The sequence below is a fragment of the Streptomyces sp. NPDC048211 genome, from assembly GCF_043202315.1.
GTDB lineage: Bacteria > Actinomycetota > Actinomycetes > Streptomycetales > Streptomycetaceae > Streptomyces.
Genome location: NZ_JBIDAD010000001.1, coordinates 1039394 through 1094794, shown reverse-complemented (window position 1 = coordinate 1094794; position 55401 = coordinate 1039394). Strand labels below are relative to the sequence as shown.

Sequence of the window (55401 nt, the reverse complement as noted above, 5' to 3'; positions counted from 1 at the left end):
ACCAGCAGGGTCGGCGTCGACAGCACGGCGTAGCGGGCCGCGGTCTCCGGGTTGTGGTCCACATCGATCTGCACCACCTTGAGCCGGCCGGCCTCCTCCCCCGCGATCGCGCCGAGCACCGGGGCCAGCTGACGGCAGGGGCCGCACCAGTCGGCGGTGAACTCGACCAGGACCGGCAGATCGGCTGCCAGCACCTCGGCGTCGAACGTCGTGTCGGTGACCTCGGCGACACCTTCTGCGTGGATCATCTGTCGTCCTCCCAGTTCAGTTCACAACGTGGTTCGGGGCCGCCCGGCAAGTCGGCGGACGCCTCCAGTTCGGCGCGGGCCAGCTGGGCCCCCACCTCCGTGCGGGCCGACTGCAACTGGCCGATGAGCGCGTCCAGCTCGCCGAGCTTGCGCCGGTAGACCGCCAGCGAGGCCGGGCACGCGTCCCCCGCCGGATGACCGGCGCGCAGGCAGTCGACGAAGGGCCGGGTCTCCTCCAGGTCGAACCCGAAGTCCTGAAGGGTCCGGATCTGCCGGATCAGTCGCAGGTCCCCCTCGTCGTACGTGCGGTAGCCGTTGTCCGCACGGCGTGCGGGCAGCAGGCCGCGTGACTCGTAGTACCGCAGCGTCCGTGTCGTCGTCCCGGCGCGTTCGGCCAGTTCCCCGATTCGCATGACCCGACGGTAATCCTTGACGTCGGCGTCAAGGCAAGGGCGGACGGACGCACACGGATGCGGCCGGTACGGGGTTCCCGTACGGCCGCATCGGCTCACGCGCTACACCGCTACACCTTCGCGAGCGAGGGCTGCTCCTCGCCGCCGTCCCTGGCCTCGGGGACGTGCGGCTCGGCCGGCCCCTCATCCGTGATCATCTTCTCGTCGAACGGGAGCGATCCGGAGAGGACCCGGTCCACCCGCTCCCTGTCGATCTCCTTGGTCCAGGTGCCGACGAGCACCGTGGCCACCGCGTTGCCCGCGAAGTTGGTCAGCGCGCGGGCCTCGCTCATGAAGCGGTCGATGCCGACGATCAGACCGACACCGTCCACCAGCTCGGGCCGGTGCGACTGGAGGCCCCCCGCGAGGGTGGCCAGTCCGGCGCCGGTGACGCCCGCGGCGCCCTTCGAGGCGATGACCATGAAGACCAGCAGTGAGATCTGCTCGCCGATGCTCAGCGGGTCGCCCGTGGCGTTGGCGATGAAGAGCGAGGCCATCGTGAGGTAGATGGCGGTGCCGTCGAGGTTGAAGGAGTAGCCGGTCGGCACGGTGATACCGACGACGGGCTTGCTGACGCCCATGTGCTCCATCTTCGCGATCAGCCGCGGCAGGGCCGACTCGGACGAGGAGGTGGAGAGGATGAGCAGGAACTCCCGGCCCAGGTACTTCAGCAGGGAGAAGATGTTGACCCCGGCCACCAGGCGCAGGATCGTGCCCAGGATCACGAACACGAAGAGCGCGCAGGTGATGTAGAAGCCGATCATGATGACCGCGAGGGACTTCAGCGCGTCCACGCCGGTCTCGCCGACCACCGCGGCCATCGCGCCGAACGCGCCGACCGGTGCCGCCCACATGATCATGGCGAGGATGCGGAAGACCAGGCGCTGGATGTGGCCGATGCCGCGCAGGACGGGTTCGCCCGCCGAGCCCAGGGCCTGGAGCGCGAAGCCCGCGAGCAGGGCGATGAGCAGGGTCTGCAGCACCTCGCCCTCGGTGAAGGCCGACACGAGGGTGGTGGGGATGATGCCGAGCAGGAAGTCCGCGGTGGACTCGCTGTCCCCCGCCTGCGCCTCACCCGCGGCGCGGGCCGCCTCGGTGAGGTGGAGGCTGGAGCCGGGCTCCAGGATGTTGCCGACGACCAGGCCGATGGCCAGGGCGACGGTCGACATCACCAGGAAGTAGCCGAGGGCCAGACCGCCGACGGCGCCGACCTTGGCGGCCTTGCGTACGGAGCCGACCCCCAGCACGATCGTGCAGAAGATGATCGGCGAGATCATCATCTTGATGAGGTTGACGAATCCGGTTCCGATCGGCTTGAGCTCGACGGCGGCGTCCGGCGCGACGAGGCCCACCAGGATGCCGAGCCCCACCGCCGCGATGACGGCGAGATACAGATATTTCGTACGGTCCCGCTTGGCGGCGGCCACTCCCACGGGGGTCTCCTCGGCTCGGTCCTGTCACTCCCCCGTCCCTGGGGGCCCCGGTGACTATCCCGCCCCCTGTGACGCCGGTCACCCTTGCGTGCATTTCGTTCACGGGAGGGCCACCCCCGGTGGCCGTCCGGTCACCGGTTTCCGGCCAGGCAGACTGGGGGGATGCGTTTCCCCCGTACCCGCCCGCGCAGCCTCGCGGGCCAGCTCTTCGCCATGCAGGTGGTGCTGGTCGCCGCCGTGGTGGCGGGGTGCGCGTTCTTCGCGTACGTCTCCGGCAGCGGCCAGGCCAAGGAGACGGCGACCCGGCAGGTGCGGGCGGCCGCGCTGGCGATCGCCGGTTCGCCGTCGGTACGGGAGGCGATCCGCACCCCGGACCCGTCGGCCGTGCTCCAGCCGTACGCGGAGCAGGTCCGCAAGGACACCGGGATCGCCTTCGTCACGATCATGGACCCGCACCGGGTCCGCTGGACCCACCCGGACGCCGAGCGGATCGGCGAGACCTTCCTCGGGCACACCGCCCGGGCCCTGCGCGGCGAGACGTTCTCGGAGACGTACACCGGCACGCTCGGCCCCTCGATACGGGTCGTGACGCCGATCCGGGACGACGGCAGGATCGTCGGCCTCGTCAGTGCGGGTATCACGGTCGAGCGGGTCTCCTCGCAGGTGCGGGCCCAGCTCGGTGCGCTGGGGCTCGCGGCGGGCGCGGCGCTGGCGCTCGGCGGCCTCGGCACGTACGTGATCAACGCGCGGCTGCGGCGGCACACCCACGGGATGAACGCAGCCGAGCTGAGCCGGCTGCACGACTACCACGAGGCCACCCTGCACGCGGTGCGCGAGGGGCTGCTGATGCTCGACGGGCAGCGCAGGATCGCCCTGATCAACGACGCGGGCCGCGAACTGCTGGGGCTCGCGCCCGGAACGGTCGGCCGCCGGGTCGCGGAACTCGATCTGCCCGCACCGCTCACGGGGGCGCTGCTGGCCTCCGAGGAACGGGTCGACGAGGTGCATCTGACGGCGGACCGGGTGATCGTGGTCAACACCCGTCCGGTGGTGGGCGGGGAGCGGCGCGGCACCGTGGTCACCCTGCGCGACCACACGGAACTCCAGGCCCTTTCGGGCGAGTTGGACTCCGAGCGGGGGTTCACCCAGGCGCTGCGCTCGCAGGCGCACGAGGCGGCGAACCGGCTGCACACGGTCGTCTCGCTGATCGAGCTGGGCCGGGAGCAGGAGGCGGTCGGCTTCGCCACGGCGGAGCTGGAGCTGGCCCAGACCCTGACGGACCGCGTCGTCGGCGCGGTCGCGGAACCGGTACTGGCGGCGCTGCTGCTGGGCAAGGCCGCGCAGGCGAACGAGCGCGGCGTGGAGCTGGTGCTGGCGGACGACAGCCTGATCGACGACGGGGCCCTGCCCGCGACACTGCCGCACCGCGATCTGGTGACCATCCTCGGCAATCTGATCGACAACGCGGTGGACGCGGCGTCGGAGGCGGTGGCGGGCGCCCCGGGCACCGGAGCCTCGGGCGTCCCCGTCCAGCGCACGGGCCCCCGGCCGGCCCGCGCCCGGGTCACGGTCACCGCCCTCGCCGGCGACGGGGAGCTCCTGCTGCGCGTCGCGGACAACGGAGCGGGCGTGGGGCCCGCCGACGCCGCGGAGGTCTTCCGCCGCGGCTGGTCGACGCACGGCGCCGGCCGCGGGCTCGGCCTGGCCCTCGTCCGGCAGGCCGCGCACCGCAACGGCGGGGCGGTGGCGCTGGAACAGGGACCGGACGGCGGCGCGGAGTTCACCGTGCGGCTGCCGCTGCCGCGGGGCAGCGGCGCACAGAAGGAGGAGGCCCTGTGACCCCCGTGATCCAGGTGCTGGTCGTCGAGGACGATCCCGTCGCGGCCGACGCCCATCAGCTGTACGTGGACCGCGTCCCGGGATTCTCCGTGGCGGCCGTCGCGCACACCCGGGCCGAGGCGGTGCGGACCCTGGACCGCGTCCCGGTCGACCTCCTGCTCCTCGATCTGTATCTGCCCGACGGGCACGGGCTGCAGCTCCTGCGCTCGCTGCGCGCGGCCGGGCACACCGCCGACGTGATCGCGGTGACCTCGGCCCGCGATCTGGCCGTGGTGCGCGAGGGGGTCTCGCTCGGCGTCGTCCAGTACGTGCTGAAGCCCTTCACCTTCGCCACCCTGCGCGACCGGCTGGTCCGCTACGCCGACTTCCGCTCCTCGGCAGGCGAGGCGAGCGGCCAGGACGAGGTGGACCGCGCCCTGGCCACCCTGCGCACCCCGCAGCCCGCCCGCCTGCCCAAGGGCCTCAGCAGCCCGACCCTGGAGGCGGTGACCCGTGCGCTGCGCGCGGCGCCGGACGGCGTGACGGCCGCGGCGGCCGGACTGGAGCTCGGCATCTCCCGCATCACCGCGCGCCGCTATCTGGAGCATCTGGTGACGGCCGGCCGGGCGGTACGCAGTCCGCAGTACGGACAGATCGGGCGTCCGGAGCTGCACTACCGATGGCTGGCGGAGGGCCGCTGAGCGGGGTCCGGGGCGCTCCGGGAGGGGCCGCCCGGCCTGGACGTTCCTACGAGACGTGGTCTCGGGTGAACACACCGTAGTCATATGCCCTCCGGCCTCCTACGGTGGGGCCGTGCAGCCCACCCCGCCTTTCGACGCCCCCGCCGCGCGCAGACTGCGCGAGGCCCTGGGGATGACTCCCGGCCATGTCGCCTACGGCCTCGGTGCCCAGTACGGACTCCGGATCGGCGCCGAGACGGTCGCCGACTGGGAACGCGGCCTCGCCCGGCCGACCGAGTACGAACTCACTGCCCTGGCCGGTGTGTTGTGGTGCGCCCCGGGCGAACTCCTCACCGCCGCCCGGACGCTGCGCGAACACCGGATCGCCCGGGAGCTGACCGTGGACGAGCTGGCGGGGCAGCTGAGCATGTCCGTGTCCGCGTATCTGCGGATGGAGGAGTCGGGCCGGTGGCGCGGCAACGAGCGCCAGTCCGCGGCGCTCATCGAGGCGCTGGGACTCGACACCGCCGGTTTCGTGACGGCCGCCGGGCGGGACGAGGAACTGGCGGAGCTGCTGCGCAGCGCGGTGACGACCCGCTGGCAGGCGTACGTCAAGCCGGTGTCGAAGCTCGCGCCGGTCGACCGGTCGCCGGTCCAGAAGATGCTGGAGCGGCTGCACGCGGACTACCAGGCGCTGATGGCGTCCACGCTCAGCTGGAGCAGCACGGGCACGGAGCCGGCCGGTGCGACCGGGGATGCCGGGCGGGCTTTCCTCGCGGGCATCGTGGAGCGTTTCTGGCAGGCGGCGGAGGCGTAGCCCGCACTGTCGACGGGGCTACGGGCGGCGGCCCCCGGCCGTCCACGCGGGACAGCCGGGGCCCACCGGGAGCCCCGCGCGCCGGTGGCGGCTCAGAAGACCGACTCGGCCTCGTGCATCCGGGCCACGGGGACGGTCTTGAGCTGTGTGACCGCGTCGGCCAGCGGGACCATCTCGATGTCGTTGCCGCGCAGCGCCGTCATCCGCCCGAAGTCGCCCCGGTGCGCCGCCTCGACCGCGTGCCAGCCGAAGCGGGTGGCGAGCACCCGGTCGTACGCGGTGGGCGTGCCGCCGCGCTGGACGTGGCCGAGGATGACCGGCCGGGCCTCCTTGCCGAGCCGGGTCTCCAGCTCGACGGCCAGGCGGTTGCCGATGCCCTGGAAGCGCTCGTGGCCGAACTGGTCGATCTCGCCCTTGGCGTACGGCATGGAGCCCTCGGCCGGGTGCGCGCCCTCGGCGACGCAGATGACCGCGAACTTCTTGCCGCGCGCGAAGCGCTCCTCGACCATCTTGACCAGGTCCTCGACCTGGAACTGCCGCTCGGGCAGGCAGATGCCGTGCGCGCCGCCGGCCATGCCGGACTCCAGCGCGATCCAGCCCGCGTGGCGTCCCATCACCTCGACGACCATGACGCGCTGGTGGGACTCGGCGGTGGTCTTCAGCCGGTCTATGGCCTCGGTGGCGACGCCCACGGCGGTGTCGAAGCCGAAGGTGCGGTCGGTGGCCGAGATGTCGTTGTCGATGGTCTTGGGGACGCCGACGACGGGCATACCCGCGTCCGACAGCATCCGGGCGGCCGTGAGGGTGCCCTCGCCGCCGATCGGGATCAGTGCGTCCATGCCGTAACGGCGGCTCAGCTCGGCGCAGTTCTCCGCCGCTTCGCGCAGCCGGTCGCGCTCCAGCCGGGCGGAGCCGAGGATGGTGCCGCCGCGGGCGAGAATGCCGCTGACCGCGTTGAGGTCGAGGGGGCGGAAGTGGCCGTCGAGGAGGCCCTTGAACCCGTCCTCGAACCCGATGACTTCATCGCCGTGACCCACCACGGCACGGTGCACGACCGAGCGGATCACTGCGTTCAGGCCTGGGCAGTCGCCGCCTGCGGTGAGAACTCCGATGCGCATCGTGCTGTATCTCCTGCTCGCTAGAGCCTGCCCTGTGCCGTGCAGGCCGGGGGTCCCGGCTGGATCCCCCGTACCGTGAGTCACGACGAGTGTCCCACGTCTGGTCTGTACCTCGCGCTTTCGGCTGCTCCATGGGCGGCCGGCGGGCGTGAGCAGGGGCATTCGCCCGGCGGGCGGCCGCTCGGCCCCCGCAGGTATCGTCAAACAGGCGATACCACTCGAACCGGGCAACACAACGGACAAGAGATGACGGGAGAGCACGCGTGACGCGCAGCGTGTACGTGACCGGGATCGACCGGGGAGACGGCCGCCAGGTCGTCGATCTGGGAGTCATGGAGCTCCTGACGCGTCAGGTGGACCGGGTAGGGGTCTTCCGGCCCCTGGTCCACGACGACCCGGACCGGCTCTTCGAACTGCTGAGGGCCCGCTACCGGCTCTCGCAGGACCCGGGGACCGTCTACGGACTCGACTACCACCAGGCCTCCGCGATCCAGGCGGAGCAGGGTACCGACGAACTGGTCTCCCGGCTCGTCGACCGCTTCCACCGGGTGGCCGCGGACTACGAGGTGGTCCTCGTCCTCGGCACCGACTTCGCCGCCACGCAGCTCCCTGACGAGCTGGCCCTGAACGCCCGCCTCGCCAACGAGTTCGGTGCCTCGGTGATCGGGGTCGTCGGCGGCCAGGAGCAGGACGCGGAGTCGGTGAAGGCCGAGACGCGCAACGCGTACCGCGCGTACGCCGGCCTGGGCTGCGACGTGCTCGCGATGATCGTGAACCGGGTGGCCTCCGCGGACCGCGACGTGATCGCGGAGCGGCTCTCGGCCACGCTGCCGGTGCCCTGTTCGGTACTGCCCGACGATCCGGCGCTCTCGGCGCCGACCGTCGCGCAGATCACCGCGGCACTGGACGGCACGGTGCTGCTCGGTGACGACGCGGGGCTGGCGCGGGACGCGCTGGACTTCGTGTTCGGCGGCGCGATGCTGCCGAATCTGCTGAAGGCGCTGACGCCGGGATGCATGGTGGTGACGCCCGGGGACCGGTCCGACCTGGTCGTCGGCTCGCTCGCCGCGCACAGCGCCGGGACGCCGCCCATCGCGGGCGTGCTGCTGACGCTGAACGAGCGGCCGGGCGAGGAGATACTCAAGCTGGCCGCGCGGCTCGCACCCGGCACCCCGGTCGTCTCGGTGGCCGGCGGTTCCTTCCCCACCGCCGGGGAGCTCTTCGCCCTGGAGGGCAAGCTGAACGCCGCGACGCCGCGCAAGGCCGAGACGGCCCTGGGCCTCTTCGAGCGGCATGTCGACACGGGAGCCCTCCTCGACCGGATCTCGGTCGCCCGCAGCGGCCGGGTCACCCCGATGATGTTCGAGCACGAGCTGCTGGAACAGGCCCGCGCGGACCGGCGCCGGGTGGTGCTGCCGGAGGGCACGGAGGAGCGGGTGCTGCGCGCCGCCGACGTGCTGCTGCGGCGCGACGTCTGCGACCTCACGCTGCTCGGCGACCCCGACGTCATCCGCAAGAAGGCCGCGGACCTCGGCATCGACCTGGCCGGTACCCAGCTCATCGACCCGCAGACCTCCGAACTGCGCCAGACCTTCGCCGAGCGGTACGCGCAGCTGCGCGCGCACCGCGGGGTGACGGTCGAGCTCGCGTACGACGTCGTCTCGGACGTCAACTACTTCGGCACCCTGATGGTCCAGGAGGGGCTGGCCGACGGCATGGTCTCCGGGGCCGTGCACTCCACCGCGGCGACGATCCGGCCGGCCTTCGAGATCATCAAGACGAAGCCGGATGCCTCGATCGTCTCGTCGGTCTTCTTCATGTGCCTGGCCGACAAGGTCCTGGTGTACGGCGACTGCGCGGTCAACCCGGACCCGGACGCGGAGCAGCTCGCGGACATCGCCGTGCAGTCCGCGGTCACCGCCGCCCGCTTCGGCGTGGAGCCGCGGATCGCGATGCTCTCGTACTCGACCGGGACCTCGGGGTCGGGCGCCGACGTCGACAAGGTCCGCGAGGCGACGGACCTGGTGCGCGCGAGCCGCCCGGACGTCAGGATCGAGGGCCCGATCCAGTACGACGCCGCGGTGGAGCCGAGCGTCGCCGCGACGAAGCTGCCGGGTTCCGAGGTCGCGGGCCAGGCGACGGTCCTGATCTTCCCGGACCTGAACACCGGCAACAACACCTACAAGGCCGTGCAGCGCTCGGCGGGCGCCGTGGCCGTCGGCCCGGTCCTCCAGGGGCTGCGCAAGCCCGTCAACGACCTGTCCCGGGGCGCGCTCGTCCAGGACATCGTCAATACCGTGGCCATTACGGCGATTCAGGCACAGGGCGAGGAGCGACCCGCATGACCGGCACCGAAGAGACCGCGGCGGCCCCCGGGGCGAAGGCGAGCCGGGTGCTCGTCCTCAACTCCGGTTCCTCCTCGGTGAAGTACCAGCTGCTCGACATGCGCGACCACTCCCGGCTCGCGTCCGGGCTGGTCGAGCGGATCGGCGAGGAGACCTCCCGGCTCGTCCACACCCCGCTGACCGGCGGCGGCGAGCCCCGGGAGCGCACCGGCCGGATCCCCGACCACGACGCGGCGCTCAAGGCGGCCGCCGGGGAGCTGGCAGCCGACGGGCTCGGGCTGGACTCCCCCGAACTGGCCGCGATCGGCCACCGGGTGGTGCACGGCGGGCTGCGGTTCACCGAGCCGACCGTGGTCACCGACGAGGTGCTGAAGGAGATCGAGCGCCTGGTGCCGGTGGCGCCGCTGCACAACCCGGCGAACATCACCGGCATCCGCACCGCGCAGGCGCTGCGCCCCGACCTGCCGCAGGTGGCGGTCTTCGACACCGCGTTCCACACGACGATGCCGGAGTACGCGGCGCGGTACGCGATCGACGTGGAGACGGCGGACGCCCACCGGATCCGCCGCTACGGATTCCACGGCACCTCGCACGCGTACGTCTCCCGCAAGGCGGCCGAGCTGCTGGGCAGCGCCCCCGAGGACGTCAACGTCATCGTGCTGCACCTGGGCAACGGCGCCTCGGCCTCGGCGGTGGCGGGCGGCCGGTGCGTGGAGACCTCGATGGGACTGACCCCCTTGGAGGGGCTGGTCATGGGTACGCGCTCGGGAGACATCGATCCGGCGGTCACCTTCCACCTCAAGCGGGTGGCGGGCATGTCGGCCGACGAGATCGATGAACTTCTCAACAAGAAGAGCGGTCTGGTCGGCCTCTGCGGCGACAACGACATGCGGGAGATCAGGCGCCGGGTCGACGAGGGCGACGAGCGGGCCGCGCTCGCCTTCGACATCTACGTCCACCGGCTGAAGAAGTACATCGGCGCCTATTCGGCGGTGCTCGGGCGGGTGGATGCCGTGGTGTTCACGGCGGGGGTCGGCGAGAACTCGGCTCCCGTACGCGAGGCTGCCATCGCGGGTCTGGAGGAGCTCGGCCTCGTGGTGGACGCGGATCTCAACGCCGTACGGTCCGGCGAACCGCGGCTGATCTCGCCGAATTACGCACGGGTCGCGGTCGCCGTGGTGCCGACGGACGAGGAGCTGGAGATCGCCGGCCAGACCTTCGCACTGGTCGACAACTGAGCACCCCCGCGCCCCTTTGTATCTTCCACCAGACGGAATATTCCGCAGCGAAACAAACCGATAGGATCCGCCTCATGCGCCGTTCCAAAATCGTCTGCACCCTCGGTCCCGCCGTCGACTCCCATGAGCAGCTCGTCGCTCTGATCGAGGCCGGCATGAGCGTGGCCCGATTCAACTTCAGTCACGGTTCCCACGCGGAGCACCAGGGTCGTTACGACCGGGTCCGCAAGGCCGCCGCCGAGACCGGCCGGGCGGTCGGCGTGCTCGCCGACCTCCAGGGCCCGAAGATCCGCCTCGCGAAGTTCGCCGAGGGTCCCGTCGAACTGGTCCGCGGGGACGAGTTCGTCATCACCGCCGAAGACGTCCCCGGTGACAAGTCGATCTGCGGCACGACCTACAAGGGTCTGCCCGGCGACGTCGCCAAGGGCGACCCGATCCTGATCAACGACGGCAACGTCGAGCTGAAGGTCGTCTCCGTGGACGGCCCCCGCGTCCACACCATCGTCATCGAGGGCGGGGTGATCTCCGACCACAAGGGGATCAACCTGCCGGGTGCGGCGGTCAACGTCCCGGCCCTGTCCGAGAAGGACATCGAGGACCTCCGCTTCGCCCTGCGGATGGGCTGCGACCTGGTCGCGCTCTCCTTCGTGCGGGACGCGAGCGACGTCAAGGACGTCCACAAGGTCATGGACGAGGAGGGCCGCCGGGTCCCCGTCATCGCCAAGGTCGAGAAGCCGCAGGCCGTCGACAACATGGACGGTATCGTCGCGGCCTTCGACGGCGTGATGGTCGCCCGTGGCGACCTCGCCGTCGAGTACCCGCTGGAGAAGGTCCCGATGGTGCAGAAGCGCCTGGTGGAGCTCTGCCGGCGCAACGCCAAGCCGGTGATCGTCGCGACCCAGATGATGGAGTCGATGATCACCAACTCCCGCCCGACCCGCGCCGAGGCGTCCGACGTCGCCAACGCGATCCTGGACGGCGCGGACGCGGTCATGCTCTCCGCGGAGTCCTCCGTGGGCGCGTACCCGATCGAGACGGTCAAGACGATGTCGAAGATCGTCGTCGCCGCCGAGGAGGAGCTCCTCTCCAAGGGCCTCCAGCCGCTGGTGCCGGGCAAGAAGCCCCGCACCCAGGGCGGTTCGGTGGCCCGCGCGGCCTGCGAGATCGCGGACTTCCTGAACGGCGCGGCGCTGGTCGCCTTCACCCAGTCCGGCGACACCGCCCGCCGTCTCTCCCGCTACCGCGCGGCCCAGCCCATCCTGGCCTTCACCACGGACGAGTCGACCCGCAACCAGCTGGCCCTCAGCTGGGGCGTCGAGGCCCACGTGGTCCCGCACGTGGACAACACGGACGCGATGGTGGAGCTGGTCGACGCGGAGCTGCTGAAGCTCAACCGCTACAACGCCGGCGACACGATGGTCATCACGGCCGGCTCTCCCCCCGGCATCCCCGGCACGACCAACATGGTGCGCGTGCACCACGTGGGCGGCCAGGAGCGCGAGCGCGACTGACCGCGTCGGCCTCGGACATGACCGTGGGCCGTACCCCCGAGGAGGGGGTACGGCCCACGGCCTTTGTGCGGCTCCCGAACGGGTCCGTAACCGTCAGCCGGTGCCTTCGGTGAAGTAGTTCTGCAGACCGGGCACCGTCAGCGTCCCGCCGAACTGGCCCGCCTGCGTCACCTTCACGTTGGTGAAGAAGGCGAACGGCACGTTGATCGGCGGCGGGGTCTCCGGGCTGAAGGTGATCGGGATGAGCCCGAAGAGGTTGCCCTTCAGCTCCTCCGTGTACATCGTCACCGTGCCGTTGCGGATGGTGGACGTGGAGCCCTTCCGCGCCTTCACGTGACCGGTCACGCCGTCCATCGGGCCGACCGTCAGCTGGTGGAGGTCCTTGATGTCGACGGAGGAGGCGGTGAACTTCAGCGCCTTCTTCGTGGTGCCGTCGCCCTTCTCCACCTCGACGATGCCCTTGTAGTCGAGCCCGCTCAGGGTGAGCAGCGAACTCTCCAGGATCCACGGGTCGTTCGGGACGCGGGGGATGCCCTGCTCCCGATCGGCCGCGGCCAGGGCCTCCGGGTCGGCGGTCGGGCACGGGAAGGAGGGCTTGGCGCCGTCCGGGATGTCCTCGTCCGCCTTCGGGTCGAGTCCCTTGACGTCCTCGTCGAGCTCCTCGACCGACGTGCCGGCCTTGTCCGCCGCCTCACGGATGGCGTCGGCGGTCTTGTCGGCCGTGTCCTTCGCCGCGTCCGCGGCCGTCTCGACGGCCTTCTCGACGGGCTTGTCCGCGGCCTTGTCGGCAGCCGTGTCCGTGGTCTCCGCGGCGGACTTCGAGGGCTCCGGCGTCGCGGTGGCCGAGGGGCTCGCCGTCTCCTCGTCCGGTCCGTCGAAGAGGTCCTTGATCTTGTCGCCCAGACCCAGCGGGTCGAGCGGGTTGGTCGACTTCGTGGGGGTGGGACTCGGGCTCGTCGTCGCTGCCGGGGCGTCGGCGCTCTTCCTGGCCGTGTCGGCCGTCGCTTCGTCCGTGGCACTCGCCGACGCCGACGGGGTGGCCGTGGGCTTCGGGGTCGCCTCGTCGCTCTTGCCCGGCGCGGGCTTGCCGCTCTCGGAGGCCGACGGGGACGGCGTCTTCGTCGCCGAGGGCGACGGTTCCGCCGACTCGCTCGGCTCGTCGGAGCGGGTCACACAGGGGCCGGGCGCGAAGGGGATGTCCGTGTTGTCGTCGGCCATCGCGAGCTTGGGGGTGAGCCCCATCCCGACGAAGACCGCCGTGGGCATCGCGGCGAGCGCGAACGCCTTCTTGCCGGCGGGCATGTGCAGCTTCGTCAGCAGGGACTTCCTGGGGGCCGCGTGGCGCGGCCCTCTTCGCTCGTCGAGTCCGCTCTCGCCCGAGGCGTTCACCTGCCTGTCGTCACCCCGCACGATGCCTCCCGCCGTCGACCTCAACTGTCGTGTCGTAATGCGCCGGCTGCTGCTCGGGGACGCCCATCCCGTGGAGCGCGCCCTCGGGGTACGGCGGGGCGGCCTGCTCGTCCTTCGCGAACGAGAGGCCCTCCGGCGCTTGCTCGCCGGGAGCGCCCGCTGCCGGTCCGGCCTCGTCCGTCTTCGGCTCGCCCGGAACCCAGGACACGGAGAGCGCGCCACCGATCAGGGCGAACAGGAAGCCGATCAAGAAGCCGCCGATGTTGGCGACGGGTATGGAGATCAGCGCCAGCAGGATCGACGCGACACCGGCGAACACCCGGACGATGTGGTGGAACCACATCGTCAGACCCAGCGTGATCAGCAGGACCCCGATGATGAGCGATCCGGCGCCCGCGGTGGTGGACATGGCCAGCGTCATGTTGCCGAGGTGCATGTTCGCGTAGGGGAAGTACGCGATGGGTATGCCGCCCAGCATGGTGAACAGACCCGCCCAGAACGGCCGGTTACCCCGCCAGGTGCGGAATCCCCGCCGGAAGGTGGTGAGGTAGTGCTCGTTCTGCCCTGTGGATTCGGGGCTCATGGAAAACAGCTCCCTGGAACCGGTACTGCTGTGAGAAAGAGAAGGGTGGACGGCCGGGGGCACGCGAAGCGCCCCCGGCCGCCCGGGTGAGTGCCTAGTAGCACTCGTTGACGCCCTTGGACAGCGACAGCTTCAGACCCGGCAGCTTGAACGTTCCTGCCGTGGTGGCCCACGCCTGCTGCTTGACGTTCGACAGCTTGGCGACCTCGGCCCGCTGCGAGAACCCGTAGGGGTTGGCCGCAGTGTTGGGCTGAATGCCCGTGGTCTTGGTCTTGCCACCGGGGAACTTCGTGAGGTCACCGGCAGCGACGCCGATGTCGATGTTCGTGAACTCGGCGTCCGCGCCGAGCGACGAGACATCGAGGTACAGACCCTCGGCGTAGACCTTCTCCTTGCCGGTGCCCGCCTTCAGCTGCAGCGTGACGTTGCCGAGACCGAACGGCAGGTCGGGCGTGACGACCGACTGGCACATGTTGGTGATGGTGGCGTCGTGGAACCCCGACACGGCGACCGGAGCCGCCTGGTCCTTGCCCTTGAGGTCCTTGCCCGTCGCCACACTGCCGTACTGCACGAAGTCGTGGCCGACCAGCTCATCCGCGCTGACCTTGAACTCCTGGCCGGACACGCTGAACGACGCGGCGAGCGCGCCCTGTGCCAGACCGACACCCACCGCTGCGGTGGCTATCACGCTCGGCACCATGACGACAGCGAAACGCTTCCATCTCGTGCCACCGCGAACCTGGGAACTCATACTTTTCCTCCTTCTCGGACGTACATCTCCGGCCTGGCATCCTGCCCGACCTGGGATGGGAGAAGTGCTACGTCCTCGGAAAGGAGAGCGCCTGCAAACGGAGGCATGAACCGCGCCCGAATCACCGGCGATCACCCCCGAGCGACAACCACTGGCCACGCGTTCGCGCAACCTGTTTCGGACAGGCCCTGCGGGTCAGCAGGAACCCCCCTGTCCGGAATCGGCGCCACTGCCGCCGATCCACTCGGTGGGGACCCAACAGAGCCGCCGCACCGGCTGGCAGCCGGACTGGCGTTATTGGACCGAGCGTGGCCGATCGTGGTCCATTCGCGGCCGTGACACAAGGGGGTTCGTTACTCGCTAGTAACGGCCCGATAACCGAGCCACGACCGGGCGGTACCGTACGGCCACACAGGGTTGCCCCAGCCCGGCAGACGAAAGCCATCATTGGCGAATGAAATCGGACAGATCGCAATGATCGATTTACTGCGAGTAACAGGGCGTGCTTTTATCAAGATTTGGTAAAGCAGAGGGGAAGCAGAGGGCTCTCTTATCGCCGGAACGCGAAAACGGCCGCGACCCCCACCGGGGGCCACGGCCGCGTTGTCAGATCAGAACAAGACGCGCGCGAGTGCGGTGCGGGCGGCACCGACGCGAGGATCGTCGGGGCCGATCACCTCGAAGAGCTCCAGGAGACGGACCCGTACCCGGTCCCGGTCGTCACCGAAATTGCGGCGGACCGTCTCGACGAGTCGGCCGAACGCGTCCTCGACGTGACCGCCGACCAGATCCAGGTCGGCCGCAGCGATCTGCGCGTCCGCGTCCCCCGGATTCTCGGCGGCGTTCTTGCGGACCTGCTGCGGGTCCATCTTCTGGACCCGGCCCAGCAGTTCCGCCTGCGCGAGGCCGAGTTTGGCCTCACTGTTGGCCGGGTCGTCGGAGAGGACGTTCCGGTACGCCTGGACGGAGCCGGCGAAGTCGTTGGCGTCCAACGCCTGCGCGGCCGCCTCCAGAAGCGCGTCGTACGGCCCTGCGGGCGCCTCGGGGGCCTGCGCCGCCGCGTCAGGGTCCGCCACCGCGTCCTGGTCGACCACGATGCCGGTGAGCCCGAACCGCTCCTCGCCGACCTGGATCAGCTGATCCAGGGTCTGCCGGATCTGTGATTCGGGGGCCGCACCCTGGAAGAGGGGCAGCGCCTGTCCGGCGACGACCGCGAAGACGGCCGGGATGCCCTGGATCCCGAACTGCTGCATCAGCATCTGGTTGGCGTCGACATCGACCTTGGCCAGCAGGAAGCGGCCGTTGTACTCGTGGGCCAGGCGCTCCAGGAGCGGGCCCAGCTGCTTGCACGGCTCGCACCACTCGGCCCAGAAGTCGATGACGACGGGGACTTCGGCGGAGCGCTGGAGGACGTCGTTCTCGAAGCCCGCCTCGTCGACGTCGATGACGAGGGAGGAAGCGGGTACGGCCGCGGGGCCGCCCTGCCGGGCGGACTCGGCACGGGCCTGCTCCGCCTTCACCTTGGCCTCACCGGCCGCCTTCACCGCGGCGAGGTCGACGACGCCGCTCATGGACATGTTCCTAGGCTGCATACGTACATCCTCCCCCCTCGGCGCACTGTTCCGGAAAGCGTTACGGGAACCGCGTCCGTCCGCTGCCCCCGCCGGTGTGCGAGGTGCACGGACAGACACGGTCCGAGGGCCCCTGAAAGACCCGGTTCGGCACCCGGTCCCCACCCGGCGCCTGTGGCTGTAGCTCGTTCGTGGCGCCACAACGGCTGAGCCGTCGTTCTTACGCTACGACCCGTAGCGTAACTGTCCCCCGCCCACGATGCACAAGAGTGTTCGGTGATCTGTCTCACGGCGAACGGGGTCGGCCGGTTCTGGCTACTGACGGGTATGGTCACGGGATGCTGAGCCGCAGCCACCCCAAACCCTCACGAACGGGACGCCCGCGCAGTGCCGCGGCCGACGAGGCGATCCTCGAGGCCACCAGAGCCTCGCTGGTCGACCTCGGCTGGTCGAAACTGACGATGGGTGACGTGGCGACGCGAGCGGGAGTCGCCAAGACGACGCTCTACCGGCGCTGGGCGGGCAAGAACGAACTGGTCGTGGACGCCGTGGCGGTGCTCTTCGACGAGCTGGAACTGCCGGACCTGGGCAGCCTGTCCGCCGATGTGCAGGCGGTGGTGCTGCAGTTCGCCGCGCTGCTGGAGCGGCCGGAGACCCAGACCGCGCTGATGGCGGTGGTCGCGGAGTCGACCCGCGACGAGGCCCTGCGGACCCGGATCCGCGACTCGATCGTGGACCGCCAGAAGCACCTCGTCCTCCAGGGCCGGCGGCGGGCGCAGGAGCGCGGGGAACTGCCCGTCGAGCAGGACGAGGCCACGGCGGCGCTGACCGCCGACCTGATCTTCGATGTGATCGCCGGCGCGGTGGTGCACCGGGCCCTGGTCAGCGCCGAGCCCGTCGACGCCGACTGGGCCCGGCGGTTCACGCTGCTGCTGCTGGCGGGGCTGGGCGCGACGGGGTAGCGGCCGGGGCCGCGGGTTACCGCTGCCAGGCGCAACTGCCCAGCGTGGCCGCGCCGGAGGCGACCAGCCGGTCTGCCTGCTTCGGCGCCATCAGCTTCGTCCCGTGGCCGTGGCAGACGACCGTGCGGTCCCCGTGCCCGGCCAGGTCCACCAGGATCTGGTCCCAGTGGCGGTACTGGACGTCGTGGCCGGAGTCCGCGTACGTGCGCACCACCGGGGTGACCGGCAGCGCCCCGCGCCAGGTGGCGAGGGTGGCCGGCGGGACCGTGGTGTCCTTCTCGCCGCCGTAGAGGTACACGGGGGCCTTCAGTTTCGACAGGTCGGGCCCGGGGCGCTCGCAGTAGAGCCGCTGCTCGTGCACCTGCGGGGCCGGATCGGCCTTCTGGCCGCGCTGGTTGTACGTGCGTGCGCCCTCCTCGTAGGCGGTGTCCGCGAAGCCCGGGATCGACTTGACGGCGCTGTCGTCGGGGAAGGCCCACCAGGAGCGCGGATCGGCGATCGAGTCCTTGACCGCGTCGGCCAGCGCGTCGTCGCTCAGACCGCAGTACGCGGGCTTCGTGCCGTACGGCGGGAGCGCGGCGGCGAGATGGAGGGCCCGGACGCGGCCGGGGGCGCGGGCGGCGAGCTCGGCGGCGTAGGGCCCGCCGCCGGAGATCGCGATGACGGAGACCTTGTCGACGCCGATCCGGTCCAGGACCTCCAGGGCGTCCTTCGCGAAGTCGGCCTTGCCCAGGGACTCGTCGTAGTCCGTGTCCCCGAAGCCGTTGCGTTCCACGGAGATCAGGCGCAGGCCGAGGTTCTCGCGGGTGGTGCGGAAGAAGTCCGTCATGTGCGCCGCCCGGGCGCTGGTGCCGGTGCCGCCGATGAAGAGGACCGGGGTGCCGCCCCGGCGGCCCTCGTCGATGTAGTGCGCGGTCCTGCCGGTGGAGAGCTCCGCCGCCTTCACCTCCGGCCCGAGGGAGTCGAAGGCGTCCTGCACCCCCGGCTTCGGCGCCGGTGCGGCGCTGACCGCCGTCGAACCGCTGACCAGCAGCGTTCCGAGTACGGCGAGTGCGGCGCCGGCGGCTGCGGTGATTCTCCCGGACAGTCTCACGGTGTTCCTCCAGGGGTGGTGCGGGTATCGCGGCTGCGCCTACCCGGCCCCCTGGAGGTGACACCTGTCAGTACCGACTGCCTGTCAGAAGCCGGGCGGCTCGGTGTAGATGCCCCACTCCTCGCGCAGCACCCCGCAGATCTCGCCGAGGGTCGCCTCGGCGCGTACCGCGTCGAGCATCGGCGCGATCATGTTGGAGCCGTCACGGGCGGCGGCCAGCATCGCGTCCAGCGCGGCGGTCACCCGTGCGTCGTCGCGGTCCGCCTTGCGGCCGGCCAGTTCACGGACCTGCTCGCGCTCGACCTCGTGGCTGACCCGCAGGATCTCCAGGTCGCCGGTGACCGAGCCGAGCGCGACGTTGACGCCGACGACCCGCTTGTCGCCCTTCTCCAGCGAGCGCTGGTACTGGAAGGCCGACTCGGCGATCTCGCCGGTGAACCAGCCGTCCTCGATGCCGCGCAGGATGCCCGAGGTCATCGGGCCGATCGGGTGCTGTCCGTCCGGGTGGGCACGGGTTCCGCGTTCCCTGATCTGGTCGAAGATCTTCTCGGCTTCGGCCTCGATGCGGTCGGTGAGCTGTTCCACGTACCAGGAACCGCCCAGCGGGTCGGCCACGTTGGCGACGCCGGTCTCCTCCATCAGCACCTGCTGGGTGCGCAGCGCGATCTCGGCGGCCTGCGCGGAGGGAAGCGCGAGGGTCTCGTCGAGGGCGTTGGTGTGCAGGGAGTTGGTGCCGCCCAGGACGGCGGAGAGCGCCTCGACGGCGGTGCGTACGACGTTGTTGTACGGCTGCTGGGCGGTGAGCGAGACACCGGCGGTCTGGGTGTGGAAGCGGAGCCACTGCGCCTTGTCGGTCTTCGCGCCGTACGTCTCCTTCATCCAGCGGGCCCAGATCCGGCGGGCCGCGCGGAACTTGGCGATCTCCTCGAAGAAGTCGAGGTGCGCGTCGAAGAAGAAGGAGAGTCCGGGGGCGAAGGTGTCGACGTCGAGACCGCGGGAGAGGCCGAGCTCCACGTAGCCGAAGCCGTCGGCGAGGGTGTAGGCGAGCTCCTGCGCGGCCGTGGCACCGGCCTCCCGGATGTGGTAGCCGGAGACGGAGAGCGGCTTGTAGGCGGGGATGTCGCGGGCGCAGTGCTCCATCAGGTCGCCGATGAGGCGCAGGTGGGGCTCGGGCTGGAAGAGCCACTCCTTCTGCGCGATGTACTCCTTGAAGATGTCCGTCTGCAGCGTGCCGTTGAGTACGGCCGGGTCGATGCCCTGGCGCTCGGCGGCGACCAGGTACATGCAGAAGACGGGCACGGCGGGGCCGCTGATCGTCATCGACGTCGTGACGTCGCCGAGCGGGATGTCCTTGAAGAGGACCTCCATGTCGGCGGCGGAGTCGATGGCGACCCCGCAGTGGCCGACCTCGCCGAGCGCGCGGGGGTCGTCGGAGTCGCGGCCCATCAGCGTCGGCATGTCGAAGGCGACGCTCAGGCCGCCGCCGCCCGCGTCGAGGATCATCTTGTAGCGCTCGTTGGTCTGCTCGGCGTTGCCGAAGCCGGCGAACTGGCGGATGGTCCAGGTGCGGCCGCGGTAGCCGGTCGGGTGGAGGCCGCGGGTGAAGGGGTACTCACCGGGCCAGCCGATCCGCTCGAAGCCCTCGTACGTGTCCCCGGGCCTGGGACCGTAGACGGGGTCCACCGGGTCCCCGGAGAGCGTGGTGAAGTCCGCGTCACGCTTGCGGGCCTTGTCGTACCGGGCCTGCCAGCGTTGGCGGCCTTCCTCGATCGCGTCAGCGTCCATGCCACCAATTTACTAGGACGTCCTAGTAAATGTCGATGACAAACCGCCCGGCGCTTCGCACGGGGCGGTCGGTGTCAGACGTTCGCGGGGGCCGCGGGGGCCGCGTCCGCGATCAGCGGCTCGACCTCGCGCACGACCTTGCGCTCCACGAAGAACGCGGCCGTCGGGATGGTGCCGGAGAGCAGCACCCAGGCCAGCTTGCCCATCGGCCACTTCGCCTTGGAGCCGAGGTCGAAGGCGAAGATCAGGTAGATGATGTACAGCACGCCGTGGATCTGGGAGACGACGAGGGTCAGCCCCTCACCCTTGTCGAAGCCGTATTTGAAGATCATGCATACGCAGAGGATCAGCAACATGACGGCGGTGACGTAAGCCATCACCCGATAGCGGGTCAGCACACTGCGTTTCATGCCATCGAGCGTAACCGGACGCCCGGGGCGATCTTGCAGCGGGCCCCGCGCCGGAACGCCCCCTCCGGGGCCCCTCAGATCTCCTCGAAGTCCTGGGCGGCGATACGCAGCGGACGCAGCAGCGCGAAGATCTCCGCGCACTCCTCGGCGTCGTACACCCCGAGGCCGAACTCCATCGCGACGAGCTCACGGGTGGCGGACTCGACGACCTCGCGGCCCTTGTCGGTGATGGAGGCGAGCGTTCCGCGGCCGTCGTTCGGGTTGGGGCGCTTGTCGACGAGACCGGAGCGCACCAGCCGGTCCACCGTGTTCGTCACGGAGGTGGGGTGGACCATCAGCCGCTCACCGATCTTGGACATCGGCAGCTCGCCCTCCTTGGAGAAGGTGAGCAGCACCAGCGCCTCGTACCGCGCGAAGGTCAGTCCGTACGGTTTGACGACCGCGTCGACCTCGGCGAGCAGGATCTGCTGCGCACGCATGATCGAGGTGATCGCCCCCATGGAGGGCACCGGGCCCCAGCGCTGCTGCCAGAGTTCGTCGGCGCGGGCGATGGGATCGAAGGGGAGACTGAGCGGCTTCGGCACGGCACCGACCTTACCCACTGGCCACATGCCGGTCCTCCCTGTCTCGAACTTCGGTCCGAATACGGTGAGCGGGTGCGGTTCTCCGTACCTCGGCGACGAGCGCCAGCAGGCACAGAGTGCCGAGTACCCCGGATCCGGCGACCACCCGGTGCACGGGGAAGAACTCGGCCGCCAGTCCGGCGAGGGCCATGCCGACGCCCTGGAGCGTCATCAGTCCGGCGGTGAGCAGGGTCATGGCCCGGCCCCGCAGCTCGTCGGGGACGGCTTCGACGAACCACTGGTCGAGGCCGATGACGTACGCCGACCCCGCACCGGCCAGCACCAGCGCGACCGCGGCCAGGGCCACACCGGGACGGAACCCGTACAGCAGGAGGGGCAGCAGCCCGGTCGCGGCGAGCGGCAGCACGATCAGGGAGCGGGACCGGGGGCCGAGGGCCGCGCCCGCGTACAGCTCGGCGACGATGGAGCCGACCGGCATCGCACACATCAGCAGCCCGAGCGCGGTGCTGCCCACACCGATCTCGTCGGCGTACGGGGCGGCCAGCGCCTCCGGGGCGACGACGAACACCGGGGGCAGCCAGAAGAGCAGCATCAGCGCCCGGATCCGGCGGTGGCCGAGCACCAGCCGCGCACCGGAGAGCGACTCCTTCAGCAGGGTGCCGCGCGCCCCGCCGCCGGCGCGCGCGGGCCGGTCGCGGGTGCCGAGCCGGAGCAGTGCGGCCGAGCAGAGGAAGGTGGCGACGGTGATCGCGATCGCCCCGCGCGGGGCGACCACGGCGAGCAGCAGTCCGCCCACGCCGAAGCCGGCGAGCAGGGCGCTCTGCGAGACGATCCGCAGCAGCGAGCGCCCCAGGACGAACAGGTCGCCCTCGCCCAGGATGTCGGTGAGCGCGGCCATCCTGGTCCCGGTGAAGACGGGCGAGACGGCCGCGACCAGGCAGCGCAGCACGAGCAGCCCGGCGACCGGGGTCCCCGGCAGCACCATCACGGCGACGCAGCCGGCGCAGATCAGGTCGCAGGTGACCAGCACCCGGCGTGCGGGGTAGCGGTCGGCGATCCCGGCGAAGAGCGTGCCGCCGACGAGGTAGGGCAGCATGCCGAGCGCGAAGGTCAGGGCGCTGAGCAGCGGCGACGCGGTGAGGTCGTACACGAGCACGGTGAGCGCGAGTTCGCTGACGACGACGCCGAGCAGCGAGAGCAGGTGCGCGGCGAACACCGCCCGGAACTCCCGCACGGCGAAGACCGCCCCGTAGCCGCGCGGGCCGCCCGTGGTCACGTGCGTGCCCGGCGCCGTCACGGGTACGGCCGCAGCCGCCCCAGGTGCTTCCGGCGCCGTCCCGGGTGCTTCCGCAGTCGCCACGGGCGCCCCGGCTCCCGGCACAGGTTCGTCCGGTGCCGTCACCGGTGCGCCCGGCGCCCGGAGCGCGGGCGGTTCGCTCGGGTCGGAAGGACCGGCGCGCTCCGGGTGCGGGGCCGGGAGAGGGCCCGGTCCGGTGGCGGCGGGGATCGCGGGGCGCGGGGCGGGCGGCGTGCCGGTCCCGCTCGGGACCTGCCCGTCGCAGGGGGTGTCCGTCGCGTCGCGGGGGCCGCCCGCCAGGGGATCGGTGTCTCTCGGCATGGAGGCAGCCTGCGGGAGCCGGCCGCACCCTCCGTAGACTTTCGGCTCCGTCCGAATCTTCCCGAGGCCGCGCATGCCCTTCCATCTGCACTTCGACGAGAGCGATCTGCTGCGCTGCCGGTTCGCGCTCTCCCCGCTCGGGGAGACCCAGGCCGCCGTGCGTGTGCTGGCCGTGCCGGAACGGCAGGGGTACCACCTGCCGTGGCTGCGCAGGATCCGGCAGGCGGCCGCCGGGCTCGATCTCGGACCGCTGTGGCTGCTGATGAACGAGCGCGGGCACAATCCCGACTTCTTCTGCCCGCCGCCGCTGGGACCCGGCACCTCCTTCGAGGAGGAGATCGCGGTGGTGCGGGCCGTCGATCCGCGACTGGCCCGGGACGACATGGCCTGGGCCCTGTCCGAGCGGCCCGGGGCCCTGGAGTCCGCCGCCGGACGGGCGATGCTGACCGATCCCGCGCGGACGGTGCGGGAGCTGGCCGACCTGCTGGAGCAGGCCTGGCGGGTACTCATCGAGCCGCACTGGCCCCGGCTGCGCGCCCTGCTGGAGGCCGATGTGGCCTACCACTCGCGGCGGCTGGCGGCGGTCGGCTTCGAGCGGCTGCTGGGCGAGCTGAGTCCGCAGCTGAGCTGGTCGGAGTCGACGCTCACCATCTCCCGCACGGCCGGCCGGCACTCCCGGGTGCTCGGCGGGCAGGGCCTCGTCCTGATGCCCAGCGTCTTCGCCTGGCCCGATGTGATCGCGGGGTTCGAGGCGCCCTGGCTGCCCGCGGTCATCTACCCGGCACGCGGCATCGGCGGACTGTGGACGGAGCCGGGCGCCAGTACCCCGGACGCGCTCGCGCGGCTGCTCGGCCGGGCCCGCGCCGACGTCCTGTGCGCGCTCGACGAGCCGGCCGGCACCAGCGCGCTCGCCCACCGACTCGGTCTGGCGCCGTCCTCGGTGTCGGCTCATCTGTCGGCGCTGCGGGCGGCGGGGCTGCTGACGTCGCACCGATACGGACACCAGGTGCTGTACGAACGGACGCCGCTCGGCATCGCGCTGGCCGTGTCCCCGCGCCCGTAGCCGGGGGGGCGCGGCCCGCGCCCGCGGTCGTCGCAGACCGGGGACGCCGAGCCGGTCCCCGTACCGGACGGCCCCGTCCTCGGGCCCGCGGGCGGGGCCGCCCCGCCCGCCGCACCAGGAGGTTCCTGCCCGGTGCGTGCCGCCCGCCATGCAAAACGCCTCCGCCCTTCCCGCACGTTCGGGGAAAACGGAGGCGTCGGGCGCAGAGGCTTCGTCAGCCGGCCAGATACCGCTCCACCGTCTCGACCTTGGAGGTCAGACCGTCGGTGACACCCGGCCGGATGTCCGCCTTGAGTACGAGGGAGACCCGTCCCGCGCGCGCCTCCACGGCCGCGACGGCGCGCTTGACGACGTCCATGACCTCGTCCCACTCGCCTTCGATGGAAGTGAACATGGCGTCCGTGCGGTTGGGCAGCCCGGACTCGCGGACGACCCGGACGGCGTCGGCGACGTACTCGCCGACGTCCTCACCGACACCCAGCGGACTGACGGAGAAGGCGACGATCATGCGCTGACCGTACCTTCCCGGCGGGCCCGCGCGGCGATGACGCCGTCGGCCTCGTAACGCTTGAGCACCTTGTCGCCGTACAGACCGCCGAACGGGAGCACGCAGAGCAGGAAGAAGAACGCGACGCGCTTGAGCGGCCACTTGGTCTTGTTCCAGACGTCCAGCAGCAGGACGACGTAGATCACGAAGAGCACGCCGTGCAGCATGCCGAGCGGCATCATCAGGAAGTCGATGTCGGAGACCCGGCTCAGGACCGAGCCGAAGAGGATCAGTGCCGGGAAGGAGAGCGCCTCGGGAATCGAGATGAGGCGCAGCCGGTGCAGGGCGGTAGCGGTCTTGATGTCCACGGGGGCACCTTCGGTGGGAGGACGGTGACAGCTTGTGAACGCAGGCACAAGCGGCCCCCATTGTGGCATCGCCGCCCGCGGTGCCCGGCGGCGGGGGCGGCCCCGAACCGCCCGCCCGCAAGAGATACGTCCCGATTGCGTCCGGGTCCGGTACCGGATGCGTATCAGGGGTAGTTCAGGGGCCGGATAGCGCCGCGGACCCTGTTCCTGCGGCAGCCCCTGCCGCTACCGTCGCCGGGTGGCAATGTTCCGGCTCCAAGGCAGCAAGACGCTCGCCGTCGATCTGACCGGCGACGCCGTCAAGGCGAAGAACGGCTCGATGGTCGCGTACGACGGCCGGATGACGTTCAAGAAGATGACCGGTGGGGGTGAGGGCCTGCGCGGCATGGTGACCCGGCGGCTGACCGGCGAGCAGATGGCCGTGATGGAGGTGACCGGGCAGGGCACCTGCTACTTCGCGGACCGCGCGAGCGAGATCAGCCTCGTCTCCCTGCACGGCGACAAGCTGTACGTCGAGGCCAGCAATCTGCTCTGCACCGACGCCGGGCTGCGCACCGGCACCACCTTCACCGGGATGCGCGGCAGTGCGGCGGGCAACGGCCTGTTCACCACCACCGTCGAGGGAACCGGCCAGGCGGCGATCATGTCGGACGGCTCGGCCGTGGCGTTGCGCGTCTCCGCGCAGTACCCCCTCTTCGTCGACCCGGGCGCCTACATCGCCCACCAGGGCAGCCTCCAGCAGCACTTCCAGTCCGGGGTGAACTTCCGGACGCTGATCGGCGAGGGATCGGGCGAGTCCTTCCAGATCCGGTTCGAGGGCGAGGGCCTCGTCTACGTCCAGCCCAGCGAGCGGAACACGATCGGGGGCAACGTCTGATGCCGTTCCGTGAGATCAACTCGAAGATGGTCGAGGCGACGGTGGTCCCCGGCCAGAAGATGTTCAGCCAGCGCGGCGCGATGCTCGCCTACCGGGGCGAGGTGTCGTTCACGCCGAACATCCAGGGCGGCCAGGGCGGCGTGATGTCGATGATCGGCCGCCGGATGGCGAACGAGGCGACCCCGCTGATGACCGTCGAGGGAAACGGCACGGTGATGTTCGGCCACGGCGGCCACCACATCCAGGTGATCAACCTGACCGGGGACACCCTCTACGTGGAGGCCGACCGGCTGCTCGCCTTCGACGGGGCGCTCCGGCAGGGCACGATGTTCATGGGCTCGCAGGGCGGTGTGATGGGCATGGTGCGCGGCCAGGTGAGCGGGCAGGGCCTGTTCACCACGACGCTCAAGGGGCACGGCGCGGTGGCGGTGATGGCGCACGGCGGGGTCATCGAGCTGCCGATCACGCCGGGCCGCGCGGTGCACGTGGACCCGCAGGCGTACGTCGCGCACCACGGGGACGTGACCAACAAGCTCTCCACCGCGCTGGGCTGGCGCGAGATGGTGGGGCGCGGTTCCGGCGAGGGGTTCCAGCTGGAGCTCAGCGGCAGCGGTGCGGTGTACGTCCAGGCCTCGGAGGAGAAGCTGTGAGCACGCCTGTGGTCTTCGACCCGATGACGCTGCCGTCGGACGACAACGTCAACGCGTACACCTTCTGTGTGGAACTCAAGGGGAGCCAGTGGTTCCTGCAGAAGGGCAAGATGATCGCCTATTACGGGCGGATCGACTTCAACGGCATCGGCCACGGGCGCTTCCAGGGCCTGGTCCGTACGAGCTTCCACTCGCCGCTGCACGCGAGCGACTGGGTGGTGGCCGAGGGCAGCGGCAAGATGCTGCTCGCGGACCGGGCCTTCGACGTGAACTCGTACGACCTGGACGACGGGAATCTGACGATCCGGTCCGGCAACCTGCTCGCCTACCAACCGACGCTGGCGCTGAAGCAGTCGATCGTGCCGGGGTTCCTGACCCTGATCGGCACCGGGAAGTTCGTCGCCGCGTCCAACGGCCCGGTGGTCTTCATGGAGCCGCCACTGCGGGTCGATCCGCAGGCGCTGGTCGGCTGGGCGGACTGCCCCTCGCCGTGTCACCACTACGACCACGGCTACATGGCGGGCGTGCTGGGCGGGCTGCGGGCGTTCACCGGGATCGGGGGCGCCTCGGGCGAGGAGCACCAGTTCGAGTTCGTCGGCGCCGGTACGGTGCTGCTCCAGTCCACCGAGGTGCTGATGGCCGAGCAGCCCACGGGCACGGTGCCGCAGCAGGCGGGTGTCCCGGGCGGCGGTCAACCTGGGTCCGCACCCCGCGCCCCAGGTCAGCTGGGGGACCTCCAGCGTCGCTTCGGTTGGTGAGCGGTAGTCTGCGGAGTGTGACGTCGAACGTCTGCGCCCAGTCTGCGAGCGCGTGCCGGGCGTCACACCCCCTCACTTCGTCCAGCTTTCAACTTCTTAGGTAGAATCCATATATGGAGACCGAGACGGCCACCCGCTGGCTGAGCGACGCGGAGCAGTGCGCCTGGCGCACCCATCTGGACGTCGGCAGGCTGCTGACGCACCAACTGGAGAAGGACCTCCAGCCGTTCGGGCTGACGATGAACGACTACGAGATCCTCGTCAACCTCTCGGAGTCGGACGAGCAGCGCATGCGGATGAGCGACCTCGCCGGCGCCACGCTGCAGTCCAAGAGCAGACTCTCGCACCAGATCACCCGCATGGAGAGCGCGGGCCTGGTCCGCCGTGAGAACTGCGAGTCCGACCGCCGGGGGCTGTACGCGGTCCTCACCGAGACTGGCGCCGAGACGATGCGCAAGGTCGCACCGCACCACGTGGCCTCGGTCCGCAAGCACTTCATGGACCTGCTGACCCCGGAGGCCCTCGACCAGTTGCACGCGGCCCTGACCCCGGTCGCCGAGCACCTGCGCGGGCGGCGCGGCAAGCTCTGATCCAGCGGGGTGTTCACCGGGCGTCCGGCAGCCACAGCGCGAACCGGGCGCCCCGCTCCCCCGCCGCACCCGTCACGGTCAGCCGGCCGCCGTGCCGCACGGCCACATCGCGGGCGATGGCCAGACCCAGCCCCGCTCCGCCCTCGTCGCGGGTGCGGGCGTCGTCGAGGCGGACGAAGCGTTCGAAGATCCGCTCACGTTCCGCCTCCGGAACCCCGTCCCCGTCGTCGGTGACCTCGACGCCCACACCGCCGCCCCGCGTACGCACGGCGACCGCGACCGCACCGCGCGCGTGCCGCTCGGCGTTGTCCAGCAGATTGCCGAGTACCCGGGCCAGCTGGGCGCGGGATCCGGTCACCTCGAAGCCGCCGCCCTCCGGCACCGACACGGTCACCGGGATCCGGTCGCCGGTGCGCTGCGAGACCTCCTCGTGGACCAGCGCACCGAGATCCAGCCGGGCGGTTCCCGGCCGCTCCCCCGCGTCCAGCCGGGCCAGCAGCAGCAGACCGGCGGCCAGTTCCTGGAGCCGTACGGTGTCGGCGACCGCACCCGGCACGTCCAGCAGCTCCGGGTGCGCGGCGCCCACCTCCAGCTGGGTGCGCAGCGAGGCGATCGGGCTGCGCAGTTCGTGCGAGGCGTCGGCGACGAAGCGCCGCTGGCGGTCCACGGAGGCCTCCAGCGCGGTGAGCGTCTCGTTGGTCGTACGGGCCAGCCGTGCGATCTCGTCGCGCGAGCCGGGCTCCGGCACCCGCCGGCTCAGGTCCTCGGACGCGGTGATCGCGGCCATCTCGCGCCGGATGCCCTCGACCGGGCGCAGCGCCCGCCGTGTCACCAGCCAGGTCACCCCGGCGACGACGAGGAGCACGACCGGCAGCCCGGTCAGCATCGCGCCGCGCACACTGGCGACGGCCCGCTGCTCGGCGGCGAGCGGGGCGCCCGCGTGGACGGTCAGGGTGACTCCCGCCTCGTTCGTGGCCTCGACGGAGGCGAACCGGTAGTCGGCGCGGTCGCCGTCGACCGTGGCGGTGCCGTTGGCGAAGTCCGGGTCCTCGGTGGAGACCTCGCCGCGGGCGGGGCCGGCGCCGTCCGCCCCGTCGTCGTCATCGCCGTCGTCGTCCGCGCCCCCGCCCGAAGAGTACGGAAGGGGGGTGACCCGGTCCGTGCCGGTGCCGGAGATCGCCTCCAGGTCCTCGGAGACGGCCACCACCCGGCCGTCCTCGTCGGTCACCTGGACGGGATGGTCCTCCTCGTCGCCCGTCCTCAGCTCGTCGTACGGCACGTTCAGGGCCAGCTGCCCGGCGACCTCCCGGGCCGCCACCTCGGCCTGGAGGCCCGCCTGGCCGGTGAGGTTGGCGCGCAGGACGAGCAGGACGGCGAGCCCGGCGGCGGCGAGCGCGAGGGCCACGACCACGGTGGCACCGAGCGCCGCCCTGGCCCGTACGGATCTCACAGCGCCTCCAGCCGGTAGCCGGCGCCGCGCACCGTGCGGATGCGCGCCGCACCGAGCTTGCGGCGCAGGGCGCTGACGTACACCTCGACGATGTTCGGGTCACCGTCGTAGGCGAAGTCCCAGACGTGTTCCAGGATCTCCGCCTTGCTCACCACCTGGCCGGCCCGCAGCGCGAGCTGTTCCAGCACGGCGCACTCCTTCGCGGTGAGGGCGATCTCGTCCTCGCCCAGGTGGACCCGGCGGGCCGCGGTGTCCATGCGCAGGGTGCCGACGGTGACCACCGGCGAGGCGGAACCGCCCCGGCGCCGCAGCAGAGCCCGGACCCGGGCGACCAGCACCACGTAGCTGAAGGGCTTGGTCAGGTAGTCGTCGGCTCCCGTGTCGAGGCCCTCCGCCTCGTCGTACTCCCCGTCCTTCGCGGTCAGCATCAGGATCGGCATCCGGTGGCCGGCCGCGCGCAGGGCGGCGCAGATCCGGTAGCCGTTCATGCCCGGCAGCATGATGTCGAGGACGACGAGGTCGTACGCACCGTCGGAGGCCCGGTGCAGCCCCTCCGGGCCGTCGTGGACCACGTCCACGGCGAAGCCCTCGGCGGTGAGCCCCCGGGCCAGGGAGACCGCCAGCCGCTTCTCGTCCTCCACGATCAACAGGCGCATGTGCACAGCGTCGCAAACCGGAGCTGAAGAAGGCTTCAGGTGGCTTCAGCCTGCGTTCAGCATCCTCTCGGCAGGGTGGACCGCATCGCAACGGACCGGACCGATCGGGGAGGAAACCCTCATGAAGCGAAAGATCGTCATCGCCGCCGTCACCGCGGCCGTGCTCGTCGGCGGCGGAGCGGCCACCGCCGTGGCCTTCGCGGACGACGACGGCGACAGCGGCGCCCGGAGCAGCGCGGCGAGCGGCACCCCCGCCCGCGTCACCGTCGGCGAGGCGGCCTCGTCCGCCGTCCGGGCCGTCCCGGGCACGGTGACCGAGGCGGAGCTCGACGACGAGGACGGCGGCCTGGTCTGGGAGCTCGATGTGTACGGATCGGACAAGGTCTGGCACGACGTGACGGTGGACGCGGGCAACGGCAAGGTGCTCGGGAAGCGCCCGTCCGGCGACAACGGCGACCGCCACGCCCCGCGGTCGGCCCCCGTCACGCTCGACGCGGCGGCCGACGCCGCGACCGGGGCGTCGCGGGGCACGGTGACCTCGGTCGAGCTGGAGGGCCGCGACGGCAAGGCGGTGCGCTGGGAGGTCGACGTCCGGGACGAGGACGGCCGGGCGCACGAGCTGAACGTGGACGCTTCCTCGGCCCGGGTCACGGTGGACCGCTCGGACGACGGGCGCGATGCCGACGACGACTGAGGCGGGTGCGCGGGTGCCGTTCCCCGGTCCCGGTGCGGCCCGCACGCCGCGCCGGGACCGGGGTGCGGTGCGCTCAGGCCTCCCCGGTGAGCCCCGCCACCAGTTCGTCCGCCGCCGCGTACGGATCGAGGCCGCCGGCCACGATGCGTGCCGCGAGGGCGTCCAGGCGGCGGTCGCCGTGCAAGTCCCCGATGCGTTCGCGGAGCCGGGTGACGGCGATCGTCTCGACCTCGCGGGCGGCACGGGCCGTGCGCCGCTCGGCCAGGACGCCGTGCTCCTCCATCCACGCCCGGTGCTTCTCCAGGGCCTCGACGACCTCGTCGATGCCCTCGCCCCGGGCGGCGACCGTCTTCACGATCGGCGGCCGCCAGTCGCCGGGACCGCGGGACTCCCCGAGGCCCAGCATGTGGTTGAGCTCGCGGGCAGTGGCGTCGGCACCGTCCCGGTCGGCCTTGTTCACGACGTACAGATCGCCGATCTCCAGGATTCCGGCCTTCGCCGCCTGGATGCCGTCGCCCATGCCCGGGGCGAGGAGGACGACGGAGGTGTCGGCCTGGGAGGCGATCTCCACCTCCGACTGGCCGACGCCCACCGTCTCCACCAGGATCACGTCGAAGCCCGCGGCGTCCAGCACCCGGATCGCCTGCGGTGCCGACCAGGCGAGTCCGCCCAGATGGCCGCGCGTGGCCATGGAGCGGATGTAGACGCCCGGGTCCGAGGCGTGGTCCGACATCCGGACCCGGTCCCCGAGGAGCGCGCCGCCGGAGAACGGGGACGACGGGTCGACGGCGAGCACGGCGACCCGCTTGCCCTGCCGCCGGTAGGCGGAGACGAGCGCCGATGTCGATGTCGACTTGCCGACACCCGGTGATCCGGTCAGACCGACGACGTAGGCGCTGCCCGCCAGCGGCGCCAGCGTCGCCATCACCTCGCGCAGCTGCGGCGACGCCCCCTCCACCAGGGAGATGAGCCGGGCCACGGCCCGTGGCCTGCCCTCGCGGGCCTGCTCGACCAGGGTGGGGACATCCACCATCACCGCTCCGTTCGCTCACTCACTCGCTGCGTGGTCCTGCGTACTACTTGCCCGGAACGCGGATGATCAGCGCATCGCCCTGACCGCCGCCGCCGCACAGCGCCGCCGCACCGGTGCCGCCGCCGCGCCGCTTGAGCTCCAGCGCCAGGTGCAGCACCACGCGGGCGCCGGACATCCCGATCGGGTGGCCGAGCGCGATGGCGCCGCCGTTGACGTTGACCTTGTCCGAGGTGACGCCGAGGTCCTTCATGGACTGGACGGCGACGGCCGCGAACGCCTCGTTGATCTCGATCAGGTCGAGGTCCTCGACGCCGATGCCCTCCTTCTTCAGGGCGTGGCGGATGGCGTTGGAGGGCTGCGACTGGAGCGAGTTGTCCGGACCGGCCACATTGCCGTGGGCGCCGATCTCGGCGATCCAGTCCAGGCCCAGCGCCTCGGCCTTGGCCTTGCTCATGACGACGACCGCGGCCGCGCCGTCGGAGATCTGCGAGGAGGTGCCGGCGGTGATCGTGCCGTCCTTGGCGAAGGCCGGGCGCAGCTTGCCGAGGGACTCGACGGTCGTCTCGGCGCGGATGCCCTCGTCCTTGGAGAAGAGGACCGGGTCGCCCTTGCGCTGCGGGATCTCGACCGGGGTGATCTCGGCCTCGAAGAGGCCGTTCTTCTGGGCCGCGGCCGCACGCTGGTGGGACTGGGCACCGATCTCGTCCTGGGCCGCACGTCCCAGGCCGAGGCGGGTGTTGTGCTTCTCGGTGGACTCACCCATCGGAATGTTCTCGTACGCGTCGGTCAGGCCGTCGTACGCCATCGAGTCGAGCATCTCGATGGCGCCGTACTTGTGGCCCTCGCGGGACTTCGGGAGCAGGTGCGGGGCGTTCGTCATGGACTCCTGGCCGCCGGCGACGACGACGTCGAACTCACCGGCGCGGATCAGCTGGTCGGCCAGGGCGATGGCGTCGAGCCCGGAGAGGCACACCTTGTTGACGGTGAGCGCGGGGACGTTCATCGGGATACCGGCCTTGACCGCTGCCTGGCGGGCCGGGATCTGCCCCGCCCCGGCCTGCAGCACCTGGCCCATGATCACGTACTCGACCTGGTCGCCGCCGATGCCGGCCCGGTCCAGCGCCGCCTTGATGGCGAAGCCGCCGAGATCGGCTCCGGAGAAGCTCTTCAGGGAGCCGAGGAGGCGGCCCATGGGCGTACGGGCGCCCGCGACGATCACTGAGGTGGTACCGGTCGTTCCTGACATGAGGCGCAGCCCCTTGGATTGGTTGTGAACGAGGGTTTACTTGAATGTACTGAGCGGTACCGCGCCCGTCATCCGGCAACGGGTGTGATCGCGCGCACGTTGCGTAACCATGCTCCGAGCGCTGCACTGGTCCCATGCTGACGCGAATCGACCACATCGGGATCGCCTGTTTCGACCTCGACAAGACCGTCGAGTTCTACCGCTCGACCTACGGGTTCGAGGTGTTCCACTCCGAGATCAACGAGGAGCAGGGCGTACGGGAGGCCATGCTCAAGATCAACGAGACGTCGGACGGCGGCGCCTCGTACCTCCAGCTGCTGGAACCGACCCGCGAGGACTCCGCCGTGGGCAAATGGCTGGCCAAGAATGGGGAGGGCGTGCACCACATCGCCTTCGGCACCGCGGACGTCGACGCGGACGCCGCGGACATCCGGGAGAAGGGTGTCAGGGTGCTCTACGACGAGCCCAGGACGGGGTCGATGGGGTCTCGGATCACCTTCCTGCACCCCAAGGACTGCCACGGTGTGCTGACCGAACTGGTCACGTCCCGGACGGAGCACTGACCCGGGCCGATCCAGCGGGAGCCGGACAACAGCTTCTCAGGGATACCCGGCCCGGTAGAGTGGGCTGTTCCGGGCCGGGGCCGGGTCGGGGCCGCGCCGCGTCCCCAGCCGTTGATCTGTCACCATTCCCCCGGGGGGCCGTTCGCCGGTGAACGGTACTCGTTTGGAGTGCGCGATCAGGGTTGGGGTCTCCCCTGCTCAGTGGAGCATCCCCTGCTCGAACGAAGTTGAGAGCCTGGGGAAGAAGTTCAGAGCTCGGGGAAGGATGGGACCGCGCAGTGCGGGGCTACGAACGCCAGGAGAGCCACCGAGCTGAAGACGACCATCTCTCGCGGTTCGAAGCCGAGATGGACCGGCTGAAGACCGACCGGGAGAAGGCCGTCCAGCACGCCGAGGACCTCGGTTACCAGGTCGAGGTCTTGCGCGCCAAGCTGCACGAGGCCCGGCGCAGTCTGGCGACCCGTCCCGCCTACGACAGCGCGGACATCGGTTACCAGGCGGAGCAGTTGCTCCGTAACGCCCAGATCCAGGCCGACCAGCTGCGCAACGACGCCGAGCGCGAGCTGCGCGACGCCCGGGCGCAGACGCAGCGGATCCTTCAGGAGCACGCCGAGCACCAGGCGCGGCTCCAGGCCGAACTGCACAACGAGGCCGTGCAGCGCCGCCAGCAGCTCGACCAGGAGCTGGCGGAGCGCCGTCAGACCGTCGAGTCCCACGTCAACGAGAACGTGGCGTGGGCCGAGCAGCTGCGCGCCAGGACCGAGTCCCAGGCCCGCAGGCTGCTGGAGGAGTCGCGGACCGAGGCCGAGCAGGCGCTGAGCGCCGCCCGTGCCGAGACCTCCCGGCTGGCCGACGAGACGCGGCAGCGGCTCGGCTCCGAGGCCGAGTCCGCCCGCGCGGAGGCCGAGTCGATCCTGCTGCGCGCCCGCAAGGACGCCGAGCGGATGCTGGGCGCCGCCTCCAGCCAGGCGCAGGAGGCCACGGCCCACGCCGAGCAGCTGCGTACGTCGACGACGGCCGAGACCGAGCAGACCCGCCGGCAGACCACCGAGCTGAACCGGGCCGCCGAGCAGCGCGTGCAGGAGGCCGAGACGCAGCTGCGCGAGGCGCGCGTCGAGGCCGAGAAGGTGCTGTCCGAGGCGAAGGAGGCCGCGGTCAAGCGGCTGGCCGGCGCCGAGTCGCAGAACGAGCAGCGCACCCGTACCGCCAAGTCCGAGATCGCCCGGCTGGTCGGCGAGGCCACCAAGGACGCCGAGGCCCTCAAGGCGGAGGCCGAGCAGGCGCTCGCCGACGCCCGCGCCGAGGCGGACCGGCTCCGTGCCGAGGCGGCCGACACCGCGCGCACCGCCGCCGCCGAGGACGCCGCGGCCCAGCTCGCCAAGGCGGCCCGTGCCGCCGAGGAGGTGCTGACCAAGGCGTCCGACGACGCGAAGTCGACCACCAGGGCGGCGAGCGAGGAGGCCGACCGGATCCGCCGCGAGGCGGAGGCCGAGGCGGACCGGCTGCGCGGCGAGGCGGCCGAGCAGGCCGACCAGCTCAAGGGAGCGGCCAAGGACGACACCAAGGAGTACCGGGCCAAGACGGTCGAGCTCCAGGAGGAGGCGCGCCGGCTGCGCGGCGAGGCCGAGCAGCTGCGTTCCGAAGCGGTCGCCGAAGGCGAGCGGATCCGGGGCGAGGCCCGCCGTGAGGCTCTCCAGCAGATCGAGGAGGGCGCGAAGACCGCCGAGGAGCTGCTGGCCAAGGCCAAGGCGGACGCGGAGGAGCTGCGCGGCGCCGCGGGCACCGAGAGCGAGCGGCTCCGCAGCGAGGCCACCGAGCGGGCGGCGGCGCTGAAGAAGCAGGCGGAGGAGGCCCTGGAGCGGGCCCGCTCCGAGGCCGAGCAGTTGCGTACCGAGTCCGAGGAGCAGGCCCAGTCGGCGACGGCCGCTGCCGAGCAGGCGGCGGCGGAGCTGCGCGAGGAGACCGAGCGCGCGATCGCGGCCCGGCAGGCGGAGGCGGCCGACGAGCTGACCCGGCTGCACAGCGAGGCCGAGACCCGGGTCACCACCGCCGAGCAGACACTGGGCGAGGCGCGTACCGACGCGGAGCGCATCCGGCGCGAGACGAACGAGGAGTCCGAGCGGCTGCGCGCGGAGGCCGCCGAGCGGCTGCGCACGCTCCAGGAGCAGTCCGAGGCCGAGGCCCAGCGGCAGCGCGACGAGGCCGCGGCCGATGCGGCGCAGTCCCGCGCGGAGGGCGAGTCCGTCGCCGTACGGCTGCGCAGCGAGGCGACCGCCGAGGCCGAGCGGCTGAAGACCGAGGCGCAGGAGAGTGCCGACCGGGTGCGGTCGGAGGCGGCGGCCGCCGCCGAACGCGTGGGCACGGAGGCCGCCGAGGCGCTGGCCGCCGCCCAGGAGGAGGCGAACCGGCGCCGCCGCGAGGCCGAGGAGACCCTGGACGCGGCCCGTACCGAGGCCAACCAGGAGCGCGAGCGGGCCCGCGAGCAGAGCGAGGAGCTGCTGGCCTCCGCCCGCAAGCGGGTCGAGGAGGCGCAGGCCGAGGCCCAGCGCCTGGTCGAGGAGGCGGACGCACGGGCGACCGAGATGGTCTCCGCGGCCGAGCAGACCGCTCAGCAGGTGCGGGATTCGGTCAACGGGCTCCAGGAGCAGGCCGAGGCGGAGATCGCCGGGCTGCGCTCCACCGCGGAGCATGTCGCGGAGCGGACGAAGTCCGAGGCGCAGGAGGAGGCGGACCGGGTCCGCTCCGACGCCTACGCGGAGCGGGAGCGGGCCGGCGAGGACGCGGCCCGGGTCCGCCGGGTGGCGCAGGAGGAGACCGAGGCCGCGACGGCGATGGCCGAGCGGACGGTGTCCGACGCGATCACCGAGTCGGAGCGGCTGCGGGCCGACACCGCGGAGTACAGCCAGCGGATGCGTACCGAGGCGTCCGACGCCCTGGCGTCCGCCGAGCAGGACGCGTCGCGCAGCCGGGCCGAGGCCCGTGAGGACGCCAACCGGATGCGGTCCCAGGCCGCGGAGCAGGCCGACAGCCTGGTGTCCGAGGCCACGGCCGAGGCCGAGCGCGTCCGTAACGAGGCGGCGCAGCAGGCGGCCCGGCTCGGTGACGAGGCGGCGGGCGAGGCCGAGCGGCTGCGGGCGGAGGCGTCGGCGACCGTCGGTTCCGCGCAGGAGCACGCGGCCCGTACCCGCGAGGAGTCGGAGCGGCTGCGGAGCGACGCCGAGGCGGCCGCCGAGCAGATGCGCGCCGAGGCCCGGCAGGAGGCGGACCGGCTGCTGGACGAGGCGCGCGAGTCGGCGTCCAAGCGCCGTGCCGACGCCGCCGAGCAGGCGGACCAGCTCATCAACAAGGCCCAGGAGGAGGCGCTGCGCGCCGCCACCGAGGCCGAGGAGCAGGCCGACACGATGGTCGGGGCGGCCCGCAAGGAGGCCGTGCGGATCACCTCCGAGGCGACCGTCGAGGGCAACACCCTGGTGGAGCGGGCCCGGACGGACGCGGACGAGCTGCTGGTCGGTGCCCGCCGGGACGCCACCCAGATCCGGGAGCGGGCCGAGGAGCTCAGGACGCGTCTGGAGAGCGAGATCCAGGAGCTGCACGACCGCGCCCGGCGGGAGACGTCCGAGCAGATGAAGACGGCCGGCGAGCGCGTCGACAATCTGATGAAGGCGGCGACCGAGCAGCGCGAGGAGGCCGCGGCGAAGGCCAAGGAACTCCTGTCCGACGCCAACTCGGAAGCGAGCAAGGTCCGGATCGCGGCGGTGAAGCGGGCCGAGTCGCTGCTCAAGGAGGCCGAGCAGAAGAAGGCCAGCCTGGTACGCGAGGCCGAGAAGCTGCGGGCCGACGCCGAGGCCGAGGCCAAGCAGACGGTGGACGACGGGCGGCGCGAGCTCGACGTCCTGGTGCGCCGGCGCGAGGACATCAACACGGAGATCTCCCGTGTCCAGGACGTGCTGGAGGCGTTGGAGTCTTTCGAGACCCCCGGGGCAGGTGCCAAGGGCGCGGGTGCCGGTCCGCCCGGCGGTGCCAAGGCCACGGCCTCGGCGGGTACGCGTGCGGGCGGAAAGCAGTCGGATGGGTAGCCGTCCGGGGCATTTCCATGGTCCGGCCGGGACGTTCAGCCCTCCGAGTGGCAAGGGTTACGGGGGTCAGCCACTCAAAAGGGGTGTCATTCTCCAGATCAAACGGGCATCTGCTCGATGACACGCCGTTCTGGCGCCTAGGATTCCCTCTATCACCTCACCGGTCTCACTTCGACAGGAACCCCATGAGTGACCCTTCCTCCCCCTTCGGCTTCGAGCTCGTGCGACGTGGTTACGACCGCGGTCAGGTGGATGACCGCATTACCAAGCTCGTCGCCGACCGTGATAGTGCTCTCGCCCGCATCACGTCTCTGGAAAAGCGCATCGAGGAGCTCCACCTCGAAACGCAGAACGCCCAGGCCCAGGTGAACGACGCGGAGCCGTCGTACGCGGGTCTCGGCGCGCGTGTGGAGAAGATCCTCCGCCTTGCCGAGGAGGAGGCCAAGGACCTGCGTGAGGAGGCCCGTCGCGCCGCCGAGCAGCACCGCGAGCTCGCCGAGTCCGCCGCCCAGCAGGTGCGCAACGACGCCGAGACCTTCGCCGCCGAGCGCAAGGCCAAGGCCGAGGACGACGGTGTCCGCATCGTCGAGAAGGCCCAGGGTGAGGCCAACACGCTGCGCTCGGACGCGCAGAAGGACGCCGCCCAGAAGCGCGAGGAGGCCGACGCCCTCTTCGAGGAGACCCGCGCCAAGGCCGCCCAGGCCGCCGCGGACTTCGAGACCAACCTGGCCAAGCGCCGCGACCAGTCGGAGCGCGACCTCGCGTCCCGTCAGGCCAAGGCCGAGAAGCGTCTGGCCGAGATCGAGCACCGCGCCGAGCAGCTCCGCCTGGAGGCCGAGAAGCTCCGCACGGACGCCGAGCGCCGCGCCCGTCAGACGGTGGAGACCGCTCAGCGCCAGGCCGAGGACATCGTCGCCGACGCCAACGCGAAGGCCGACCGGATCCGCAGCGAATCGGAGCGCGAGCTGGCGGCGCTCACCAACCGCCGCGACTCGATCAACGCCCAGCTGACCAACGTCCGCGAGATGCTGGCGACGCTGACGGGTGCCGCGGTGGCAGCCGCCGGCTCGCCCGCCGACGAGGAGCCCGCCACGCGCGGCGTCCCCGCCCAGCAGACCCGCTGATCACCTGCTCGGTCGCAGCCCCTTGCGCGCCCGGTTCCGCCTTTGTGGTGGCGCCGGGCGCGCGGCCGTTCTAGCGTGATCGCATGATCGAGCTTGATGGCCTCACCAAGCGCTTCGGCAACAAGGTTGCCGTCGACCAGTTGTCGTGCCGGATCAAGCCGGGGATGGTGACGGGTTTCCTGGGACCCAACGGGGCGGGCAAGTCCACCACGATGCGGATGATGCTCGATCTCGACAACCCCACCAGCGGATCGGTACGCATCGACGGCAAGCACTACCGCGAGCTGTCGGAGCCCCTGAAGTACATCGGCGCGCTGCTGGACGCCAAGTCGATGCACGGTGGTCGCAGCGCCTACAACAACCTCCTCTGTCTCGCCCAGAGCAACCGGATCCCGCAGAGCCGGGTGGCGGAGGTCCTGGACACCGTCGGTCTGACCGCCGTGGCGAAGAAGAAATCCAAGGGGTTCTCCCTCGGTATGGGCCAGCGCCTGGGAATCGCCTCGGCACTGCTCGGCGATCCCGAGATCCTGATGTTCGACGAACCCGTCAATGGTCTGGACCCCGAGGGAATTCACTGGATCCGCAATCTGATGAAGGCCCTTGCCGCGGAAGGCCGGACGATCTTCGTCTCCTCGCATCTGATGAGTGAAATGGCGCTGACCGCGGACCATTTGATCGTGATCGGACAGGGCAGGCTGCTCGCCGACACGTCGATGGCCGACTTCATCCACCAGAACTCCCGCAGTTATGTGCGGCTGCGCTCGCCGCAGCAGGAGCGGCTGCGGGACGTCCTGCACGCGGAGGGAATCGTGGCGGTCGAGTCGGGCAACGGCACGCTGGAGATCGACGGCGCCACCACCGAGGCACTGGGTGAGCTCGCCGCCCGGCACACGATCGTGCTGCACGAACTGAGCTCCCAGCGGGCCTCGCTGGAGGAGGCGTTCATGCAGATGACGGCCGACTCGGTGGAGTACCACGCGCACTCGGAGCGCGGGGCGCAGCCGCCGCCGGTCGGGCCGCACTGGGGCGATCAGTGGAACCGGCCACCCGGCGACGCCCCGGGCCCCGGGGCCGGCGGCGGTCCCGGCACCGGACAGGGGGCGTGACGACGATGGCATCGGTACCCGCGGTCCTGACCTCCGAATGGACCAAAATCCGTACGGTCTCCTCGACGACCTGGACGCTGATCTGCGCGTTCGTCGTCACCGTGGCGATGAGCGCCGCGCTCTGCGCGGTGATGAACGCCCAGTTCGACGACCTCTCCGACGCCGAGCGGGCCACCTTCGACCCCACCTTCATCAGCTTCTCCGGGATGATTCTCGGCCAGCTGGCGATGGTCGTCTTCGGTGTCCTGGTGGTCGGTACGGAGTACAGCTCCGGCATGATCCGCACCTCCCTGGCGGCGGTGCCGCAGCGCGCCACCTTCCTCTTCAGCAAGATGCTGGTGGCCGGTGTGCTGGCCCTGGTCGTCGGGATGGTCACCAGCTTCGTCTCGTTCTTCCTCGGCCAGGCCCTGCTGGGCGACCACAGCACCGGCATCGGCGAGGACAACGTGCTGCGGGCGGTCTTCGGCGCCGGTCTCTACATGGGGCTGATCGCGCTCTTCTCCATGGGCGTGGCGGCGATGCTGCGCAGTTCCATGCTGTCGCTCGGCATCCTGATGCCGTTCTTCTTCCTGGTCTCGCAGATCCTGTCGGCCGTCCCGGGGGCCAAGAGCGTCGCCCAGTACTTCCCCGACCAGGCCGGGTCCAAGATCATGCAGGTGGTGCCCGACGCGATGGACAGCGATCCGGCACCGTACGGGCCGTGGGCCGGGCTGCTGATCATGGTGGCGTGGGTGGCGGCCGCGGTGCTCGGCGGCTTCCTCGTACTCAAGAAGCGCGACGCCTGACCCGCTGTGCCGCGGATCCCGGTCCGCGGCGCGGGACCGGCCGCGGGAAGGGCCGAAGGGGAGCGGTTCCGCGAGCGACTCGCCCCGGTACGACTTGGCCGGAACCGTCAAGGCCTGGATATCCTCCTCACTCATACGGGGGGCGTGCGGCCGATGGCCTGTGCCCCGACGACAGATAAGTCGATGGGGCTGGAGCATGATCGAGGCAGTCGGCCTGACCAAGCGCTATGGCGCGAAGACGGCCGTGTACAACCTTTCCTTCCAGGTGCGGCCCGGCGCCGTCACCGGGTTCCTCGGCCCCAACGGGTCGGGCAAGTCGACGACGATGCGGATGATTCTCGGCCTGGACCGGCCGACGGCCGGCCGGGTGACCATCGGCGGCCACGACTTCCGCAGTCTGCCGAACGCACCGCGCCAGGTGGGAGCGCTGCTCGACGCCAAGGCCGTGCACGGCGGGCGCAGCGCCCGCAACCACCTGCTCTCGCTCGCCCAGCTCGCGGGCATCCCGGCCGCCCGCGTCGACGAGGTGCTCGGCGTCGTCGGCCTCCAGGACGTCGCGCGCAGGCGGTCCAAGGGCTTCTCGCTGGGCATGGGGCAGCGCCTGGGCATCGCGGCCGCCCTGCTGGGCGACCCGCAGGTGCTGCTCTTCGACGAGCCGGTCAACGGTCTCGACCCGGAGGGCATCCTCTGGGTCCGGAATCTGATGAGGATGCTGGCGTCCGAGGGCCGTACGGTCTTCGTCTCCAGCCACCTGATGAGCGAGATGGCTCTCACCGCCGACCATCTGATCGTGATCGGCCGCGGTCAGCTGATGGCCGACATGAGCATCACCGAGTTCATCTCGGCCAACTCGGCCGACTTCGCGCGGGTCCGGGTGCCGGACGACGGACCCGAGCAGCGGGAGAAGCTCACCACCACCCTCACCGAGGCGGGCGGCCAGGTCATGTCGGAGCCGGACGGAGCCCTGCGGATCACCGGCCTGCGGCTGCCCCGGATCAGTGATCTGGCCCATCAGGCGGACGTCCGGCTGTGGGAGCTCTCGCCGCACCAGGCCTCGTTGGAGGAGGCGTACATGCGGATGACGCAGGGCGCCGTGGACTACCGCTCGACGGCCGACCACGTAGCCCATCTGCAGGCACCGCCGCCGCCCGGCGGATACGGACCGCAGCAGGGCTACGCGCCGCCCCAGCAGAGCGTTCCCGAGGTGCCGCAGCAGGGCTGGTACGCCCCGCCGCCGCCCGGACAGAACCCGTACGCGAGCGCTCAGGCACCCGCGGCGCCGGCAGCCGCGCCGGCGGTTCCCGCCGCCGCTCCCGCTCCCGCCCCGGCGGCGCCCGCCGGACCCCCCGCAGACCTGACCAAGAGCGACACCAGCGAGGACTCCCGATGACAACGCCGTCCACGCCGTCCACGCCGCAGGCGCCGTACCAGCAGCAGGCGTACCAGCAGCAGGGGTACCAGCAGCCGCCCGCTTCCCAGCAGCACGGGCAGGGCATGCAGGCCGGCTACTACACCTCGCCGATCCCGGTGCGCCCCGCCACCCTCGGCGACGCGCTCGCCTCCGAGTGGACCAAGATCCGTTCCGTGCGCTCCACGATGTGGACGCTCGGCGTCATGATCGTGCTGCTGCTCGCCATCGGGGTGCTGTCGGCCGTCGTGGTCAGCGCCTCCGACGCCGACATCAGCGACACCCCGGTGCTCAGCCTCGGCTTCTTCGGGGTGCTCCTGGGAACGATCTGCGTGATCACGCTCGGCGTGATGACCATCGCGTCGGAGTACGGCACCGGCATGATCCGTACGACGCTGACGGCCTGCCCGAGCCGGGCCCGGGTGCTCAGCGCGAAGGCGATCGTCTTCTTCCTGCTCACCTTCGTGCTGACGACGGTGCTGACCACGGTCGTCGCCCTGATCCAGACGTCCATCCTGGACTCCGCGGCGCCCAGCGGTGACGAGTGGCTGCGCAGCACGGTCGGCGTGGGTCTCTACATCGCGACGCTCGGGCTGCTCTCGCTGGCGGTCGGCGCGCTGATCCGGCACTCGGCCGGAGCGATCACGATCATGATCGGTGTGGTGCTGCTGCCGCTCGTGCTCGCGATCTTCATGTTCTCCGAGTCGCTGGCGTCGCTCCAGAGGTGGCTCCTGGAGTACTCGATCCCCAACCAGCTGAGCATCTTCTACGACAACTCGGTCACCTCGTCCGGCGGGCCGTCCGGCTGGGACCCGCTGTGGATCATGCTGGGCGTGACCGCCGCGGCCCTGGGCGGCGCCTACCTGGCGATGAACAGCCGCGACGTCTGAGCCGACGGCCGGCTCCAGTACGGCCGGCTCTCAGTACCGAGGCGCGTTCCTGGACCGCTGCACCCGTGTGGTGCGGCGGTCCTTCGCGTTCCAGCAGGCCTTGTGCCAGTGCCTGCGGTCGTCGATCCCGCCGTACTCGGACCAGGCCACCAGATGCGGGACGCCGGAGGGGATCTCCTGGTCGCAGCCGGGGCACCGGTAGCGCTTGCCCGCCGCGCTCGCGCCGCTGACCGGGCGGACGGACCACTCCTCGCCCTGCCACTCCTCCGCGCGCCCTCCCCCGCCGTACCGGTCCCCCTCCGCGCTCGCGCTGTCGGCAGGGCTCTCGCCGCCTCGGGGGCGGTTGCGGCGCGGGGACACGTGACACCTCACGGGGCAGGGCTGGGCAGTTCCCGTCCAGCGTAGGGCCATTCGGCGGGGGCATACGTCTCGCACCGCCCGGGACGGGACGGGTTAGCGGAAAATCGCAACAACTTCTCGTTGGACCGTGCCTTTGGCACGTGTCAGACGTTGTTGCCGGTAGGGGAGAGCCGCGTCGGCCGCAAGGAGGTATCTGGCGATGCGTGTGGGAACGTTCGTACTGGCAGCCCAGTTTCCGGGGCAGGGACCCGGTGAGGCGCTGCATCGCGCGATCCGGTCCGCCGAGGTCGCGGAGGAGTCCGGCCTCGACTCGGTCTGGCTGGCCGAACATCATTTCGTGCCTTACGGGGTGTGCCCGTCCGCCGTGACGCTGGCCGCGCTGCTGCTCGGCCGCACCCGCAGAATCCGTGTCGGTACGGCGGTCAGCGTGCTGCCGACGCAGCACCCGGTCGCGCTCGGCGAGCAGGCCGCGCTGCTCCACCTCACCAGCGGCGGCCGGTTCACGCTCGGCGTGGGCCGGGGCGGGCCCTGGATCGACCTGGAGGTGTTCGGCGGCGGTCTGGAGGCCTACGAGAACGGCTTCCCCGAGTCGCTGGGGCTGCTGCTCGACTGGCTGCGCGAGGCGCGGGTGTCGGGCCGCGGGGAGCGCTACGGCTTCCGTGAGGTGGCGGTGGTCCCCCGGGCCGACGAACTGCTCGACGAGGACAGCGGCGAGAGCCCCGGCGGTCCCGAGGTGATCGTCGCGTGCACCTCGCCGAAGAGCGTGAAACTGGCTGCCGAAAACGGCCTGCCGATGCTGCTCGGGATGCACTGCGGCGACGAGGAGAAGGCCGAGATGGTCGCCCTCTGGCGCTCCTGCGCCCTCGCCGCGGGCCGTTCGCCGCAGAGCGTACGGGAGGCGGGGCACGTGTCCGCGGGCGTGGCCCAGATCGCGGACCGCGCCGACGACGCCCGGGAGACGCTCGTGAAGGCGATGCCCGGCTGGCTGCGACAGGGGCTGAGCGCCCATGTGACGGTCGACGGCCGACACCGGGTGATGCGCGACCCGGTCGGGTACACGGAGCTGCTGTGCGGGATTCATCCGGTCGGGCCGCCCCGGCTCGCGGCCGACCGACTCGCGGCCACCGCGGAGCGCACGGGCATCACCCGCTTCGCGCTCCTGGTGGAGGGTTCCGGAGATCTCGTGGCCACGGAGGAGAACGTAGCGCGGCTGGGCACAGAGGTGCTGCCGCTCCTCGAATGACCCACACAGATGGGTTTCACGGTGTACGTACGGGAGCTGCCGCCCCGGACCAGTCGCACCTCCCGCGGCCCGGAACGGCAGCGAAAGACGTCAGCAGTCCCGTAGTTCGGGCGACTGATTGAGCAACTGGCCCCTCACCGAGGTGAATCGGGCCAGCCGGTCGTCGACCGAGGCGTCCAGCGGGAACACCGCGACGCGGTGGCAGTTCTGGAATGCGAGGCGCACTCCGAAGTGCCGCTGCAGCGCGCCGCGTATCGCATCACTCGCGAGCGCACGCAGCAGCTGACCACGTGCCTGCTCGTTGGGCGGCGGCGTCTGGTTGTCGGCGAACTCCCCGCCGTCGACCTTCAGCTGAGCCACCAACGAGCTGATCATCTCCCATGCGTAGGGCAGGGAGGTCCGGACGCAGTCGACGAAGTCGGCTTCGTCGACCTCGCCTCGCTCGGCCTGTTCCAACAGCGCCGGTGAGACGTCGAGCGACATGGGTTCTCCTCTCGCGACCCCGGCGGAGGCCGGGGCCTTACGGGCAGGGAAGGAGGACGGCGACGCAGCGTGCACGCACGGCGACCTCCTGCATCCACGGTAAGGGCGCAGTCCGGGCCGCACCAGGAGATTGGGAACACAACCGGCCAACAACGAAGGGGTTCAAAGAGGGGCAAGCCAGAAAGCGTCACTCCCGGGCGGGGATGGAGTGACGGGTGGGTGAATCGCGTCGAGCACCCGTCGTCGAGTAGCGTTGCCGACCATGCGTCTCGTCATCGCCCGCTGCTCCGTGGACTACGCCGGCCGGCTCACGGCCCACCTGCCCTCCGCTCCCCGCCTCATCCTGGTGAAGGCGGACGGGAGCGTGTCGATTCACGCCGACGACAGGGCGTACAAACCGCTCAACTGGATGTCGCCGCCCTGCACCCTGAAGGAGGGCGCCGACGACACCGCGGGCGTCTGGACCGTCGTGAACAAGGCGGGCGAAAAACTGATCATCACGATGGAGGAAATCCTCCACGACTCGTCCCACGAGCTGGGTGTCGACCCCGGCCTGATCAAGGACGGCGTGGAAGCGCACCTCCAGGAACTGCTCGCCGACCGGATCGAGACGCTCGGCGAGGGCTACACCCTCATCCGCCGCGAGTACTTCACCGCCATCGGCCCCGTCGACATCCTGTGCCGGGACGCCGACGGGCAGACCGTGGCGGTCGAGCTCAAGCGGCGCGGCGACATCGACGGCGTGGAGCAGCTGACCCGCTATCTGGAACTGCTCAACCGCGATCCCCATCTGGCACCGGTGAAGGGCATCTTCGCCGCCCAGGAGATCAAGCCCCAGGCCCGCGTGCTGGCGACGGACCGGGGCATCGGCTGCGTGGTGCTCGACTACGACGCGATGCGCGGCATCGAGGACGACAAGCTCAGGCTCTTCTGACCGCACCGGCCCCGCGGGGCCGGTCCGCCGGGGCCCGGTGCGCGGTTCGGCCGGGGCCCGGTCCCGTCGGACGCTTCGAGCCCGTCCGGCGCTTGAGGACGGACCCCTCTCCGCGGAGAGGGGCAGACCCGCCGGACGGGCGCACCCGCCAGGACCTCAGGGACCGAAGGCCGACGCGCAGGCGCACCCGCCAGGACCGTCAGGCGCCGAAGGCAAAGGCGCAGGCACCCCCGGCCGCACCGGCGACCGAGGGAACGCGCAGACGCCCCCGGCCGCACCCTCCGCGCCGGCTCAGACCACCGACGGGCTCGCGTCCGGCCCCGAAGTCCCGCTGGCCGAGTCCGACGTGTCGGGGTCGGACGGCTCCGTCGTCTCCGGATCCGTGGGCGTCGGCGAATCACTCGGCTCCGGCGGCGTCGACGACGGGCTGGACGTCGGTGAATCCGACTTCGTCGGCGTCGGCTTCGTCGGCGTCGGCTTCGTACGCGTCGGCGAGGGCTTGTCCGGCGACGAACCGCCGGGCGACGACGGGGTCGTCTCCGAAGCCGTGGCACCCGGGGACGACGCCCCGCTTCCGCCCGCCGGCACGGACTCGCTCCCCGAGGGGCCCGGCGTCGACGACGACGCGGACGCCGACGCGGAACCCGACGCCCCCGCGGACGGAGTCGTACCGTCCGTGGGCTCCTGGGCCGGCAGCTCCTCCTCGGTGTCACCGCCCTCGGTCACCGACTGGTCGGTCGAGGCTCCCGGGTCACCCTGCGGTTCGCTGTTCGAGGTGAGCCCGAGGGTCACCACGGTGCCGAGCACTCCGGCCAGGAGCACGCCCGCACCGGCGGCGACCACATTGCGCCGGGCCCCGCGCAGAATCGCGAAACGGCCGCCCTCCGCCCCGCCGGACGCCGGCGGAGCACTCCGCGCGGACACGACGACGGTCTCGTCCGAGTAAGGCCGCGGGACCGAGACGGGTATGGCGGCCGGCACACCGCGCGGCGGCGACGCCAGAAGCGGGTTGGGCGGTATCTCGCCGCCGACCGCCGTGACACCCCCCACGACCGGGCCGCCGGAACGGTCCTCGACCAGGGCGAGCGCGCGCCGCCCGGCGACCGCGCCGGACTTGTCGGCGAGCGCCCCTCGCATGCTGATGGACGTCTCCAGCTCGGCCCTGGCCCGGTCGAGCTGACCGGTACAGAGGGCGAGTACGCCCAACTCGTGGTGGAAGTAAGCCTCTTCGGCGACCTCGCCCGCGATCCGGCCGGCCTCCTGGCCGAGCCTCAGGGACCTCTCCCAGGCGCTCCAGTGCAGCCCGGCGGCAAAGGCCGGCGAGGCACTGCCGGCCAGCAGCACGGCGACACTCGTCTGCCCGGCCCCGTCCCCCGGCACCAGCTGCGCCATCGCCGCGATGATCGCGTCGGCCTCCGCCACCACGCGCGCGGGGGTGACGGAGGGGTGCCCGGCCCACCAGGCGTAGTGCTGAGCCACGGTCCGGGCCCGGTCGGTCACTCCCTCGCCGTATCCGGCGGCCTCCAGCTGGGCGAGGACGCCGGCGGCCAGCCGGTAGCGGGAGCCTGCCGCGGACAGCAGCCCGCAGCCCGCGAGCTCACCGAGCGCCGCGTCGGCGTGGGTGTCCCCCACGAGTGCCGGCAGATGCGCCTGGTGCGGCACCTCGCCGCCGAGCGCGACCGCGAAGCGCAGGGTGTCGCGCGCGGCCTCGCTCAGCCGTGAGGCGAGCAGGGCCGCGGGCGCGGCACCCTCGCCGAGGCTGGGCAGCGGCACCGAAGCCGATCCGTCGGCGTCGTCGGGCGCCGGCGGCTCCCCGGCGGGGCGGTTCTCCAGGTAGCCGTACTCGTCGTACGCGGTCGGGTCGGTGCTCAGCAGGTCGCGCTGGCGCAGCAGGGCGCCCGCCTGGACGAACCGCAGCGGAAGCCCCTCGGACTCGAACCAGAGGTCGCCGGCCCAGCCGGCCTCCTCCTCGGTGAGCTTGCGCTCGACCACCCGCTCCATCAGGTCGACCGAGGCGGCGCGGTCAAGGCCGGCGAGGAAGACCTCTTCGAGGTGGGAGTCGGGGCCGGGCGCGGCCACATCGGGCGTGGCGGCCAGCAGGAAGGCGCATTCGGGCGTCGCGTCGAGCAGCTCGTCCAGTGCGGCGCCGCCGAATTCCAGGTCGTCGAGGACGACGACGGCACCGGTCGACCGCAGCTTCTCCAGCAGCAGTTCCCGGTCCGGGCGGTGCAGCGGCGCGTCGTGGACGGCCTCGAAGAGTCCGTGGAGGAGGTCGGTGACGGTGCGCTTGTGTCCGTTGAGCCGGACGACTCCGTCGGGTGCGAGTTCCGCGCAGTCCGCGGCGACGACGTTCAGCAGCGCGGTTCGGCCGGAACCGGCCGGTCCGGTGAGCCGTACGGAGCGGCCGCGGGCGAGCAGACGCGTCAGCCGTTGGCGCTCGTCCTCGCGGCGCAGCAGTGGGAGCCGGGGTACGGGCGGTCCGGGCGGCACGGGGGGCGCCGCGGCCCGCTCCCGTTCGGCCCGCTCCGCCGGGGTGCGCCGGACGGGTGCGGCGGGCTGCTCCCCGGGCGGGCAGGGTTCGACCTCGCTGCCGTCGACGGGGTTGACGGTGAGCAGGAGGTCGCCGGCCATGAGCGGGACGATGCGCGCCTGTTGCGGTGTTTGCTGACCGAAATCAGGCGTCAGCGGATCGCGGGAAGGACGGCGTCGGCCGGCTTCCTCGGCGAAGCCGTTGCCGTCGTGGCCGAACTCTTCCGGCCCCCGGTGTATCGGGTCCATCGCCAAAGCCCCCAAGACGCGTCGAGCACGGTTGCCCCTCCCGGCCTCGCACGTCCAGCTGTCGCTTCCGGTCCGGTGTCCGCCAGGTGGGTCCGTCAATCGGCAGACGGCCGAACCCTAAACCTTCGCACAGTATCTACGAACATCCGGGGTGCCGCGCCGCCCCACAGATCACGGTCTCGTGAGGATTGTGTGGCTTCGCCCCGGCAGCCGGGGCAGGCGTCCGCCGCCGGGCGTCCTCAGACGCGCGGCAGGGATTCCGCGGCGATTCCGCCCTCGATGGCCAGGATGCGGTGCAGCCGGGTGGCCACCAGCAGGCGTTGCATCTGCGGAGGTACGCCGCGCAGCACCAGCCGCCGTCCGGCGCGCCCGGCCCTGCGGTGGGCGCCCATGATGACGCCCAGTCCGGTGGCGTCCCACGAATCCAGCTCGGTCAGGTCGAGCACCAGATCGCCGACTCCGTCGTCGAGGGCCGAGTGCAGGACCGTACGGGCGTCCGCCGCGCTTCGGACGTCGAGGCGGCCCCCGACGACCAGCTCGGCGTGGTCGCCCCTGATGTGCATATGCGCTCCCCTGGAAGCTCCGTGGCTTGGTCGGTCTGTCTGAAACTGTCTCTGCCCCAACTGACTGCGGCAACGACAGGGAAGTTGCCGTCTGTAAGCGAACCGATACCGAATTCACTCCGTGGAGTGACCCGGGCCCACCGTGGAACCCCTGCGCATCCACTGCGGACCCGCTCGGTCCCGGAGGCCGCCCCCCGGAACCCCGGGCCTGACCGACGGCGGATCAGGCGGCCGGGGGGCCGAAACGATCAGTAGGTGTAGAAGCCCTGCCCGCTCTTGCGGCCGATGTCACCTGCATCGACCATCCGGCGCATCAGCTCCGGGGCGGCGAACTTCTCGTCCTGGGACTCGGTGTAGATGTTGCCGGTGGCGTGCAGCAGGATGTCGACGCCGGTCAGGTCCGCGGTGGCGAGGGGCCCCATGGCGTGGCCGAAGCCGAGCTTGCAGGCGATGTCGATGTCCTCGGCCGAGGCGACGCCCGACTCGTACAGCTTGGCGGCCTCGACGACGAGCGCCGAGATCAGCCGGGTGGTGACGAAGCCGGCCACGTCACGGTTGACCACGATGCAGGTCTTGCCGACCGACTCCGCGAACTCCCGTGCTGCGGCAAGGGTTTCGTCGCTGGTCTTGTAGCCGCGCACGAGTTCGCAGAGCTGCATCATCGGGACCGGCGAGAAGAAGTGCACACCGACCACGCGCTCCGGGCGCTCCGTCACGGCCGCGATCTTGGTGATCGGGATGGCGGAGGTGTTGGAGGCGAGCACGGCGTCGTCCCGGACGATCTTGTCGAGGGAACGGAAGATCTCGTGCTTCACCTCCAGCTTCTCGAAGACGGCCTCGACGACGATGTCCGCGTCGGCGACGGCGTCGAGATCGGTGGTCGTGGTGATGCGGGCGAGCGCGGCCTCGGCGTCGGATTCCGCGAGCTTGCCCTTGGAGACGAACTTGTCGTAGGAGGCCTTGATGCCGTCACGGCCACGGGTCAGGGCCGCGTCGGTGACATCACGCAGCACGACGTCCCAGCCCGCCTGGGCGGAGACCTGCGCGATACCGGACCCCATGAGTCCGGCGCCGATGACGGCGAGCTTCCTGGCCACGGTGGCACCCCTATGCATTCTCGACGGTTGCTGTTCCATGCTCTCCGGCGGAGGTTAGTACCCGTGAGGGGCGCTGAGGCGGTGAAGAGATGCGCGTCACGTCTCAAATGACGGACATCACACCGGGATGCGTCATTCGGCGGCGCGCCGGGCGTAGTTGAGCACCTTTTCGCCCAGCAGGTCCTCGATGTCGTCGAGCAGGACGAGGGCGTCGCGGGACACCTCGGCGGGCTTGCGGCCCGCCACCATCTCGCCGCCGATGTACGCCATGAGCGTCGCGTGCACCCAGGCGAGCTGGCCGGCCACCAGGCTCGCCGTGCGGTCCCCGGGCCCGTCACCGCACTCCTCCTGGAGCGTCCCCTCCAGGTGCTGGAGGACCTCCTGCTGTACGTGCCAGAGCCGGGCCTTGAGGCTGTCCGCGCCCTCGATGACCCGCATGAACCGCGCGTAGCCCTCCATCAGCCCGACGGTGGGTGACACGCCCTCGACCTGGATGCGCAGTTCGCGCAGAACGGCGTCGGCCGCGGACTCGCCGCTGTCCCGGCCCCGGACGTACCGCGAGAGGCGGTCGACGACGCCGCTGCTGCGGTCGAGGAAGAGGTCCTCCTTGGTCGGGAAGTAGTTGTAGACCGTGTTCACCGAGACGTCGGCGGCGCGGGCGATCTCGGCGATCGTGACCGCGTCGAATCCCCGCTCCAGGAAGAGACCGGTGGCCACGTCCGAGAGGTACTGCCTGGTCCGGCGCTTCTTGCGCTCCCTGAGTCCCTCAGTCATGGACTCATCGTAGGACGCTCTGGGGTTGATGAATATTTGGTGTCATTGCAATTTTTCAGTGACTCTGTTTTTGTGGTCGCTATGCCAATCATCAGCACGGCCGGGCTCGCCCGGACCTTCGCCTCGAAGACCGGCCCGGTGGAGGCCGTCCGTTCCCTCGACATGACGGTCGCGACCGGCGAGATCGTCGGGCTCCTCGGCCCCAACGGGGCCGGCAAGACCACCACGCTGCGCATGCTCACCACGCTGCTCGCCCCCACCGGCGGCGCGGCCACCGTCGCCGGCTGCGACCTGCTCGCCGACCCCGCGGGCGTGCGGAAGAAATGCGGATACGTGGCCCAGTCGGGCGGCGTCGACCCCCACATCAGCGTCCGGGAGGAGCTGGTCACCCAGGGCCGGCTCTACCGGCTCGGCAAGGCCGAGGCCGTGACCCGGGCCTCGGAGCTCGCCGCCGAGCTGGGCCTGACCGGACTGCTCGACCGCAGGACGCTCACCCTCTCCGGAGGCCAGCGGCGGCGGCTCGACATCGCGATGGGCCTCACCCACCGCCCGGCCCTCCTCTTCCTCGACGAGCCGACCACGGGGCTCGACCCGGGCAGCCGCGCCGATCTGTGGGACCTGGTGCGCCGGCTGCGCGACACGCACGGCACGACCGTCGTGCTGACCACCCACTACCTCGACGAGGCGGACGCGCTCGCGGACCGGCTCGTCGTCGTCGACGGCGGCCGGGTCGTGGCCGAGGGCACGCCGGCCGCGCTGAAGACCATCCACGCGGGTTCGCCCACCGCCTCGCTCCAGGACGCGTTCCTCGCGATCACGGGCCGTGCCCCCGCCTCCGCCGATGCCGCACCCGTCGCCGTCTGAGGCCCGTCCCACAGGAATCGAGTCCCATGCTTGTCCACGACACCGCGCTCGTCTTCGGGCGGTATGCCCGGCAGACCCTGCGCTCCACGTTCCAGATCCTCTTCGGCATCCTCATGCCGCTGCTGTACCTGCTCCTCTTCGGCCCGCTGCTCACCGGGCTGCCGCTCGGCCCTGTCGGTGACTCCTGGCAGGTCCTGGTCCCCGGGCTGCTGCTCCAGCTCGGCCTGTTCGGTGCCTCGTTCGCCGGATTCGCCGTCATCATCGACAAGTCGACCGGGGTCATGGAACGGATGCGGGTCACCCCGGTCAGCCGGACGGCGCTGCTCCTGGGCCGGGCCCTGCGCGACGCGCTGCTGTTCATGTTCCAGGCGGTGCTGCTGGTGCTCGTCGCCGTACTCATGGGGCTGCGCGCCCCGCTGCCCGGCGTGCTGATCGGCTTCGCGTTCGTCGGCCTGCTGACACTCTCGCTGGCCTCGCTCTCGTACGCCCTGGCCATGAAGGTGGGCACGCCGCAGGAGTTCGGGCCGGTGATCAACTCGCTCACCATGCCGGCCATGCTGCTCTCCGGCCTGATGCTGCCGATGACGCTGGGCCCCCGATGGCTGGACGTGCTGTCGCACTTCACGCCGCTGCGCTACCTCGTGGACGCGGTGCGGGACGCGTACGTGGGCTCGTACGCCACCGCGCACATGCTGTACGGCGTGCTGGTCGCCCTCGGATTCGCGGCCCTCGCCGTGACAGTGGGCACCCGCGTCTTCAGAAAGGCCGGCGCCTGACGACCAGCGGGGCGCCGGGAGGCCGCTCGCCGGCGCGCACCGGTCGTCACTAGGCTGACCGCATGGTCAACCTGACACGTATCTACACCCGCACCGGCGACCAGGGCACCACCGCCCTCGGCGACATGAGCCGGACCGCCAAGACCGATCTGCGGATCTCCGCGTACGCCGACGCCAACGAGGCCAACGCGGTCCTCGGTACGGCGATCGCGCTCGGGCAGCTGACCGACGACGTCGTGAAGGTCCTCGTCCGCGTGCAGAACGACCTGTTCGACGTGGGCGCGGACCTGTCGACGCCGGTCGTCGAGGAGCCGAAGTACCCGCCGCTGCGGGTCGAGCAGTTCTACGTCGACAAGCTGGAGGCGGACTGCGACCACTTCCTGGAGCAGGTGGAGAAGCTCCGCAGCTTCATCCTGCCGGGCGGTACCCCGGGCGCCGCGCTGCTGCACCAGGCCTGCACGGTGGTCCGGCGCGCGGAGCGGTCCACCTGGGCGGCGCTGGAGGTGCACGGCGAGGTCATGAACCCGCTGACGGCGACGTACCTCAACCGCCTCTCGGACCTGCTGTTCATCCTCGCCCGGGTGGCGAACAAGGAGGTCGGCGACGTGTTGTGGGTGCCGGGCGGCGAACGGTGAGACCGGGCCCGCCCGGCGACCGGGGCCTCAGCCGGGCGGGCGCGGCAGCTGCTTCGCGCCGCCCCGCGGGTCCCTCTTCGGGAAGAGCGTGTAGCTCGCCGCGATCACCAGGTTGATGCCGATCACGAAGAGCATCGTCTGCTGCCACGACCGCAGCGACGCCGTGTCCCCGTCTCCCCCGACGTACCAGACCGCCGCCTGGAGCAGGGCCAGCGCCGTCACCGCGGCCACCGTCCACCGCCCGGCCACCCGCCACTCGTGCGCGGCCCGTGCCATCCCGTACTTCGGCGGTCTCACCGGTGGCGGGCCTCCCGCGAAGCGGTGGGCGACCCGGGCGTCGATCCACTGGATCGTGGAGTGACCGAGGCCCAGCGTGAAGCCGATGTAGACGGCGGCCAGCCCGTGCTTCCAGTCCGGAGCGGCGCCGTTCTTCAGGTCGACGGCCGTCACCACCAGCAGGACGACCTCCAGCAGCGGCTCGCAGAGCAGCACGGCGGCGCCCAGGCGCGGCTTCTTCGCCGCGTAACGCAGCGTGAGTCCGGCGGCCAGCAGCACCCAGAAGGCGATCTCGCAGAGAACGATCAGTGTGACGATCACGGTCCGTTTCCTTTCGCTCCCTTCCAGCCTGGCGGCACGGCCGTCCCGGATCATCGGCCCCGGTGACGAAAGAGCACTGCATCCTTCGATGTAGTGGCGGTTCACTCCCGGTACGGACGCGCTGCCGGCGGACCGGCGTGTTGGATGGGAGCGTGTTCTCTCCGGCCCGTACGCGCCATCTGCCCCGCCCCCACCGCAGCGACGTCCTCATCGCGGCCGTCGGGCTGCTCGGCGGAACGGTCCTGTCGCTGCTCGGTCTGCACATGCAGAACGGCCGCCTCTTCGACGCGACGTGGCCGGCGCTCATCCCGCTCGCCGTGATGTCGGCACTGGAACTGCTGCGCCGGAGCGCACCGCAGACGGCGTTGGTCATCGGGACGCTGGCCCTCGTCGCGGACCAGTTCACGCGCGGGAACCTGGCGACCCTGCTGATGTACACCGACCTCATGTACGCGGCCGTGCTGTACGGGACCCCGGCGGCCGCCCGCCGCATCCCCGTGACCACCTTCCTGATCACGGTCGGGGTCACGATCGGTTTCCTGGCCTGGTTCCGCGACGCCGAGGCCCTGCTCATCGGCATCGTCACGGGTCTCGTCTCCTTCGTGCCCGCGCTCACCGGGGTCAGTGTCCGCAACCACCGCGACGCCGCGGAGACCGCCCGGCTGCGCGCCGACCAGACCGCCCTGCTGGCCGAGATGGACCGCGCGCAGGCGGTGACCGCCGAACGCGCCCGGATGGCCCGCGAACTGCACGACATGGTCGCCAACCACCTCTCCGCCATCGCCATCCACTCCACCGCCGCGCTCTCCATCGACGACCCGGCGACCTCCCGCGACGCCCTCGGGGTCATCCGCGAGAACAGCGTCGACGGTCTGGCCGAAATGCGCCGCCTGATCGGGCTGTTGCGCACCGGGGCCGCGGATCCGGAGCCGAGCAGTTCGCCGACCCTCGACTCACTGGACGCCCTCATCGGGCAGCACCGCACGAACGCCGCGTCCAGCGGGCTGACCTGCACCCTGGACGACGCCCGTACCGGCCCCGGCCGGCTGCCCGCCCCGGTCGAGCTGGCCGCGTACCGCATCGTGCAGGAGTCCCTCACCAACGCGCTCAAGCACGCCGCGCCCGGCCCGGTCACGGTACGGCTGGGGCAGACGAAGGACGGGCTGACGGTGGAGGTGTCCAGCGTCCTCGGGGACCGGCCCGGGTCGCGCGCCCCGGGTTCGGGCGCCGGGCTGATCGGAATGCGGGAGCGGGTCGCGCTGCTCGGCGGCACCTTCGAGGCGGGCCCCGCACCCGGCACGGGCGGGACGAGGATCTGGCACGTACGGGCCGAACTGCCCGTCGAGGAAGGGAGAGTGGCGTCATGACGATCCGGGTGCTGGTCGCCGAGGACCAGTCGGCCGTACGGGCGGGGCTCGTGCTCATCCTGGGCAGCGCACCGGACATCGAGGTCGTCGGGGAGGCCGGGGACGGCGAGGAGGCGGTCCGGCTGGCCCGCGAACTGCGCCCGGATCTGGTGCTGATGGACATCCAGATGCCCCGGCTGGACGGGGTGTCCGCGACGAAGCAGGTGGTCGCGGAGCGGCTGGCGGACGTGCTGGTGCTGACGACGTTCGACCTGGACGCCTATGTGTTCGGCGCGCTGCGGGCCGGGGCGTCGGGCTTCCTGCTGAAGGACACCGAGGCGCGCGGGCTGCTCGACGCGGTGCGCACGGTGGCGCGCGGCGAGGGGCTGATCGCCCCGTCGGTGACGCGCCGGCTGATCGCGGAGTTCGCCGGGACCGCACCCGCTCGACCGTCGGAAGATCACGACAGGAGGGTCCTGGACACGCTCACGCGACGCGAGCGCGAGGTGCTCGGCTGTCTCGGGGAGGGGCTGTCGAACGCGGAGATCGCGGTACGGCTCTCGATGGCCGAGGCGACGGTGAAGACGCACGTCAGCCGCTTGCTGGGAAAGCTGGAACTGCGCAGCCGGGTCCAGGCGGCGGTGCTGGCACAGGAGTTGGGCGTCTGAGGTTTAAGCACACCCGACTCCGAACTTTGGTC

Annotated in this window: 53 protein-coding genes (1 of these 53 running past the window's edge); 27 read left to right on the top strand and 26 right to left on the bottom strand. The window is 71.3% G+C overall.

Annotated features, from left to right (window positions below):
• From trxA to ACGFZA_RS05060, 3 genes are all read right to left on the bottom strand, one after another.
• Window positions 1-248, bottom strand: the 5' portion of a protein-coding gene (gene trxA, locus ACGFZA_RS05070; RefSeq protein ID WP_393677178.1) for a thioredoxin. Its footprint begins 97 nt before the window's first position; only the first 248 of its 345 coding nucleotides appear in the window; it begins with the start codon at window positions 246-248; the stop codon falls past the left edge of the window.
• Window positions 245-661, bottom strand: coding sequence for a MerR family transcriptional regulator (locus ACGFZA_RS05065; protein ID WP_393677175.1), 417 nt, complete (start codon window positions 659-661; stop codon window positions 245-247). Before ACGFZA_RS05065 ends, trxA begins: the two co-directional genes overlap by 4 nt.
• Window positions 662-771: 110 nt before the next feature.
• A complete protein-coding gene (locus ACGFZA_RS05060; protein ID WP_393677173.1) occupies window positions 772-2133 on the bottom strand; it encodes a cation:dicarboxylate symporter family transporter in 1362 nt (453 codons plus the stop codon).
• 162 nt (window positions 2134-2295) lie between these two features.
• On the opposite strand from ACGFZA_RS05060, the gene ACGFZA_RS05055 reads away from it, so the two are divergent.
• The 3 genes from ACGFZA_RS05055 to ACGFZA_RS05045 all read left to right on the top strand — a co-directional run bounded on the left by ACGFZA_RS05055 (window position 2296) and on the right by ACGFZA_RS05045 (window position 5448).
• Window positions 2296-3972 carry an ATP-binding protein gene (locus ACGFZA_RS05055; protein ID WP_393677171.1) on the top strand — a complete coding sequence of 559 codons (1677 nt, stop codon included), beginning with the start codon at window positions 2296-2298 and terminating at the stop codon, window positions 3970-3972.
• Between the two features lie 5 nt (window positions 3973-3977).
• On the top strand, window positions 3978-4652 hold the full coding sequence (locus ACGFZA_RS05050) for a response regulator (RefSeq protein ID WP_393677645.1): 675 nt from the start codon (window positions 3978-3980) through the stop codon (window positions 4650-4652).
• Between the two features lie 172 nt (window positions 4653-4824).
• The gene (locus tag ACGFZA_RS05045; protein ID WP_393677643.1) at window positions 4825-5448 is read left to right on the top strand and encodes a helix-turn-helix domain-containing protein; all 624 of its coding nucleotides are present in this window, start codon (window positions 4825-4827) and stop codon (window positions 5446-5448) included.
• A gap of 92 nt (window positions 5449-5540) precedes the next feature.
• Here the strand turns inward: ACGFZA_RS05045 and ACGFZA_RS05040 are convergent, their stop codons facing one another.
• Window positions 5541-6566, bottom strand: coding sequence for an ATP-dependent 6-phosphofructokinase (locus ACGFZA_RS05040; protein WP_385275913.1), 1026 nt, complete (start codon window positions 6564-6566; stop codon window positions 5541-5543).
• 263 nt (window positions 6567-6829) lie between these two features.
• Between ACGFZA_RS05040 and pta the strand changes: the two genes are divergently transcribed.
• The 3 genes from pta (at window position 6830) to pyk (ending at window position 11660) form a co-directional block, all read left to right on the top strand.
• Entirely contained in the window at window positions 6830-8911 is a 2082-nt protein-coding gene (gene pta / locus ACGFZA_RS05035) for a phosphate acetyltransferase (protein WP_385275916.1), read from the top strand.
• Entirely contained in the window at window positions 8908-10149 is a 1242-nt protein-coding gene (locus ACGFZA_RS05030; protein WP_385275919.1) for an acetate kinase, read from the top strand. The genes pta and ACGFZA_RS05030 overlap by 4 nt, the downstream gene beginning before the upstream one ends.
• A gap of 74 nt (window positions 10150-10223) precedes the next feature.
• On the top strand, window positions 10224-11660 hold the full coding sequence (pyk, locus tag ACGFZA_RS05025) for a pyruvate kinase (RefSeq protein WP_385275922.1): 1437 nt from the start codon (window positions 10224-10226) through the stop codon (window positions 11658-11660).
• Between the two features lie 93 nt (window positions 11661-11753).
• Here pyk and ACGFZA_RS05020 read toward each other — a convergent pair whose 3' ends face one another.
• The 4 genes from ACGFZA_RS05020 to ACGFZA_RS05005 all read right to left on the bottom strand — a co-directional run bounded on the left by ACGFZA_RS05020 (window position 11754) and on the right by ACGFZA_RS05005 (window position 15981).
• A complete protein-coding gene (locus tag ACGFZA_RS05020; protein ID WP_393677167.1) occupies window positions 11754-13070 on the bottom strand; it encodes a hypothetical protein in 1317 nt (438 codons plus the stop codon).
• On the bottom strand, window positions 13060-13653 hold the full coding sequence (locus ACGFZA_RS05015) for a DUF6114 domain-containing protein (RefSeq protein ID WP_385275929.1): 594 nt from the start codon (window positions 13651-13653) through the stop codon (window positions 13060-13062). Before ACGFZA_RS05015 ends, ACGFZA_RS05020 begins: the two co-directional genes overlap by 11 nt.
• 94 nt (window positions 13654-13747) lie before the next feature.
• A complete protein-coding gene (locus ACGFZA_RS05010; protein WP_385275932.1) occupies window positions 13748-14404 on the bottom strand; it encodes a DUF6230 family protein in 657 nt (218 codons plus the stop codon).
• 611 nt (window positions 14405-15015) lie between these two features.
• Entirely contained in the window at window positions 15016-15981 is a 966-nt protein-coding gene (locus ACGFZA_RS05005) for a tetratricopeptide repeat protein (protein WP_393677164.1), read from the bottom strand.
• A gap of 332 nt (window positions 15982-16313) precedes the next feature.
• Here ACGFZA_RS05005 and ACGFZA_RS05000 point away from each other — a divergent pair, with 332 nt between their 5' ends.
• Window positions 16314-16937 (top strand): TetR/AcrR family transcriptional regulator, encoded by a 624-nt coding sequence (locus ACGFZA_RS05000; RefSeq protein WP_385275938.1) that lies wholly within the window; start codon window positions 16314-16316, stop codon window positions 16935-16937.
• Between the two features lie 16 nt (window positions 16938-16953).
• Here ACGFZA_RS05000 and ACGFZA_RS04995 read toward each other — a convergent pair whose 3' ends face one another.
• The 5 genes from ACGFZA_RS04995 to ACGFZA_RS04975 all read right to left on the bottom strand — a co-directional run bounded on the left by ACGFZA_RS04995 (window position 16954) and on the right by ACGFZA_RS04975 (window position 22427).
• Window positions 16954-18030: an alpha/beta fold hydrolase gene (locus ACGFZA_RS04995; RefSeq protein ID WP_385275941.1), complete on the bottom strand. Its 1077-nt coding sequence runs from the start codon at window positions 18028-18030 to the stop codon at window positions 16954-16956.
• 84 nt (window positions 18031-18114) lie between these two features.
• The gene (locus tag ACGFZA_RS04990; protein ID WP_393677161.1) at window positions 18115-19815 is read right to left on the bottom strand and encodes a methylmalonyl-CoA mutase; all 1701 of its coding nucleotides are present in this window, start codon (window positions 19813-19815) and stop codon (window positions 18115-18117) included.
• A 74-nt stretch (window positions 19816-19889) separates the two neighbouring features.
• Window positions 19890-20225, bottom strand: coding sequence for a DUF3817 domain-containing protein (locus ACGFZA_RS04985; protein ID WP_385275947.1), 336 nt, complete (start codon window positions 20223-20225; stop codon window positions 19890-19892).
• 74 nt (window positions 20226-20299) lie between these two features.
• A complete protein-coding gene (locus ACGFZA_RS04980; RefSeq protein WP_385275950.1) occupies window positions 20300-20809 on the bottom strand; it encodes a MarR family winged helix-turn-helix transcriptional regulator in 510 nt (169 codons plus the stop codon).
• Between the two features lie 10 nt (window positions 20810-20819).
• The gene (locus ACGFZA_RS04975) at window positions 20820-22427 is read right to left on the bottom strand and encodes an MFS transporter (protein ID WP_393677158.1); all 1608 of its coding nucleotides are present in this window, start codon (window positions 22425-22427) and stop codon (window positions 20820-20822) included.
• A gap of 73 nt (window positions 22428-22500) precedes the next feature.
• On the opposite strand from ACGFZA_RS04975, the gene ACGFZA_RS04970 reads away from it, so the two are divergent.
• On the top strand, window positions 22501-23490 hold the full coding sequence (locus tag ACGFZA_RS04970) for a DUF5937 family protein (protein ID WP_393677156.1): 990 nt from the start codon (window positions 22501-22503) through the stop codon (window positions 23488-23490).
• A 214-nt stretch (window positions 23491-23704) separates the two neighbouring features.
• Here ACGFZA_RS04970 and ACGFZA_RS04965 read toward each other — a convergent pair whose 3' ends face one another.
• Together ACGFZA_RS04965 and ACGFZA_RS04960 are read right to left on the bottom strand one after the other, a co-directional pair.
• Window positions 23705-23998: an MTH1187 family thiamine-binding protein gene (locus ACGFZA_RS04965; protein ID WP_030916057.1), complete on the bottom strand. Its 294-nt coding sequence runs from the start codon at window positions 23996-23998 to the stop codon at window positions 23705-23707.
• Window positions 23995-24345 (bottom strand): DUF3817 domain-containing protein, encoded by a 351-nt coding sequence (locus tag ACGFZA_RS04960; RefSeq protein ID WP_266782985.1) that lies wholly within the window; start codon window positions 24343-24345, stop codon window positions 23995-23997. Before ACGFZA_RS04960 ends, ACGFZA_RS04965 begins: the two co-directional genes overlap by 4 nt.
• Window positions 24346-24589: 244 nt before the next feature.
• Between ACGFZA_RS04960 and ACGFZA_RS04955 the strand changes: the two genes are divergently transcribed.
• The 4 genes from ACGFZA_RS04955 to ACGFZA_RS04940 all read left to right on the top strand — a co-directional run bounded on the left by ACGFZA_RS04955 (window position 24590) and on the right by ACGFZA_RS04940 (window position 27220).
• The gene (locus ACGFZA_RS04955; RefSeq protein ID WP_393677641.1) at window positions 24590-25222 is read left to right on the top strand and encodes an AIM24 family protein; all 633 of its coding nucleotides are present in this window, start codon (window positions 24590-24592) and stop codon (window positions 25220-25222) included.
• A complete protein-coding gene (locus ACGFZA_RS04950; RefSeq protein ID WP_393677153.1) occupies window positions 25222-25872 on the top strand; it encodes an AIM24 family protein in 651 nt (216 codons plus the stop codon). Before ACGFZA_RS04955 ends, ACGFZA_RS04950 begins: the two co-directional genes overlap by 1 nt.
• Window positions 25869-26630 carry an AIM24 family protein gene (locus ACGFZA_RS04945; RefSeq protein ID WP_385275964.1) on the top strand — a complete coding sequence of 254 codons (762 nt, stop codon included), beginning with the start codon at window positions 25869-25871 and terminating at the stop codon, window positions 26628-26630. The genes ACGFZA_RS04950 and ACGFZA_RS04945 overlap by 4 nt, the downstream gene beginning before the upstream one ends.
• A gap of 113 nt (window positions 26631-26743) precedes the next feature.
• Complete coding sequence (locus tag ACGFZA_RS04940) at window positions 26744-27220, top strand: MarR family winged helix-turn-helix transcriptional regulator (RefSeq protein WP_385275967.1); 477 nt, start codon at window positions 26744-26746, stop codon at window positions 27218-27220.
• Window positions 27221-27233: 13 nt separating this feature from the next.
• Here the strand turns inward: ACGFZA_RS04940 and ACGFZA_RS04935 are convergent, their stop codons facing one another.
• A complete protein-coding gene (locus ACGFZA_RS04935) occupies window positions 27234-28670 on the bottom strand; it encodes an ATP-binding protein (protein WP_393677150.1) in 1437 nt (478 codons plus the stop codon).
• Window positions 28667-29326 (bottom strand): response regulator transcription factor, encoded by a 660-nt coding sequence (locus ACGFZA_RS04930; protein WP_385275973.1) that lies wholly within the window; start codon window positions 29324-29326, stop codon window positions 28667-28669. The genes ACGFZA_RS04935 and ACGFZA_RS04930 overlap by 4 nt, the downstream gene beginning before the upstream one ends.
• 121 nt (window positions 29327-29447) lie before the next feature.
• On the opposite strand from ACGFZA_RS04930, the gene ACGFZA_RS04925 reads away from it, so the two are divergent.
• The gene (locus ACGFZA_RS04925; RefSeq protein WP_393677148.1) at window positions 29448-30020 is read left to right on the top strand and encodes a PepSY domain-containing protein; all 573 of its coding nucleotides are present in this window, start codon (window positions 29448-29450) and stop codon (window positions 30018-30020) included.
• A 73-nt stretch (window positions 30021-30093) separates the two neighbouring features.
• On the opposite strand, the gene meaB is transcribed toward ACGFZA_RS04925, so the two are convergent.
• Entirely contained in the window at window positions 30094-31053 is a 960-nt protein-coding gene (gene meaB / locus ACGFZA_RS04920) for a methylmalonyl Co-A mutase-associated GTPase MeaB (protein ID WP_385275978.1), read from the bottom strand.
• 43 nt (window positions 31054-31096) lie between these two features.
• Window positions 31097-32299: an acetyl-CoA C-acetyltransferase gene (locus tag ACGFZA_RS04915; RefSeq protein WP_385275981.1), complete on the bottom strand. Its 1203-nt coding sequence runs from the start codon at window positions 32297-32299 to the stop codon at window positions 31097-31099.
• A 134-nt stretch (window positions 32300-32433) separates the two neighbouring features.
• On the opposite strand from ACGFZA_RS04915, the gene mce reads away from it, so the two are divergent.
• From mce to ACGFZA_RS04880, 7 genes are all read left to right on the top strand, one after another.
• Entirely contained in the window at window positions 32434-32862 is a 429-nt protein-coding gene (gene mce / locus ACGFZA_RS04910) for a methylmalonyl-CoA epimerase (protein ID WP_136328730.1), read from the top strand.
• Window positions 32863-33140: 278 nt separating this feature from the next.
• Window positions 33141-36938 carry a polarized growth protein Scy gene (gene scy, locus ACGFZA_RS04905; protein ID WP_385275985.1) on the top strand — a complete coding sequence of 1266 codons (3798 nt, stop codon included), beginning with the start codon at window positions 33141-33143 and terminating at the stop codon, window positions 36936-36938.
• A gap of 185 nt (window positions 36939-37123) precedes the next feature.
• The gene (locus ACGFZA_RS04900) at window positions 37124-38062 is read left to right on the top strand and encodes a cellulose-binding protein (protein WP_385275988.1); all 939 of its coding nucleotides are present in this window, start codon (window positions 37124-37126) and stop codon (window positions 38060-38062) included.
• Between the two features lie 83 nt (window positions 38063-38145).
• Window positions 38146-39168: an ATP-binding cassette domain-containing protein gene (locus ACGFZA_RS04895; RefSeq protein WP_385275991.1), complete on the top strand. Its 1023-nt coding sequence runs from the start codon at window positions 38146-38148 to the stop codon at window positions 39166-39168.
• A 5-nt stretch (window positions 39169-39173) separates the two neighbouring features.
• On the top strand, window positions 39174-39953 hold the full coding sequence (locus ACGFZA_RS04890; protein WP_385275994.1) for an ABC transporter permease subunit: 780 nt from the start codon (window positions 39174-39176) through the stop codon (window positions 39951-39953).
• Between the two features lie 196 nt (window positions 39954-40149).
• Complete coding sequence (locus ACGFZA_RS04885; RefSeq protein ID WP_393677142.1) at window positions 40150-41343, top strand: ABC transporter ATP-binding protein; 1194 nt, start codon at window positions 40150-40152, stop codon at window positions 41341-41343.
• The gene (locus ACGFZA_RS04880; RefSeq protein WP_393677140.1) at window positions 41340-42251 is read left to right on the top strand and encodes an ABC transporter permease subunit; all 912 of its coding nucleotides are present in this window, start codon (window positions 41340-41342) and stop codon (window positions 42249-42251) included. Before ACGFZA_RS04885 ends, ACGFZA_RS04880 begins: the two co-directional genes overlap by 4 nt.
• Window positions 42252-42281: 30 nt before the next feature.
• On the opposite strand, the gene ACGFZA_RS04875 is transcribed toward ACGFZA_RS04880, so the two are convergent.
• The gene (locus ACGFZA_RS04875) at window positions 42282-42611 is read right to left on the bottom strand and encodes an ATP/GTP-binding protein (protein WP_385276003.1); all 330 of its coding nucleotides are present in this window, start codon (window positions 42609-42611) and stop codon (window positions 42282-42284) included.
• Window positions 42612-42810: 199 nt separating this feature from the next.
• Here ACGFZA_RS04875 and ACGFZA_RS04870 point away from each other — a divergent pair, with 199 nt between their 5' ends.
• Window positions 42811-43854 carry an LLM class flavin-dependent oxidoreductase gene (locus ACGFZA_RS04870; RefSeq protein ID WP_393677137.1) on the top strand — a complete coding sequence of 348 codons (1044 nt, stop codon included), beginning with the start codon at window positions 42811-42813 and terminating at the stop codon, window positions 43852-43854.
• Window positions 43855-43944: 90 nt separating this feature from the next.
• On the opposite strand, the gene ACGFZA_RS04865 is transcribed toward ACGFZA_RS04870, so the two are convergent.
• The gene (locus tag ACGFZA_RS04865) at window positions 43945-44337 is read right to left on the bottom strand and encodes an SCO5389 family protein (protein WP_136328739.1); all 393 of its coding nucleotides are present in this window, start codon (window positions 44335-44337) and stop codon (window positions 43945-43947) included.
• 262 nt (window positions 44338-44599) lie between these two features.
• Between ACGFZA_RS04865 and nucS the strand changes: the two genes are divergently transcribed.
• Window positions 44600-45271: an endonuclease NucS gene (gene nucS / locus ACGFZA_RS04860; RefSeq protein ID WP_326657926.1), complete on the top strand. Its 672-nt coding sequence runs from the start codon at window positions 44600-44602 to the stop codon at window positions 45269-45271.
• 291 nt (window positions 45272-45562) lie between these two features.
• On the opposite strand, the gene ACGFZA_RS04855 is transcribed toward nucS, so the two are convergent.
• From ACGFZA_RS04855 to ACGFZA_RS04840, 4 genes are all read right to left on the bottom strand, one after another.
• Window positions 45563-48049, bottom strand: a complete 2487-nt coding sequence (locus ACGFZA_RS04855; RefSeq protein WP_393677134.1) for an ATP-binding protein — start codon at window positions 48047-48049, stop codon at window positions 45563-45565.
• 239 nt (window positions 48050-48288) lie between these two features.
• Window positions 48289-48612, bottom strand: coding sequence for an STAS domain-containing protein (locus ACGFZA_RS04850; protein ID WP_018102617.1), 324 nt, complete (start codon window positions 48610-48612; stop codon window positions 48289-48291).
• 248 nt (window positions 48613-48860) lie between these two features.
• Window positions 48861-49709: a 3-hydroxyacyl-CoA dehydrogenase family protein gene (locus ACGFZA_RS04845; RefSeq protein ID WP_385276014.1), complete on the bottom strand. Its 849-nt coding sequence runs from the start codon at window positions 49707-49709 to the stop codon at window positions 48861-48863.
• A gap of 132 nt (window positions 49710-49841) precedes the next feature.
• Window positions 49842-50483 (bottom strand): TetR/AcrR family transcriptional regulator, encoded by a 642-nt coding sequence (locus tag ACGFZA_RS04840; RefSeq protein ID WP_393677131.1) that lies wholly within the window; start codon window positions 50481-50483, stop codon window positions 49842-49844.
• An 81-nt stretch (window positions 50484-50564) separates the two neighbouring features.
• Between ACGFZA_RS04840 and ACGFZA_RS04835 the strand changes: the two genes are divergently transcribed.
• From ACGFZA_RS04835 to ACGFZA_RS04825, 3 genes are all read left to right on the top strand, one after another.
• Window positions 50565-51347: an ABC transporter ATP-binding protein gene (locus ACGFZA_RS04835; protein WP_385276020.1), complete on the top strand. Its 783-nt coding sequence runs from the start codon at window positions 50565-50567 to the stop codon at window positions 51345-51347.
• A gap of 26 nt (window positions 51348-51373) precedes the next feature.
• The gene (locus ACGFZA_RS04830) at window positions 51374-52123 is read left to right on the top strand and encodes an ABC transporter permease (protein WP_393677129.1); all 750 of its coding nucleotides are present in this window, start codon (window positions 51374-51376) and stop codon (window positions 52121-52123) included.
• 62 nt (window positions 52124-52185) lie between these two features.
• Window positions 52186-52758 (top strand): cob(I)yrinic acid a,c-diamide adenosyltransferase, encoded by a 573-nt coding sequence (locus tag ACGFZA_RS04825; protein WP_385276026.1) that lies wholly within the window; start codon window positions 52186-52188, stop codon window positions 52756-52758.
• A 27-nt stretch (window positions 52759-52785) separates the two neighbouring features.
• On the opposite strand, the gene ACGFZA_RS04820 is transcribed toward ACGFZA_RS04825, so the two are convergent.
• Window positions 52786-53355: a hypothetical protein gene (locus ACGFZA_RS04820; RefSeq protein WP_393677126.1), complete on the bottom strand. Its 570-nt coding sequence runs from the start codon at window positions 53353-53355 to the stop codon at window positions 52786-52788.
• Between the two features lie 152 nt (window positions 53356-53507).
• Between ACGFZA_RS04820 and ACGFZA_RS04815 the strand changes: the two genes are divergently transcribed.
• Together ACGFZA_RS04815 and ACGFZA_RS04810 are read left to right on the top strand one after the other, a co-directional pair.
• Window positions 53508-54722, top strand: a complete 1215-nt coding sequence (locus tag ACGFZA_RS04815; protein WP_393677124.1) for a sensor histidine kinase — start codon at window positions 53508-53510, stop codon at window positions 54720-54722.
• Window positions 54719-55369 (top strand): response regulator, encoded by a 651-nt coding sequence (locus ACGFZA_RS04810; RefSeq protein WP_385276035.1) that lies wholly within the window; start codon window positions 54719-54721, stop codon window positions 55367-55369. The genes ACGFZA_RS04815 and ACGFZA_RS04810 overlap by 4 nt, the downstream gene beginning before the upstream one ends.
• Window positions 55370-55401 lie beyond the last annotated feature (32 nt).

What these genes read in the sequence shown, in the direction of transcription:
- ACGFZA_RS04950 (WP_393677153.1), top strand. Translation starts at nt 25,222, where the DNA reads ATGCCGTTCCGTGAGATCAACTCGAAGATGGTCGAGGCGACGGTGGTC.
- ACGFZA_RS04930 (WP_385275973.1), bottom strand. Translation starts at nt 29,326, where the DNA reads ATGCGCCTGTTGATCGTGGAGGACGAGAAGCGGCTGGCGGTCTCCCTG.
- ACGFZA_RS04825 (WP_385276026.1), top strand. Translation starts at nt 52,186, where the DNA reads ATGGTCAACCTGACACGTATCTACACCCGCACCGGCGACCAGGGCACC.
- ACGFZA_RS04890 (WP_385275994.1), top strand. Translation starts at nt 39,174, where the DNA reads ATGGCATCGGTACCCGCGGTCCTGACCTCCGAATGGACCAAAATCCGT.
- ACGFZA_RS04830 (WP_393677129.1), top strand. Translation starts at nt 51,374, where the DNA reads ATGCTTGTCCACGACACCGCGCTCGTCTTCGGGCGGTATGCCCGGCAG.
- ACGFZA_RS04885 (WP_393677142.1), top strand. Translation starts at nt 40,150, where the DNA reads ATGATCGAGGCAGTCGGCCTGACCAAGCGCTATGGCGCGAAGACGGCC.
- ACGFZA_RS04965 (WP_030916057.1), bottom strand. Translation starts at nt 23,998, where the DNA reads ATGATCGTCGCCTTCTCCGTCAGTCCGCTGGGTGTCGGTGAGGACGTC.
- ACGFZA_RS05030 (WP_385275919.1), top strand. Translation starts at nt 8,908, where the DNA reads ATGACCGGCACCGAAGAGACCGCGGCGGCCCCCGGGGCGAAGGCGAGC.
- ACGFZA_RS05040 (WP_385275913.1), bottom strand. Translation starts at nt 6,566, where the DNA reads ATGCGCATCGGAGTTCTCACCGCAGGCGGCGACTGCCCAGGCCTGAAC.
- ACGFZA_RS04915 (WP_385275981.1), bottom strand. Translation starts at nt 32,299, where the DNA reads ATGTCAGGAACGACCGGTACCACCTCAGTGATCGTCGCGGGCGCCCGT.
- ACGFZA_RS04835 (WP_385276020.1), top strand. Translation starts at nt 50,565, where the DNA reads ATGCCAATCATCAGCACGGCCGGGCTCGCCCGGACCTTCGCCTCGAAG.
- ACGFZA_RS04940 (WP_385275967.1), top strand. Translation starts at nt 26,744, where the DNA reads ATGGAGACCGAGACGGCCACCCGCTGGCTGAGCGACGCGGAGCAGTGC.
- ACGFZA_RS04955 (WP_393677641.1), top strand. Translation starts at nt 24,590, where the DNA reads ATGTTCCGGCTCCAAGGCAGCAAGACGCTCGCCGTCGATCTGACCGGC.
- ACGFZA_RS04975 (WP_393677158.1), bottom strand. Translation starts at nt 22,427, where the DNA reads ATGCCGAGAGACACCGATCCCCTGGCGGGCGGCCCCCGCGACGCGACG.
- ACGFZA_RS05000 (WP_385275938.1), top strand. Translation starts at nt 16,314, where the DNA reads ATGCTGAGCCGCAGCCACCCCAAACCCTCACGAACGGGACGCCCGCGC.
- ACGFZA_RS05010 (WP_385275932.1), bottom strand. Translation starts at nt 14,404, where the DNA reads ATGAGTTCCCAGGTTCGCGGTGGCACGAGATGGAAGCGTTTCGCTGTC.
- ACGFZA_RS05005 (WP_393677164.1), bottom strand. Translation starts at nt 15,981, where the DNA reads ATGTCCATGAGCGGCGTCGTCGACCTCGCCGCGGTGAAGGCGGCCGGT.
- pyk (WP_385275922.1), top strand. Translation starts at nt 10,224, where the DNA reads ATGCGCCGTTCCAAAATCGTCTGCACCCTCGGTCCCGCCGTCGACTCC.
- ACGFZA_RS04850 (WP_018102617.1), bottom strand. Translation starts at nt 48,612, where the DNA reads ATGCACATCAGGGGCGACCACGCCGAGCTGGTCGTCGGGGGCCGCCTC.
- ACGFZA_RS04880 (WP_393677140.1), top strand. Translation starts at nt 41,340, where the DNA reads ATGACAACGCCGTCCACGCCGTCCACGCCGCAGGCGCCGTACCAGCAG.
- ACGFZA_RS04840 (WP_393677131.1), bottom strand. Translation starts at nt 50,483, where the DNA reads ATGACTGAGGGACTCAGGGAGCGCAAGAAGCGCCGGACCAGGCAGTAC.
- mce (WP_136328730.1), top strand. Translation starts at nt 32,434, where the DNA reads ATGCTGACGCGAATCGACCACATCGGGATCGCCTGTTTCGACCTCGAC.
- meaB (WP_385275978.1), bottom strand. Translation starts at nt 31,053, where the DNA reads ATGGTGGATGTCCCCACCCTGGTCGAGCAGGCCCGCGAGGGCAGGCCA.
- ACGFZA_RS04900 (WP_385275988.1), top strand. Translation starts at nt 37,124, where the DNA reads ATGAGTGACCCTTCCTCCCCCTTCGGCTTCGAGCTCGTGCGACGTGGT.
- ACGFZA_RS04895 (WP_385275991.1), top strand. Translation starts at nt 38,146, where the DNA reads ATGATCGAGCTTGATGGCCTCACCAAGCGCTTCGGCAACAAGGTTGCC.
- ACGFZA_RS04990 (WP_393677161.1), bottom strand. Translation starts at nt 19,815, where the DNA reads ATGGACGCTGACGCGATCGAGGAAGGCCGCCAACGCTGGCAGGCCCGG.
- ACGFZA_RS05045 (WP_393677643.1), top strand. Translation starts at nt 4,825, where the DNA reads ATGACTCCCGGCCATGTCGCCTACGGCCTCGGTGCCCAGTACGGACTC.
- nucS (WP_326657926.1), top strand. Translation starts at nt 44,600, where the DNA reads ATGCGTCTCGTCATCGCCCGCTGCTCCGTGGACTACGCCGGCCGGCTC.
- ACGFZA_RS04925 (WP_393677148.1), top strand. Translation starts at nt 29,448, where the DNA reads ATGAAGCGAAAGATCGTCATCGCCGCCGTCACCGCGGCCGTGCTCGTC.
- ACGFZA_RS05065 (WP_393677175.1), bottom strand. Translation starts at nt 661, where the DNA reads ATGCGAATCGGGGAACTGGCCGAACGCGCCGGGACGACGACACGGACG.
- ACGFZA_RS04865 (WP_136328739.1), bottom strand. Translation starts at nt 44,337, where the DNA reads ATGTCGCTCGACGTCTCACCGGCGCTGTTGGAACAGGCCGAGCGAGGC.
- ACGFZA_RS05055 (WP_393677171.1), top strand. Translation starts at nt 2,296, where the DNA reads ATGCGTTTCCCCCGTACCCGCCCGCGCAGCCTCGCGGGCCAGCTCTTC.
- ACGFZA_RS04810 (WP_385276035.1), top strand. Translation starts at nt 54,719, where the DNA reads ATGACGATCCGGGTGCTGGTCGCCGAGGACCAGTCGGCCGTACGGGCG.
- ACGFZA_RS04970 (WP_393677156.1), top strand. Translation starts at nt 22,501, where the DNA reads ATGCCCTTCCATCTGCACTTCGACGAGAGCGATCTGCTGCGCTGCCGG.
- ACGFZA_RS04985 (WP_385275947.1), bottom strand. Translation starts at nt 20,225, where the DNA reads ATGAAACGCAGTGTGCTGACCCGCTATCGGGTGATGGCTTACGTCACC.
- ACGFZA_RS05015 (WP_385275929.1), bottom strand. Translation starts at nt 13,653, where the DNA reads ATGAGCCCCGAATCCACAGGGCAGAACGAGCACTACCTCACCACCTTC.
- ACGFZA_RS04870 (WP_393677137.1), top strand. Translation starts at nt 42,811, where the DNA reads ATGCGTGTGGGAACGTTCGTACTGGCAGCCCAGTTTCCGGGGCAGGGA.
- ACGFZA_RS04855 (WP_393677134.1), bottom strand. Translation starts at nt 48,049, where the DNA reads ATGGACCCGATACACCGGGGGCCGGAAGAGTTCGGCCACGACGGCAAC.